Source organism: Bacillus aerius, from assembly GCF_029894105.1.
Taxonomy (GTDB): domain Bacteria; phylum Bacillota; class Bacilli; order Bacillales; family Bacillaceae; genus Bacillus; species Bacillus altitudinis.
In genome coordinates this window covers 2,531,757-2,589,427 of the sequence record NZ_JARYHO010000001.1, presented here as the reverse complement: position 1 = coordinate 2,589,427, position 57,671 = coordinate 2,531,757, and the positions used below count along the sequence as shown (strand labels likewise).

The 57,671-nt window shown below is 41.2% G+C and carries 55 protein-coding genes, 1 tRNA gene, 2 pseudogenes and 1 riboswitch (2 of these 59 cut by a window edge); of the genes and pseudogenes, 50 read left to right on the top strand and 8 right to left on the bottom strand.

Annotated features, from left to right (window positions below; genetic code table 11):
- Together rplT and M2353_RS13365 are read left to right on the top strand one after the other, a co-directional pair.
- On the top strand, positions 1 to 104 hold the 3' end of the coding sequence (gene rplT / locus M2353_RS13370) for a 50S ribosomal protein L20 (RefSeq protein ID WP_007501659.1). The gene continues 256 nt to the left of window position 1, outside the view; the window shows 104 of its 360 coding nt (coding positions 257-360); its start codon lies beyond the left edge, outside the window; it ends in the stop codon at positions 102 to 104.
- 63 nt (positions 105 to 167) lie between these two features.
- Complete coding sequence (locus tag M2353_RS13365) at positions 168 to 434, top strand: DUF1294 domain-containing protein (protein WP_008346019.1); 267 nt, start codon at positions 168 to 170, stop codon at positions 432 to 434.
- Between the two features lie 17 nt (positions 435 to 451).
- Here the strand turns inward: M2353_RS13365 and M2353_RS13360 are convergent, their stop codons facing one another.
- Entirely contained in the window at positions 452 to 856 is a 405-nt protein-coding gene (locus tag M2353_RS13360; RefSeq protein WP_008346017.1) for a hypothetical protein, read from the bottom strand.
- A gap of 179 nt (positions 857 to 1,035) precedes the next feature.
- Here M2353_RS13360 and M2353_RS13355 point away from each other — a divergent pair, with 179 nt between their 5' ends.
- Positions 1,036 to 2,124, top strand: coding sequence for a M42 family metallopeptidase (locus tag M2353_RS13355; RefSeq protein WP_284725567.1), 1,089 nt, complete (start codon positions 1,036 to 1,038; stop codon positions 2,122 to 2,124).
- 348 nt (positions 2,125 to 2,472) lie between these two features.
- Positions 2,473 to 4,269: a carbon starvation protein CstA gene (gene cstA / locus M2353_RS13350; RefSeq protein WP_284725566.1), complete on the top strand. Its 1,797-nt coding sequence runs from the start codon at positions 2,473 to 2,475 to the stop codon at positions 4,267 to 4,269.
- 45 nt (positions 4,270 to 4,314) lie between these two features.
- On the opposite strand, the gene sspI is transcribed toward cstA, so the two are convergent.
- A complete protein-coding gene (gene sspI, locus M2353_RS13345; protein WP_008346010.1) occupies positions 4,315 to 4,536 on the bottom strand; it encodes a small acid-soluble spore protein SspI in 222 nt (73 codons plus the stop codon).
- Positions 4,537 to 4,649: 113 nt separating this feature from the next.
- On the opposite strand from sspI, the gene M2353_RS13340 reads away from it, so the two are divergent.
- The 3 genes from M2353_RS13340 to pheT all read left to right on the top strand — a co-directional run bounded on the left by M2353_RS13340 (position 4,650) and on the right by pheT (position 9,234).
- On the top strand, positions 4,650 to 5,393 hold the full coding sequence (locus M2353_RS13340; protein ID WP_284725565.1) for a TrmH family RNA methyltransferase: 744 nt from the start codon (positions 4,650 to 4,652) through the stop codon (positions 5,391 to 5,393).
- Positions 5,394 to 5,769: 376 nt separating this feature from the next.
- Positions 5,770 to 6,804: a phenylalanine--tRNA ligase subunit alpha gene (pheS, locus tag M2353_RS13335; protein WP_041506748.1), complete on the top strand. Its 1,035-nt coding sequence runs from the start codon at positions 5,770 to 5,772 to the stop codon at positions 6,802 to 6,804.
- 15 nt (positions 6,805 to 6,819) lie between these two features.
- Entirely contained in the window at positions 6,820 to 9,234 is a 2,415-nt protein-coding gene (pheT, locus tag M2353_RS13330) for a phenylalanine--tRNA ligase subunit beta (protein ID WP_284725564.1), read from the top strand.
- A gap of 41 nt (positions 9,235 to 9,275) precedes the next feature.
- Here pheT and rnhC read toward each other — a convergent pair whose 3' ends face one another.
- Positions 9,276 to 10,199 carry a ribonuclease HIII gene (gene rnhC / locus M2353_RS13325; RefSeq protein ID WP_284725563.1) on the bottom strand — a complete coding sequence of 308 codons (924 nt, stop codon included), beginning with the start codon at positions 10,197 to 10,199 and terminating at the stop codon, positions 9,276 to 9,278.
- Positions 10,200 to 10,333: 134 nt separating this feature from the next.
- Here rnhC and zapA point away from each other — a divergent pair, with 134 nt between their 5' ends.
- The 15 genes from zapA (at position 10,334) to M2353_RS13250 (ending at position 27,209) form a co-directional block, all read left to right on the top strand.
- Positions 10,334 to 10,591 (top strand): cell division protein ZapA, encoded by a 258-nt coding sequence (gene zapA / locus M2353_RS13320; protein ID WP_008345998.1) that lies wholly within the window; start codon positions 10,334 to 10,336, stop codon positions 10,589 to 10,591.
- A 7-nt stretch (positions 10,592 to 10,598) separates the two neighbouring features.
- Positions 10,599 to 11,132: a CvpA family protein gene (locus M2353_RS13315; RefSeq protein ID WP_008345997.1), complete on the top strand. Its 534-nt coding sequence runs from the start codon at positions 10,599 to 10,601 to the stop codon at positions 11,130 to 11,132.
- A gap of 114 nt (positions 11,133 to 11,246) precedes the next feature.
- Positions 11,247 to 12,959, top strand: a complete 1,713-nt coding sequence (gene polX / locus M2353_RS13310) for a DNA polymerase/3'-5' exonuclease PolX (protein ID WP_284725562.1) — start codon at positions 11,247 to 11,249, stop codon at positions 12,957 to 12,959.
- Between the two features lie 21 nt (positions 12,960 to 12,980).
- Positions 12,981 to 15,338: an endonuclease MutS2 gene (locus M2353_RS13305; RefSeq protein WP_284726007.1), complete on the top strand. Its 2,358-nt coding sequence runs from the start codon at positions 12,981 to 12,983 to the stop codon at positions 15,336 to 15,338.
- Positions 15,339 to 15,352: 14 nt separating this feature from the next.
- Positions 15,353 to 15,757: a DUF350 domain-containing protein gene (locus M2353_RS13300; RefSeq protein ID WP_007501637.1), complete on the top strand. Its 405-nt coding sequence runs from the start codon at positions 15,353 to 15,355 to the stop codon at positions 15,755 to 15,757.
- A 162-nt stretch (positions 15,758 to 15,919) separates the two neighbouring features.
- Positions 15,920 to 16,375 carry an Imm63 family immunity protein gene (locus M2353_RS13295; protein ID WP_284725561.1) on the top strand — a complete coding sequence of 152 codons (456 nt, stop codon included), beginning with the start codon at positions 15,920 to 15,922 and terminating at the stop codon, positions 16,373 to 16,375.
- Positions 16,376 to 16,475: 100 nt separating this feature from the next.
- Positions 16,476 to 18,185 (top strand): AMP-binding protein, encoded by a 1,710-nt coding sequence (locus M2353_RS13290; RefSeq protein WP_113767054.1) that lies wholly within the window; start codon positions 16,476 to 16,478, stop codon positions 18,183 to 18,185.
- Positions 18,186 to 18,359: 174 nt separating this feature from the next.
- Positions 18,360 to 18,944, top strand: a complete 585-nt coding sequence (locus M2353_RS13285) for a fatty acid metabolism transcriptional regulator FadR (RefSeq protein ID WP_024718637.1) — start codon at positions 18,360 to 18,362, stop codon at positions 18,942 to 18,944.
- 25 nt (positions 18,945 to 18,969) lie between these two features.
- Positions 18,970 to 19,749, top strand: a complete 780-nt coding sequence (locus M2353_RS13280; RefSeq protein ID WP_284725560.1) for an enoyl-CoA hydratase — start codon at positions 18,970 to 18,972, stop codon at positions 19,747 to 19,749.
- A gap of 31 nt (positions 19,750 to 19,780) precedes the next feature.
- Positions 19,781 to 20,554 (top strand): electron transfer flavoprotein subunit beta/FixA family protein, encoded by a 774-nt coding sequence (locus M2353_RS13275; RefSeq protein WP_035391188.1) that lies wholly within the window; start codon positions 19,781 to 19,783, stop codon positions 20,552 to 20,554.
- Between the two features lie 44 nt (positions 20,555 to 20,598).
- Positions 20,599 to 21,576 (top strand): electron transfer flavoprotein subunit alpha/FixB family protein, encoded by a 978-nt coding sequence (locus M2353_RS13270; protein ID WP_017358243.1) that lies wholly within the window; start codon positions 20,599 to 20,601, stop codon positions 21,574 to 21,576.
- 75 nt (positions 21,577 to 21,651) lie between these two features.
- Positions 21,652 to 23,130 carry an alpha-N-arabinofuranosidase gene (locus M2353_RS13265; protein WP_284725559.1) on the top strand — a complete coding sequence of 493 codons (1,479 nt, stop codon included), beginning with the start codon at positions 21,652 to 21,654 and terminating at the stop codon, positions 23,128 to 23,130.
- Between the two features lie 246 nt (positions 23,131 to 23,376).
- A complete protein-coding gene (gene trxA / locus M2353_RS13260) occupies positions 23,377 to 23,691 on the top strand; it encodes a thioredoxin (protein WP_007501629.1) in 315 nt (104 codons plus the stop codon).
- A gap of 139 nt (positions 23,692 to 23,830) precedes the next feature.
- A complete protein-coding gene (uvrC, locus tag M2353_RS13255) occupies positions 23,831 to 25,603 on the top strand; it encodes an excinuclease ABC subunit UvrC (protein ID WP_041506756.1) in 1,773 nt (590 codons plus the stop codon).
- 61 nt (positions 25,604 to 25,664) lie between these two features.
- A riboswitch (Lysine riboswitch) is annotated at positions 25,665 to 25,842 on the top strand.
- 131 nt (positions 25,843 to 25,973) lie between these two features.
- Positions 25,974 to 27,209, top strand: a complete 1,236-nt coding sequence (locus M2353_RS13250; RefSeq protein WP_284725558.1) for an aspartate kinase — start codon at positions 25,974 to 25,976, stop codon at positions 27,207 to 27,209.
- A 168-nt stretch (positions 27,210 to 27,377) separates the two neighbouring features.
- Here M2353_RS13250 and M2353_RS13245 read toward each other — a convergent pair whose 3' ends face one another.
- The gene (locus M2353_RS13245) at positions 27,378 to 27,821 is read right to left on the bottom strand and encodes a YslB family protein (RefSeq protein ID WP_008345974.1); all 444 of its coding nucleotides are present in this window, start codon (positions 27,819 to 27,821) and stop codon (positions 27,378 to 27,380) included.
- A 283-nt stretch (positions 27,822 to 28,104) separates the two neighbouring features.
- Here M2353_RS13245 and M2353_RS13240 point away from each other — a divergent pair, with 283 nt between their 5' ends.
- The 5 genes from M2353_RS13240 (at position 28,105) to M2353_RS13220 (ending at position 32,647) form a co-directional block, all read left to right on the top strand.
- Complete coding sequence (locus tag M2353_RS13240; protein WP_047945318.1) at positions 28,105 to 28,713, top strand: succinate dehydrogenase cytochrome b558 subunit; 609 nt, start codon at positions 28,105 to 28,107, stop codon at positions 28,711 to 28,713.
- A 37-nt stretch (positions 28,714 to 28,750) separates the two neighbouring features.
- Positions 28,751 to 30,511, top strand: a complete 1,761-nt coding sequence (gene sdhA / locus M2353_RS13235) for a succinate dehydrogenase flavoprotein subunit (RefSeq protein WP_007501620.1) — start codon at positions 28,751 to 28,753, stop codon at positions 30,509 to 30,511.
- Position 30,512: 1 nt separating this feature from the next.
- Entirely contained in the window at positions 30,513 to 31,277 is a 765-nt protein-coding gene (gene sdhB, locus M2353_RS13230; protein WP_072367454.1) for a succinate dehydrogenase iron-sulfur subunit, read from the top strand.
- 122 nt (positions 31,278 to 31,399) lie between these two features.
- A complete protein-coding gene (locus M2353_RS13225) occupies positions 31,400 to 31,858 on the top strand; it encodes an acyl-CoA thioesterase (protein WP_007501614.1) in 459 nt (152 codons plus the stop codon).
- A 72-nt stretch (positions 31,859 to 31,930) separates the two neighbouring features.
- Complete coding sequence (locus tag M2353_RS13220; protein WP_284725557.1) at positions 31,931 to 32,647, top strand: biotin--[acetyl-CoA-carboxylase] ligase; 717 nt, start codon at positions 31,931 to 31,933, stop codon at positions 32,645 to 32,647.
- A 142-nt stretch (positions 32,648 to 32,789) separates the two neighbouring features.
- Here M2353_RS13220 and M2353_RS13215 read toward each other — a convergent pair whose 3' ends face one another.
- On the bottom strand, positions 32,790 to 33,920 hold the full coding sequence (locus M2353_RS13215) for a 2-methylaconitate cis-trans isomerase PrpF family protein (RefSeq protein ID WP_284725556.1): 1,131 nt from the start codon (positions 33,918 to 33,920) through the stop codon (positions 32,790 to 32,792).
- 135 nt (positions 33,921 to 34,055) lie between these two features.
- On the opposite strand from M2353_RS13215, the gene M2353_RS13210 reads away from it, so the two are divergent.
- The 16 genes and pseudogenes from M2353_RS13210 to M2353_RS13140 all read left to right on the top strand — a co-directional run bounded on the left by M2353_RS13210 (position 34,056) and on the right by M2353_RS13140 (position 49,381).
- On the top strand, positions 34,056 to 34,916 hold the full coding sequence (locus tag M2353_RS13210; protein WP_144679840.1) for a LysR family transcriptional regulator: 861 nt from the start codon (positions 34,056 to 34,058) through the stop codon (positions 34,914 to 34,916).
- Between the two features lie 155 nt (positions 34,917 to 35,071).
- Positions 35,072 to 36,386: pseudogene (locus M2353_RS13205) on the top strand (CitMHS family transporter).
- Positions 36,387 to 36,592: 206 nt separating this feature from the next.
- Entirely contained in the window at positions 36,593 to 36,817 is a 225-nt protein-coding gene (gene gerE, locus M2353_RS13200) for a spore germination transcription factor GerE (RefSeq protein ID WP_003184172.1), read from the top strand.
- 149 nt (positions 36,818 to 36,966) lie between these two features.
- Entirely contained in the window at positions 36,967 to 37,407 is a 441-nt protein-coding gene (locus tag M2353_RS13195; protein WP_007501606.1) for a MarR family winged helix-turn-helix transcriptional regulator, read from the top strand.
- 7 nt (positions 37,408 to 37,414) lie between these two features.
- Positions 37,415 to 38,233, top strand: a complete 819-nt coding sequence (gene racE, locus M2353_RS13190; RefSeq protein WP_425332876.1) for a glutamate racemase — start codon at positions 37,415 to 37,417, stop codon at positions 38,231 to 38,233.
- A 101-nt stretch (positions 38,234 to 38,334) separates the two neighbouring features.
- Positions 38,335 to 39,396: a GerMN domain-containing protein gene (locus tag M2353_RS13185; RefSeq protein ID WP_125589917.1), complete on the top strand. Its 1,062-nt coding sequence runs from the start codon at positions 38,335 to 38,337 to the stop codon at positions 39,394 to 39,396.
- 151 nt (positions 39,397 to 39,547) lie between these two features.
- On the top strand, positions 39,548 to 40,276 hold the full coding sequence (rph, locus tag M2353_RS13180) for a ribonuclease PH (protein WP_284725554.1): 729 nt from the start codon (positions 39,548 to 39,550) through the stop codon (positions 40,274 to 40,276).
- 10 nt (positions 40,277 to 40,286) lie between these two features.
- Complete coding sequence (locus M2353_RS13175) at positions 40,287 to 40,889, top strand: XTP/dITP diphosphatase (protein WP_007501598.1); 603 nt, start codon at positions 40,287 to 40,289, stop codon at positions 40,887 to 40,889.
- 14 nt (positions 40,890 to 40,903) lie between these two features.
- A complete protein-coding gene (locus M2353_RS13170) occupies positions 40,904 to 41,428 on the top strand; it encodes a YfcE family phosphodiesterase (protein ID WP_008345914.1) in 525 nt (174 codons plus the stop codon).
- 120 nt (positions 41,429 to 41,548) lie between these two features.
- Positions 41,549 to 41,622: transfer RNA gene (locus M2353_RS13165), tRNA-Arg, on the top strand.
- Positions 41,623 to 41,850: 228 nt separating this feature from the next.
- The gene (locus tag M2353_RS13160) at positions 41,851 to 42,228 is read left to right on the top strand and encodes a hypothetical protein (protein WP_284725553.1); all 378 of its coding nucleotides are present in this window, start codon (positions 41,851 to 41,853) and stop codon (positions 42,226 to 42,228) included.
- A 52-nt stretch (positions 42,229 to 42,280) separates the two neighbouring features.
- Positions 42,281 to 42,652, top strand: a complete 372-nt coding sequence (locus M2353_RS13155) for a hypothetical protein (RefSeq protein WP_284725552.1) — start codon at positions 42,281 to 42,283, stop codon at positions 42,650 to 42,652.
- Positions 42,653 to 42,728: 76 nt separating this feature from the next.
- Positions 42,729 to 42,833, top strand: coding sequence for a DUF4241 domain-containing protein (locus tag M2353_RS20245; protein WP_216894808.1), 105 nt, complete (start codon positions 42,729 to 42,731; stop codon positions 42,831 to 42,833).
- Between the two features lie 315 nt (positions 42,834 to 43,148).
- A complete protein-coding gene (gene hsdR, locus M2353_RS13150; protein ID WP_284725551.1) occupies positions 43,149 to 46,355 on the top strand; it encodes a type I restriction-modification system endonuclease in 3,207 nt (1,068 codons plus the stop codon).
- A gap of 114 nt (positions 46,356 to 46,469) precedes the next feature.
- Entirely contained in the window at positions 46,470 to 47,900 is a 1,431-nt protein-coding gene (locus M2353_RS13145; RefSeq protein WP_284725550.1) for a class I SAM-dependent DNA methyltransferase, read from the top strand.
- The gene (locus M2353_RS13140; RefSeq protein WP_284725549.1) at positions 47,897 to 49,381 is read left to right on the top strand and encodes a restriction endonuclease subunit S; all 1,485 of its coding nucleotides are present in this window, start codon (positions 47,897 to 47,899) and stop codon (positions 49,379 to 49,381) included. Before M2353_RS13145 ends, M2353_RS13140 begins: the two co-directional genes overlap by 4 nt.
- A 573-nt stretch (positions 49,382 to 49,954) precedes the next feature.
- Here M2353_RS13140 and M2353_RS13135 read toward each other — a convergent pair.
- Together M2353_RS13135 and M2353_RS13130 are read right to left on the bottom strand one after the other, a co-directional pair.
- Positions 49,955 to 50,344, bottom strand: a complete 390-nt coding sequence (locus M2353_RS13135; protein ID WP_061419829.1) for an immunity 50 family protein — start codon at positions 50,342 to 50,344, stop codon at positions 49,955 to 49,957.
- A 20-nt stretch (positions 50,345 to 50,364) separates the two neighbouring features.
- On the bottom strand, positions 50,365 to 51,975 hold the full coding sequence (locus M2353_RS13130) for a T7SS effector LXG polymorphic toxin (RefSeq protein WP_284726006.1): 1,611 nt from the start codon (positions 51,973 to 51,975) through the stop codon (positions 50,365 to 50,367).
- Between the two features lie 146 nt (positions 51,976 to 52,121).
- Here M2353_RS13130 and M2353_RS13125 point away from each other — a divergent pair.
- The 7 genes and pseudogenes from M2353_RS13125 to M2353_RS13095 all read left to right on the top strand — a co-directional run.
- A pseudogene (locus M2353_RS13125) lies at positions 52,122 to 52,262 on the top strand (Kelch repeat-containing protein); the annotation flags it as partial.
- 254 nt (positions 52,263 to 52,516) lie between these two features.
- A complete protein-coding gene (locus M2353_RS13120; RefSeq protein WP_024427820.1) occupies positions 52,517 to 52,666 on the top strand; it encodes a teichoic acid D-Ala incorporation-associated protein DltX in 150 nt (49 codons plus the stop codon).
- Between the two features lie 14 nt (positions 52,667 to 52,680).
- Positions 52,681 to 54,186, top strand: coding sequence for a D-alanine--poly(phosphoribitol) ligase subunit DltA (gene dltA, locus M2353_RS13115; protein ID WP_284725548.1), 1,506 nt, complete (start codon positions 52,681 to 52,683; stop codon positions 54,184 to 54,186).
- A complete protein-coding gene (gene dltB, locus M2353_RS13110) occupies positions 54,183 to 55,367 on the top strand; it encodes a D-alanyl-lipoteichoic acid biosynthesis protein DltB (RefSeq protein ID WP_284725547.1) in 1,185 nt (394 codons plus the stop codon). Before dltA ends, dltB begins: the two co-directional genes overlap by 4 nt.
- A 21-nt stretch (positions 55,368 to 55,388) precedes the next feature.
- On the top strand, positions 55,389 to 55,625 hold the full coding sequence (gene dltC, locus M2353_RS13105) for a D-alanine--poly(phosphoribitol) ligase subunit 2 (RefSeq protein ID WP_003216498.1): 237 nt from the start codon (positions 55,389 to 55,391) through the stop codon (positions 55,623 to 55,625).
- Entirely contained in the window at positions 55,625 to 56,791 is a 1,167-nt protein-coding gene (dltD, locus tag M2353_RS13100; RefSeq protein ID WP_284725546.1) for a D-alanyl-lipoteichoic acid biosynthesis protein DltD, read from the top strand. Before dltC ends, dltD begins: the two co-directional genes overlap by 1 nt.
- Positions 56,792 to 56,886: 95 nt before the next feature.
- Entirely contained in the window at positions 56,887 to 57,306 is a 420-nt protein-coding gene (locus M2353_RS13095) for a YkvA family protein (RefSeq protein WP_008342863.1), read from the top strand.
- 195 nt (positions 57,307 to 57,501) lie between these two features.
- On the opposite strand, the gene M2353_RS13090 is transcribed toward M2353_RS13095, so the two are convergent.
- On the bottom strand, positions 57,502 to 57,671 hold the 3' end of the coding sequence (locus M2353_RS13090) for a lactonase family protein (RefSeq protein WP_216894796.1). It continues 874 nt past the right edge of the window; only the last 170 of its 1,044 coding nucleotides appear in the window; its start codon lies beyond the right edge, outside the window — the gene reads right to left on this strand; it ends in the stop codon at positions 57,502 to 57,504.

Below are 57,671 nucleotides of genomic sequence, written 5' to 3'. Positions count from 1 at the left end.
CTGGTATTGAAGTAAACCGCAAAATGCTTGCTGATCTTGCTGTGAATGACCTAAACGCATTCAACCAGCTTGCTGATGCTGCAAAAGCACAACTAGACAAGTAAGTCATATAAAAGATCATTCCGCCAAGGAGTGATCTTTTTTTCTCATCATGTGAGGTGAAATCAATGAATATCGCTCTGATCGTGCTGCTCATCTTGGTCAATGTCTATGGGTTTTGTCTCATGGGAGAGGATAAACGCCGGGCGAAAGCACACAAATGGAGAATATCAGAAGCGCACTTATGGAGTGCCGCAGTACTTTTTGGTGCTGCTGGGTCATTTCTTGGCATGCAGTATTTCCGTCATAAAACAAAGCATCCTGCCTTTCAAATGGGTATGCCTGCTTTAATTGTTGTCCAATTGGTGATATTGGTCTATCTCAATCTCATCTGAAAAGGGAGCAGACGCCGTTAAGTCGGCGTATCTGCTCCCTTTTTTTGTTTGATTTTTTTGATGGGCTGATCCCAATCAATTTTTGTTTGAGGATACCGTTCAATGATGTTTTCCTCAAGTTTTTCAAAGTCTTCTAATGTGAATTCATTTAGCTTCTCAGGTGACTCCGTCCAAACGTAAATGGAGTGGACAAACAGAGGATGATCCTTAGAAGGAACATGCTTCTCCCCTTCAAACAAGACACCTTTATAGACGAAATTAAAATTTTTACGGGCATTTTGCTGTTCGTCCATAAAATAAAAGCCTTCTTTTAATTGTGCTTGTTTCAGCTTTCTTCTCGGGTTTGAGAAGAATTTTACCGCCATGTAGAAAATATAGACAAGCAATGCAACAAGAGCAAGTCTAATGAGGATGACAAACATGACAGGATGCACCTCCAATACTGTTATCTGATGTACTACGAATGAGAAAGACAAAAGGTTTCAACTTTTTTTAAAAAAATATTTCGATTAACGAAAAAATATTCATAAAAAGATCGTATTGAACGAAAGAGGTTTTGTATAATAAGAATGCACCATGAAGAAAAAGGAGGATACACAGAATGACAAAACTAGATCAAACATTAACTATGCTGAAAGACCTAACGGATGCAAAAGGGATTCCAGGAAATGAACGTGATGTAAAAAAAGTCATGCAGTCATACATAGAAACATATGCGGATGAAGTCTCTACAGACCGCCTTGGCAGCTTAATTGCTAAGAAGGAAGGAAATGCAAATGGGCCTAAAGTGATGCTTGCTGGTCACTTAGATGAAGTAGGATTCATGGTGACAAAAATCGATGACAAAGGCTATATTCGTTTTCAAACGGTCGGTGGCTGGTGGTCTCAAGTTATGCTGGCGCAGCGTGTCACCATTGTGACGAAAAAAGGAGACATTACAGGTGTGATTGGTTCTAAACCGCCACATGTCTTATCACCAGAAGCACGAAAGAAATCAATCGAAATCACAGATATGTTCATTGATATTGGGGCTTCGAGCAAAGAACAGGCAATGGAATGGGGCGTCCTCCCTGGAGATCAAATCGTACCTTACTTTGAGTTTATGGTAATGAATGACGAAAAAATGCTTCTTGCAAAAGCCTGGGACAACCGTATCGGCTGTGCAGTAGCGATTGATGTCATGAAGAATTTAAAGGATACTCAGCATGAAAATATTGCATACAGTGTAGCAACTGTCCAAGAGGAAGTTGGCTTACGCGGAGCTAAAACAGCTGCAGCTACCATCCAGCCTGATATTGGATTTGCTATTGATGTTGGAGTAGCAGGTGATACACCAGGTATTACTGAAAAAGAAGCAACAAGCAAACTTGGCAAAGGACCAACGATTGTTGTATTCGACGCTTCCATGGTTTCTCATAAAGGGCTTCGCGATTTTGTTGTCCAAACTGCAGATGAATTAAACATTCCTTATCAATATGATTCCATGCCAGGTGGAGGAACAGATGCTGGAGGTATTCACTTAACAGGTCATGGCGTTCCATCACTATCCATCGGGATTCCAAGCAGATATATTCATACCCATGCAGCCATGATTCATCGAGATGATTATGAAAATGCGGTGAAGCTTTTAACAGAAGTCATCAAAAGACTTGATCAAAAAACGGTCGAAAAAATTACGTACGGTTCTTAATGATGAAACCTTTCCTCAGTATGGGGAAAGGTTTTTTAATTGCGTTGAATTTCCCAGGAAATGAAATCTGGAATGTAAGTTGTGTCAAAAGAACTGTTTTCAGAAAATGAAGTGATATTTTTCTAGTGAGGAAGGCACATGTGATCCATCTTGTATTTATGTAAGATGAAATCAATAAAAAGGACAGAGCCAATTGAGGCTCTGTCAAAAGAGAGTTTATGGAAGTAGGTGAAGCTTATTTTAGATTAAAACAATTATTCCTATTGTCAACTCGGTTTTAAAAGAAAGAAAAATCACTCAATTTATGTTATATTTGTAACAAATTGTTTATACAAAGGGGATGGTTAAATGAATGCGGTTTCAATTGTGATAGGATCGATGTGTATTTTAGCGATTGCCTATCGCCTCTATGGCACGTTTATGATGGTGAAGGTATTAAAGGTCACAGATGATCATCCTACACCGGCTCATGCACTCGAGGATGGGAAAGATTATGTGCCAACAAACAAATGGGTTACATTTGGGCATCACTTTGCTGCAATTGCCGCTGCCGGTCCATTAGTTGGTCCGATTTTAGCCGCACAATTTGGGTATTTACCTGGTCTCCTTTGGCTCTTAATTGGAGCGGTGATTGGCGGAGCTGTTCATGATCTTGTGGTCTTGTTTGCTTCGATGCGAAAAAAGGGGAAATCACTATCCGAGGTAGCGAAAGAGGAGCTTGGTCCTGTGGCAGGATTTTGCACAGGGCTCGCCATGTTATTTATTATTACAATTACAATGGCAGGACTGTCCATGGTTGTGCTTCATGCTTTAGAACGAAATCCTTGGGGAACCTTTGCAGTTGGTATTACCATTCCAATAGCGATGGGAGTCGGCCTTTATTATAAAAAGACTGGCAATTTAAAGCTGGCGACATCTGCGGGATTCATATTACTGATGTTGGGGGTATTCCTTGGGCCGAATATTCAAGGAACAGCACTTGGAGATTTGTTAACACTTGATACAAAAACGCTTGCTCTTGCCCTGCCAATCTATGCTTTTTTTGCTGCGGCCCTGCCGGTTTGGTTGCTTTTGGCACCAAGAGACTATTTAAGCAGTTTTATGAAAATTGGTGTTTTCATCGCGCTGATTGCGGGAATCTTTGTGGTTAATCCAACCATCCAATTTCCGGCGTTTACGGAGTTTGTAAATGGAGGAGGGCCTGTCTTAGCTGGACCTGTATGGCCTTTTATTTCGATTACCATTGCTTGTGGTGCGATTTCTGGTTTTCATGCATTTGTTGGCTCTGGCACAACGCCAAAAATGCTAGATCGGTGGAGTGATATGAAGCCGGTGGCGTTTGGCGCGATGCTCGTAGAATGTTTAGTGGGAATCATGGCGTTAATTGCCGCTACTGCGCTTCATCCGGGAGATTATTTTGCAATTAATAGTACACCTGAAGTGTTCCGTACGCTTGGTATGAGTGTCGAGAATCTTCCTCAACTAAGCAAAGAAATCGGTCTTGACTTAGAAGGAAGAACAGGTGGAGCTGTTACATTAGCTGTAGGGATGGCGTACATCTTTACGGGTATTCCGTTCTTTAGTCATTTGGCCTCTTATTTCTTCCAATTCGTGATTATGTTTGAAGCCGTCTTTATTTTAACGGCGATTGACGCAGGAACCCGTGTCGCGCGATATTTGATCCAAGACTTCTTTGGAGAAGCATATAAACCGCTGAAACGAAATGACTGGGTACCAGGGTCAGTCTTTGCAAGTGCACTTGCTTGTTTTATGTGGGGATACTTGCTTTACTCTGGAGACATTGGATCCATTTGGGCACTCTTTGGCGTGTCAAACCAATTAATGGCCTCGGTCGGATTAATCATTGGGGCGACGGTTGTATTAAAAATTGCGGATAAAAGACGGTATATGTTGACTTGTTTAATTCCACTTGCTTACTTATATGTGACGGTGAATTATGCGGGTTATTGGATGGTTGCGAATGTCTATCTCAATCCTGAAGCATCTGGCTACAGTGTACTGAATGCCGTGCTTTCGATTATTATGCTGATTTTAGGTTTTGTCATTATCGTGTTCGCTATTAAAAAGTGGATCGAGATTTGGCGCGATCCAGCTCTTCGAATGGAGACGCCAATCACTGGCTAAATGAACAAAGCCGGCTTGCTCATAGATAAGCAAACCGGCTTCTTGTTATTGCTGATGCTCAGGCTTTAAGCCCTGCTCTAATGTTTCAAGAATTTCATTTTTTTCATCTTCTGATGCCTCTTGCCATAACACCTCAAACAAAACGCCAAGCCCTGGCAGCATTTTTTCCTCGCCACTTTGAATCGCATCTAAAATCGTATGCTCAAGCTGCTCTTGATTATGGCCAGTAATGTTTTGAATCACTGCGCCTCTTAAATTAAAATCCATTGCCCACACTCCTTTTTTGATGGTGATAGCCCTATTCTGTCTCAAAGACAGGTTTATTATGTAGTGTGCTTGAGATATAATAAATTCATGATATTTAAAGGAGTTAAAGTCGCTTGAAATATATAGAATCAGCTAAAAACGCACACATTAAACAATGGAAAAAGCTCCATACAAAAAAAGAACGAACGAAAACAGGGCTATTCCTTGTTGAAGGAAAACACTTAGTAGAAGAAGCATTGAAAAGCGGGGTTGTAAAAGAGTTAATGGTCGCAACGCCTGACATGCTCCCTGCTGGCATCGAGCCTGACATTGAGTTGTATGAATTAAGTGAAGAGGCTTTTACTGCGATGACGGAAACGGAAACACCTCAGCAAATCGCAGCGGTTTGTACAATTCCTGTATTTGAGGAGAAAAAGTATGAACGAATGCTTCTGTTAGATGCAGTGCAGGATCCGGGGAATTTAGGCACACTTATTCGGACAGCAGATGCAGCGGGGCTTGATGCTGTGATTCTAGGGGATGGAACCGTTGATGCGTTTAACGGAAAAACGCTCCGTTCAGCACAAGGGTCTCATTTTCACCTGCCTATCTTAAAACAAACACTACAACAGACAATTCCAGCATTAAAGGCGCAAGGCATACCTGTATATGGCAGTGCTTTGAAAGATGCGAAAGAGTATAAACACATAGCATCAGAAGGTCCATTTGCGTTAATTGTGGGCAACGAGGGAGCAGGTATTGATCCAGAGATTCTTCAAATGACAGATCAAAATTTATATGTTCCAATGTACGGACAAGCGGAATCATTAAATGTGGCTGTGGCAGCAGCAGTTCTTGTCTATCATTTGCGCGGATAGTGTTGCATCACGTCCTATTTTTCACTATAATAAAACTAATATTTTAAAAACCATGATAGAGGAAGATTGTTTCACGGAGCGTCCTAATAGGGAGAATGCATCGTAGACTGAAAGTGCATTTAAGGAATGCTGAAACAGGAATTCACCTCTGGAGTTGTCACCGGGACCGCAGGTTTTGCGTAAAGGTGGACCGGATTCGTTTGATTCCGTTATGTCAATGAAGCTTATTCGCACATATATTTGTGCTTAACAAGGGTGGTACCGCGACCACAACTCGTCCCTTCTTTTTTGGAGGGGCGGGTTTTTTTATTGTCTTCAAACAATCAAACACCCGTTTATTCAGACGGTTTTGTATATTAAAAGGAGGATAACACTCATGCAAGAAACGTTAAAACAGCTTGAAACAGAAGCGATAGCGAAGGTAGAAGCAGCCAGCTCGCTCAAAGAAGTCAATGATATTCGTGTTCAATATTTAGGGAAAAAAGGTCCGATTACAGAAGTGCTGCGCGGAATGGGCAAGCTTTCCGCTGAAGAAAGACCAAAAATGGGCGCACTTGCAAATGAAGTGAGAGAGCAGATTGCTGGTGCCATTGCTGAAAAAAATGAGCAGCTAGAAGCAGAAGAAGTGAAAAAGAAACTGGCCTCTCAAACCATTGATGTCACATTACCAGCAAGTCCGATCAAAATCGGGGCAAGACATCCATTAACGATTGTCGTAGAAGATATTGAAGATTTATTTATCGGCATGGGCTATACCGTTGAAGAGGGCCCAGAGGTAGAAACAGATTACTATAACTTTGAAGCGCTCAATCTTCCAAAAGAACATCCGGCACGTGATATGCAGGACAGCTTCTATATTACTGAAGACACACTCATGAGAACGCAAACATCACCCGTTCAAGCACGTACACTTGAGAAATATAAAGGCCAAGGCCCTGTGAAAATCATCTGCCCTGGTAAGGTGTATAGACGTGACAGCGATGATGCCACTCACTCCCATCAATTCATGCAAATTGAAGGACTTGTGGTCGATCACAATATTAGCATGAGTGACCTCAAAGGAACGCTTGAGACAGTCGCAAGAAAAATGTTTGGTGAAGATCGTGAAATTAGACTGCGCCCAAGCTTTTTCCCATTCACAGAACCTTCCGTTGAAGTTGATGTGTCATGCTTTAAATGCGGCGGGAAAGGCTGTTCTGTATGTAAAGGAACAGGCTGGATTGAAATTTTAGGTGCAGGAATGGTTCACCCGAATGTATTAAAAATGAGCGGATTTGATCCAGATAGTTATCAAGGCTTTGCTTTTGGAATGGGTGTTGAACGTATTGCGATGCTGAAATACGGCATAGATGACATTCGTCATTTCTACACAAATGATATTAGATTCACGAAGCAATTTAAGCAGGACTAAGAGGAGGAAATCAACATGTTTGTTTCATATAAATGGTTAGAGGACTATGTCGATTTAGAAGGCATTCAGCCGGATGAATTAGCAGAGAAAATCACAAGAAGCGGAATTGAAGTGGAAGCCGTTGAGTATAAAGGTGAAGGCATCAAAGGCGTTGTCGTTGGACACGTCATTGAACGTGAACAGCATCCGAATGCGGATAAATTAAACAAATGTCTTGTTGATATCGGCGAAGACGCACCGGTGCAAATTATATGCGGGGCTCCAAATGTGGATAAAGGACAGCATGTGGCTGTCGCAACGGTTGGTGCAGTCCTTCCTGGAAACTTTAAAATTAAAAAAGCAAAACTGCGCGGTGAAGAGTCTCATGGCATGATTTGTTCTCTGCAAGAATTAGGCGTAGAGAGCAAGCTCGTACCAAAAGAATATGCAGAAGGTATCTTTGTTTTCCCGAATGACGTGAAACCAGGAGATGATGCCCTTCAAGCGCTTCAATTAGATGATGCGGTACTTGAACTTGGCTTAACACCAAACCGTGCCGATGCCCTTAATATGCTAGGAGTGGCTTATGAGGTTGCCGCCATTTTAGGGAGAGACATCAAGCTTCCTGATACAGCGCATGACACTTCTTCTGAAAAAGCAGCAGACTATATTTCTGTTAAAATTGAGGATCAAGAAGCGAATCCACTTTATGCAGCGAAGATCATTAAAAATGTAAAGATTGGACCAGCACCGCTTTGGATGCAAACAAGATTGATGAATGCAGGTATCCGTCCAATTAACAACGTCGTGGATATTACGAATTTTGTCTTACTTGAATACGGTCAACCTCTACATGCCTTTGATTATGACCGGTTTGGTTCGAAGCAGGTGGTCGTACGTAAAGCGGCTGAAAATGAAATGATTCAAACTCTGGATGAACAAGAACGTACATTGTCTTCGAAGCATCTTGTCATTACAAATGGCACAAAAGCGCATGCTGTTGCAGGTGTCATGGGCGGTTTTGAATCAGAGGTGCGTGATGAGACGACAACGATTCTTTTAGAAGCGGCATATTTCAACGGTCAAACCGTCCGTCAAGCATCTAGAGACTTAGGGCTTCGCAGTGAATCAAGTACACGATTTGAAAAAGGGCTCGATCCGCAGCGGACGAAATCAGCAGCCGAAAGAGCAGCGCAATTGATCAGTATGTATGCAGGCGGTGAAGTGCTAAGCGGTACAGTTGAGGAAAACCACCTTGAAACAAGTATGAATGTCATCCACGTATCAACTGAGCGTGTGAACAAGGTGCTTGGCATGAGCATTTCAAAAGAAGATATGATTCAGATTTTCAACAAACTAGGCTTTACTGTGGGTGAATCAAATGATGTGCTTGTCGTAACGGTTCCTTCCCGCAGAATGGATATTACGATTGAAGAGGACCTCATTGAAGAAGTCGCGAGATTATACGGCTACGACAATATTCCATCTACACTGCCTGCGACAGCTGGTACCGTTGGCGGTCTCACGCCATACCAAGTGAAGCGCAGAAAGGTGAGACGTTTCTTAGAGGGCGCAGGGCTTTCTCAAGCGATTACGTATTCATTAACGAATCAGCATAAGTCCACAGCCTTTGCTTTAAATCCAGCTTATCAAACAAGACTTTCCCTGCCAATGAGTGAGGAACGAAGTGTGCTGAGACAAAGCCTTCTGCCAAACTTACTTGATTCTGTCGCATATAACTTAGCAAGACAAGCTGATTCTTTTGCCTTTTACGAAACAGGTTCTGTTTTCTTAGCGGAAACGGAAGGCGCAAAACCAGTAGAGAAAGAGCATGTGGCAGGTGCGTTAACAGGTCTTTGGCATAAAAATCTTTGGCAGGGCGAGAAAAAAGCTGTCGATTTTTATGTTGCGAAGGGTATTGCAGAAGGGCTGTTTGAAAAGCTTGGTGTATCAGAAGAGATCACGTATGTTCAAGCAGAGCGTGAGGGCCTTCACCCAGGACGTACAGCCGATGTTCATTTAAATGGAAAAGTGATTGGCTTTGTAGCTGCACTGCATCCAGTAGTGGAAAAGGAATTAGATTTAAAAGAAACGTATGTATTTGAATTTGATTTAACGGATGTAATGACGTCTGAAACAGAGGATATGAAATATACGGCTATTCCGAGATTCCCAGCAGTGACAAGAGACATCGCACTTGTCGTCGATCAGCATATTTCAAGCGGACAGCTAGAGCAAGTCATTTATGAAGCTGGCGGCCAATTGCTCACAGACCTTTCCGTCTTTGATGTGTATGAGGGTGAGCATATGGAAGAAGGCAAGAAATCTGTTGCATTCTCTCTGCAATATTTAAACCCAGAACAAACGTTGACCGAGGAAGAAGTCACGGCTGTTCATACAAACGTATTGAAAGCATTAGAAGATACGTATCAAGCCGTCTTGCGCGGATAATAAAAAGGGCTATCGCTTAATGGGCGATAGCTCTTTTTTGATTATAACCATTTTTTCGCTTTTTGGGTGTTGGCAAAATGAAGTTTTGTAAATTGGCGTAAAGCCTCTTCGCCGTGCTGTTTCATCAGCTTTGCTGCCGCTTTGTCAACATGCGGGCCGGCCCCTTTTGGAATGTCAAAGCCCGCTGCTTTTGATAATTTATCCATTTCAATTAAAAAAGCATATCTTGCAATAATAGAAGCTGCAGCAACCGATAAGTGGATGCCTTCTGCTTTCGTACTAAAATATGTACGCTCCCGAATGATCTTTTTCCCCGCAAGGTGCCTGAAATAAATGCCTGGTTCGGCAAATTGGTCAATGAGAATGGCTTCTGGTTTCTTGCCATCCAGTTTTTCTAGCACGGAGGTGATGACTTGGTTATGAAGCAGTGCCTTCATTTTCCCTTGGCTCATGCCCTTTTCTTGCATCGCATTGTATTTTTCATTCCGAAGCACGAGAAGGCTGAAGGGGATGGTTTTGATCAAGTCTTTGGCAATGTTGATAATCTGCGGATCTTTTAGTCCTTTTGAGTCTTTCACCCCGAGCTTTTTCATGAGAGCAAGCTGACTGGAATCAACATAAGCCGCACAGACCGTAATGGGTCCAAAATAATCGCCAGTACCGACCTCATCTGAGCCAATAACCGACATGGAAGCAATGCCGGGTGGTGGGCTGTACTGTGTGATGGATGGTGTTTTTTTGCTTTTTGTTTCAGCTGCTTGTAAATGGTTGAACTGACTCGCTTCAGCTTCTGCCTTTTGTCCTTGGAACAGTACTTTTCCAGATTTGTAGGCTGTAATCGTACAGCCGGGAACCTTTGCTTGAAATAGAGCGCCTGGCGGCAAAGTGTCAGTTAAATGCTGAGCGTACACGCTCTTCATTTTTTTCATGTCTTCTGATGTTGCTTTTAAGACGGATTGGGGCACAGTGGATAACTCCTTTTTACCTTGATATCATTGATTTCTAAAGTGTACCATAACAGGGAAGGGCTCGTCTTTCCATTCAATGTCTAAACATGTTATGATAGAGACTAGGATTCTCGTGGAATGGAGGAGAAACGTTGTCTGACGGCGGTAAAACGAAAACAACAGTTGAGATTTACGGACAGTCCTATACGATCATCGGCCAAGAAACGAAGATGCATATGCGACATGTTGCTTCAATTGTTGATGATAAAATGAGAGAAATCAATGAAAAAAATCCATACCTTGATATAAACAAATTAGCTGTACTGACAGCAGTCAATGTCGTCCACGACTACTTGAAATTAAAAGAGCAATACGAAAAACTAGAGCTTCATCTAAAAGAAAAGGAATGAAATTACCGTGATCGATATCATCATTTTGTTTTTGCTTCTTATGGGAACGCTTGTCGGTCTAAAACGCGGGTTTATTCTTCAATTTATTAAATTGATTAGCTTTGTTGTTTCTATTTTAGTGGCTTCTATGTTTTATCAGTCACTTGCACCACAGCTTACGTGGATTCCAGCACCTAATTTTAGCGGCGGTCAAGCGCAGCTCGCTTTCTTTAGTGGGAATCTAGAAACAGCTTATTATAATACCATTGCGTTTATCATTCTGTTTATCTTGACCAAAATCCTGCTCGCTATCATCGGCGGATTGCTCACAACCATTGCAAGTATCCCTGTGATTAAACAGGTCAACAAACTACTTGGCGCTGTTTTAGGATTTCTTGAAACCTATCTATTTGTGTTTATTCTATTGTTTGTGGCTGCATTACTTCCAGTCGATGCGCTTCAAACCATGATGAGCAAATCAATGTTAGCAGATGTGATCGTAAATAGCACCCCTTACCTGTCCGGTCTTGTCAAAGACCTCTGGTCGACGTATGGAGTTTAAGAACTTCTCCTTTCTTGGAGAAGTTTTTTCTCATTCCATGACAGAAAGTTGTAGGATGAAGGGAAAGTTTGTATATTTATATAGGAAGATGCCAAAGCGGCTGGAGGATGAGAGATGAATAAAAAAGATATTATCAAACTTCTTGAAACAATTGCAGTCTATATGGAGCTAAAAGGAGATAATCCTTTTAAAATTTCTGCCTTTCGTAAAGCAGCTGCGGCACTGGAACAAGATGACCGCAGTCTTTCTCAAATAGATGACCTATTAGCATTACCCGGCATTGGAAAAGGAACCTTTGCTGTGATCACAGAGTATATCGAAAAAGGACAGTCTGAAACACTCGAACAATTAAAAAAAGAAGTGCCTGAAGGACTTGTCCCGCTCTTAAAATTGCAAGGACTCGGTGGGAAGAAGATTGCTAAGCTCTACCAAGAGCTTGGTGTTCACGATGCACAGTCTTTAAAAGAAGCATGTGAAGCGGAAAAAGTACAAACGCTTGCTGGGTTTGGCAAAAAAACAGAAGAAAAGATTCTTGCCGCTCTTGAGGAGGCAGGAAAGCAGCCAGAACGACTGCCAATTGGTTTTGCATTAGATGTGGCAGAACGAATTGATGATGCGCTGGAACAGATGGAGGGAATCATCCGCTTTTCAAGAGCGGGTAGTTTAAGACGTGCGCGTGAAACGGTTAAAGATTTAGATTACATCATTGCGACTGATAATCCTGAACAAGTGAGAGAACAACTTGTTGCTCTTGATGATGTCAAAGATGTCATTGCGAGCGGTGATACGAAGGTATCTGTCATGCTTGCACTTGATTTTGAAATCAGTGTAGATTTCCGGCTTGTGACAACAGACCAATTTGCAACAACGCTGCACCATTTCACTGGCTCAAAAGATCATAACATTCGCATGCGACAGCTTGCGAAGGAGCGCGGTGAGCGTATTAGTGAATATGGGGTTGAAACGATCGAAACTGGGGATGTGAAAACATTTGAAGACGAAAGCGCTTTTTATGCACATTTCCAACTACCGCTCATTCCGCCAGAAATTCGTGAAACCGGAGCAGAGATTGATTCGTATAAAGAAAGTATGCAATTTGTAGACCGAAAAGATATCAAAGGCGACCTTCATATGCACTCGACATGGAGTGATGGCGCTTTTTCTATTCGCGAAATGGCAGAGGCATGTATCGCAAAAGGCTATGAATACATGGCGATCACAGACCACTCACAATATTTAAAAGTAGCAAACGGTTTAACAAAAGAACGTTTGCGTTTGCAAGCAAAAGAAATTGACAAGCTGAATCAAGAATTTGAGCATTTTCACATTTTCAAAGGGGTCGAAATGGATATGCTGCCGGATGGATCGTTAGATTATGATGATGACTTTTTAGCAGACATGGATTTTGTCATTGCGTCTATTCATTCTAGCTTCTCTCAGCCGGAGGAAGTCATTATGGAGCGCCTAGAAAATGCCTTGAATAATCAACATGTGGATTTAATTGCCCATCCAACTGGCCGTTTGATCGGTAGACGAGACGGCTATGCCTTAAATATTGATCAGCTCATAGAGCTTGCGAAAAAAACGGGCACTGCACTGGAACTCAACAGCAACCCGTCAAGACTTGATTTAAAAACAGAGCATTTAATGAAAGCAAACGAAGCGGGTGTGAACATCATGATCAACACAGATGCACACAACATCGCCATGCTCGATCATATGGACGTCGGTGTCACAGCTGCAAGAAAGGGCTGGACACCAAAAGCAAATGTCGTGAATACATTTTCACTCAATGAGATGAAAAAGTTTTTAACGCGTGACAGGTAGTCGTTAGGAGGCTGGACCATGCTGCAACAAAAAGTGTTAGCATCATTAGAATTTCATAAAGTAAAAGAAAAAGTCATGTCCTATACTGCTTCGACTTTAGGGAAAGAAAAAGCGCAGGACTTAATACCACTCACAGATATCGAGAGCATTCAGCATCTGCTAGAAGAGGTAGCAGAAGCGCAAGATGTGATTCGTTTAAAAGGATCTGCGCCGTTTGGCGGGTTAACGGATATTAGACGAGGCGTCAAACGAGCAGAAATAGGCAGTATATTAAGCCCTTCTGAGCTGATGGAAATTGCGGCGCTGTTATATACCACAAAAAACATGAAGCACTTTCTCGCCTCTATGTATGAGGACGGAGTAGAGATACCCCGTCTTCATACATATGCAGAATCGCTGATTTTACTGCCAGACGTGAGAAAAGAAATCGAAAGCTGTATTGGTGATAATGGAGAAGTGCTTGATCACGCAACGCCAGCCCTCCGCACCATACGAACGCAGTTACGATCACTAGAATCAAAAGTGCGAGATAAATTAGAATCAATGATTCGTTCACAATCTGCCTCGAAAATGCTGTCAGACACCATTGTGACCATTCGTAATGATCGGTTTGTCATTCCCGTAAAACAAGAGTACCGCTCGAATTATGGAGGGATTGTTCACGATCAATCTTCTTCAGGCGCAACTCTTTTTATTGAGCCGCAGGTGGTCGTAGATTTAAATAACACCTTGCAGCAAACTCGCCTAAAAGAAAAGCAAGAGATTGAAAAGATTTTGCAAATGCTGACAGCGAGTGTGTCAGAGCACATTGATGAATTGCTTCATAATGTGAATGAACTTCAGACATTAGATTTTATTTTCGCCAAAGCCAAATATGCAAAAGCAGAAAAAGCCACAAAACCTACTGTGAATAACCAAGGGGAGATTTATTTAAAACGGGCAAGACATCCCCTATTGCCCCGAGATCAGGTTGTGGCAAATGATATTGAGCTGGGCAAAGATTTTTCTACGATCGTCATCACAGGTCCAAATACAGGCGGTAAGACCGTCACTTTAAAAACACTCGGGCTTCTTACGCTGATGACGCAGGCAGGTCTTCATATTCCAGTCGAAGAAGGATCAGAAGTGGCTGTATTCGATCAAGTCTTTGCTGATATTGGAGACGAGCAGTCTATTGAACAGAGCTTGAGTACATTCTCATCTCATATGGTCAATATTGTGGATATCTTAAAGCATTTGACGTCTAATTCACTCGTGTTATTTGATGAATTAGGTGCGGGGACAGATCCTGCTGAAGGTGCAGCACTTGCGATGAGCATCTTAGATGAAGTTCATCAAACAAATGCGCGCGTCATCGCAACGACTCACTATCCTGAGCTGAAGGCATACGGATATAACCGAGAAGGCGTCACAAATGCGAGTGTAGAGTTTGATATTGAAACCTTATCCCCTACATATCGCTTGCTCATCGGGGTGCCGGGACGAAGTAATGCATTTGAAATTTCCAAGCGTCTAGGGTTGCCTCATCATTTAATTGATCGTGCAAAAGCAGATATGCACGCGGAACATAATGAAGTCGATCAGATGATTGCTTCATTAGAAGACAGCAAAAAACAAGCAGAAGAAGAACTGCATGAGACGGAATTCTATAGAAAAGAAGCAGAGAAGCTCCATAAAGAATTGCAAAAACAAATCCTTGAATGGAATGAACAAAAGGACAAACTGCTTGAAGAAGCCGAACAAAAAGCGGCAGAAAAAATTGAACAAGCAACAAAAGAAGCAGAAGAGATTATTCAAGAGCTTCGGTCCATTAAAAGTGAGCATCGTTCATTCAAAGAACATGAACTCATTGATGCGAGAAAGCGTCTTGAAGAAGCTGTCCCTGAGTTTGACCATAAGAAAAAACCAGAGCCAGTGAAAAAAGCAGCAAGACAGCTAAAACCAGGCGATGAAGTCAAAGTGCTGACGTTTGGCCAAAAAGGAACGCTCATCGAACAAACGGGTAACAAAGAATGGAGTGTCCAAATGGGCATTCTAAAAATGAAAGTAAAAGAAAAAGATATGGAATTTATCAAATCAGCACCGGAATTTAAGCAAGAGAAAGCCATCACGGCGGTCAAAGGAAAAGACTACCATGTATCACTTGAGCTTGATTTAAGAGGAGAGCGTTATGAGAATGCCTTAAGCAGAGTCGAGAAATACTTAGATGATGCCGTCTTAGCTGGCTATCCGCGTGTGTCGATCATTCACGGTAAAGGCACTGGCGCCTTGAGAAAAGGGGTCCAGGAATTATTAAAACAGCACCGTAGTGTAAAAAATGCTCGTTTTGGAGAACAAGGCGAGGGAGGATCAGGCGTCACCATCGTCGAATTAAAGTAAAAAGGAGAAAACGCATGAAAGCCTTTTGGGAAAATGAACTTGTGGAAATTGCCGCCTATTACAGCGTGGCCGTCCTATGTCTTGTCTTATTTCTTACCATATTTGAACTCGTGACCTCCTATAAAAACTGGGAAGAGATTCAGCGGGGGAACTTAGCTGTTGCTATGGCAACCGGCGGGAAGATTTTTGGGATTGCCAATGTCTTTCAGCATTCCATCGCCCAGCACAACTCGCTTCTTCAAATGGTCGGATGGGGCGTATACGGCTTTGTGATGCTGCTCGTCAGCTATTTCATTTTTGAATTTTTAACACCACGATTTAAAGTAGACAAAGAGATTGAGAATGATAATAGAGCGGTCGGGTTTATTTCACTCATTATTTCTGTTGGGCTGTCTTATGTAGTAGCAGCCGGCATTTAAGGAGACGACATGGAAAAACTAGCCAAAGTATTAATTGTAGTTGCCTGCACTTTTGCGGTTATTGGTGCTGTTTACATGTTCCTGTAAAATGAAGAATACATTCTAGAAAGCTGTCAGGGAAAACCTTGACAGCTTTTCACTCATCAAAGGCGGCGAATCAGAATGAATCAAATCTTGCAAAAAGACGAACTCTTAAAGCGCATTGACAGTTGTCTCAAAAAGACATCTCTTCCCCAAGACATATATGAACCGTATATTGCACGTCCTTTTCAAACGACTGGTTTTTTTGATGATTTGAGCCCCTATATTGAAATTGATCCAGCCGGCTATATTCTTATTCAATATGAACGAGGGATTAAAGTGCTTCATAAAAGAACAAAAGAGGCGGATGAAGTCGTTTATTGGATTTTAGAAGACACCATCTTTCTAACTGTGTATCTAGACATGATGAGACAATATCAAGTGGACAACATCCACACACATTTACCTAATGACCCTAGTATCCATAAACAGATTGTGGAGAGAGTCCATGAGTCATTTTGTGCGATCGGTGGATTATACGAAAAGTGGCATCATGAAGGGAAAAGAGCCTCTATAGAAACACCGGCGAAAAAATGAAGATGTGTCATGGAACGAGCTCGATTTGAAAAAAGCAAACAGCCATAAGGAAAAGTTTGCTATAATAAAATAGTACGAAAGTTCAGGAAGGAGGGTTTTTATGCAGTCAGATAAACGTTGGCTTCTGCATTACCCGAATCAAATTCCCCACGAACTCACCATCCCAAATGAAACGTTGCAATCTTACTTATTCAGCTCCGCAGAGGCAGCACCTGAGCATACAGCCATTCATTTTTTAGGAAAAAACATCACCTACCAGCAGTTACAAGAAGATGCACTGAAATTAGCCAGTCACTTGATTGACATCGGTGTCAAAAAAGGCGACAGAGTAGCGATTATGCTGCCAAACTGCCCGCAATCGGTGATTTCTTATTATGCGGTTTTAATAGCAGGCGGCATTGTCGTTCAAACCAATCCGCTTTATACGGAGAAAGAACTGGAATATCAAATGGAGGACAGCGGCTCTAAGGTGCTGATCACTCTCGATCTACTGTATCCAAAGGCCTATAAAATGAAAGCGCTGACAAGTATGGAACATTTGATCATCACAAAATTACAAGATTACTTGCCATTTCCGAAAAACATATTGTTTCCGATTGTCCAGCGAAGGAAAAACAACATGGTCATCCAAGTGGAGAAGAGTGAGACCATTCATCATTTCTCACAGATCATGAAAGAATCGTCAGGAGAACGGATTCCGCAAATATCCTTTCAACCGAAAGAGGATGTCGCAGTTTTGCAATATACAGGCGGAACGACCGGTTTACCAAAAGGGGTCATGCTCACACACGAAAATATAGTAGCCAATACAGAAATGTGTGCATCCTGGATGTATAAAACGAACCGCGGAAAAGAACGGATTCTTGGGATCATTCCGTTCTTTCATGTATACGGCATGACGACCGTGCTAAACCTTGCAGTCAAGGAAGGTCATCAAATGATTCTTCTTCCGCGTTTTGATGCAGCGGATGCCTTGAAGACCATTGAAAAACAGAAACCGACGCTGTTCCCAGGAGCACCAACGATGTATATTGCCCTGCTTCATCATCCGAATATTGAAAAGTATGACCTATCATCCATCACCGCATGCTTAAGCGGATCGGCTGCTCTTCCTGTTGAAGTCAAACAGAGTTTTGAAAAACTAACAGGAGGAAGGCTAGTGGAGGGGTATGGACTTTCAGAAACTTCTCCTGTCACTCATGCCAATTTCTTATGGGGAGCGAACAAAATAGGAAGTATCGGGTGCCCTTGGCCGAATACAGATGCCGGTATTTATTGTGAAGAAACGGGTGGACTCAAAGCGCCATATGAGCACGGAGAGATTATCGTCAAAGGTCCTCAAATCATGAAAGGATACTGGAATCAGCCGGAGGAGACAGCGGCAGTGTTAAGAGACGGCTGGTTTTTCACAGGAGACATTGGGTATATGGATGAGGATGGTTTTTTCTATATCGTAGACCGGAAAAAGGATGTCATCATCGCGAGCGGCTATAATATTTACCCAAGAGAGGTTGAAGAAGCCCTTTATGAGCATGAGCTTGTACAAGAAGTGGTTGTGGCGGGTATTCCAGATCCGTATAGAGGGGAAACAGTAAAAGCCTTTGTTGTCCCGAAAAAGGATGCCTATGTAACAGAGGATGAACTGGATCGTTTTGTTAGAACAAGAATTGCCTCATTTAAAGTGCCGCGTGTCTACGAATTTAAGGAATCACTGCCTAAAACGGCTGTAGGGAAAATCTTGCGCAGAGTGTTAATTGAAGAAGAAAAAAGAAAGCAATCATCTTCAACAGAAGAACCAGTCGATCAATGAGAGAATGAACCAGCATCATCCGGTCAAGCGGCCGGATGATTTGAATTGTACGTGTCTGCTCTGGTATGCTAAAGGTTGAAAAGAAAGAAGAACATCACTTGACAAATCACTCGTTTCTTTTTAACATAAAGTTATGAATGAATGATCATTCAATTTAGAAAGGGACGAAGCACATTGAAGCAGAAAAGACCGAAGTACATGCAAATTATTGATGCAGCCGTTGTGGTGATTGCAGAGAACGGCTACCATCAATCACAAGTCTCAAAGATTGCCAAACAAGCAGGGGTAGCAGACGGAACCATTTATCTCTATTTCAAAAACAAAGAGGACATTTTGATCTCGTTGTTCAAAGAAAAAATGGGACAATTCATCGAACGGATGGAAACAGATATTCAAAAGAAACCGTCTGCCAAAGAAAAGCTTCTTCTCCTCATTCGAGAACACTTTCGCCTGCTATCGCAAGACCATCATTTGGCCCTTGTGACACAGCTTGAACTCAGGCAGTCAAACCTTGAACTGCGCCAAAAAATCAATGAGGTGCTGAAAGGGTATTTAAATATGCTAGACTCCATTTTAGCCGAAGGAAAGAAGACAGGAGAATTTAGACAAAATCTAGATGTCCGCTTAGCGAGACAAATGGTATTTGGGACGATTGATGAAACCGCTACAACATGGGTCATGAATGATCAAAAGTATGACCTGCCTGCACTCGCAGAAAGTGTACATGATCTTCTCTTAAACGGAATACATCAATCTTAAAGACAATTGAAAAAGGATGATTGACATGGAAAAAATACTTAGCTTACACCAAGACGAACAGACAGCACTCATCACGATTCAACACCCACCTGCAAATGCCTTATCCTCTCAGCTTCTCACTGAACTCAACGACATGTTTGATCAGCTTGAACAAAACAGTGAAGTGAGAGCTATTGTCATTCATGGAGAAGGTAGATTTTTCTCAGCAGGTGCTGATATTAAAGAATTTACGACCTTGCAGGAAGAGTCTGATTATGCCAGCCTTGCAGACAGAGGGCAGCAAGTATTTGAACGAATTGAACAATGTCCAAAACCGGTGATTGCTTCCATTCACGGGGCAGCATTAGGCGGCGGGCTTGAGCTGGCGATGTCGTGTGATATTCGAATCGCAACAAAAGATGCAAAGCTGGGACTGCCGGAATTAAATCTCGGTATTATCCCAGGATTCGGCGGAACGCAGCGCCTGCCTCGCTACGTTGGATCAGCTAAAGCACTTGAAATGATGGGAACAGCTGAGCCGATTACAGGAGAAGAAGCATTTGCCTGCGGACTTGTTTCAAAACTTGCGGAAACAGAGGAAGAAGCGCTGGAAACAGCCAAAACATTGGCGGCGAAATTTGCAGCGAAAAGCCCTAAAACGCTTGAGTATGTGCTTGAGTTATTGAATGCGGCAAAAGTGTACTCATATGATGGTGGAATGAAGCTGGAAGCCAAGAAATTTGGTGAAGTGTTCCAGTCAAATGATGCCAAAGAAGGCATCCAAGCTTTTATCGAAAAACGCAAACCGAATTTTAAAGGGGAATAAGGGATTAGTACGACACAAGGGGGAGAAATGAATGAATATATTTGTTTTGATGAAGCGTACGTTTGACACGGAAGAGAAAATTTCGATTCAGTCTGGTGCTATTCAAGAAGATGGGGCAGAGTTCATTATTAATCCTTATGACGAGTACGCAATAGAAGAAGCGATTCAGCTTCGGGATGAGCACGGGGGAGAAGTAACGGTCGTGACAGTTGGCAATGAAGATGCGGAGAAACAGCTTAGAACAGCTCTTGCAATGGGCTGCGATCAAGCCGTTTTATTAAATGTTGAAGATGATTTGGAGGAGTGGGATCAATTTTCCGCTTCTACGATTCTATATCACTATTTCAAGGATAAAGAAGCTTCCTTAATTTTAGCAGGGAATGTAGCGATTGACGGCGGGTCTGGACAGGTGGCCCCGCGTCTTGCTGAATTACTCGGTTTTCCATATGTCACAACCATTACAAGTATTCAAATCGACGGCGGCTCAGCTTCAATTGAGCGAGATGCAGAGGGGGATGTGGAAGTGATTTCTGCCGAGCTCCCGCTAGTGGTCACCGCGCAGCAAGGTCTCAATGAGCCTCGTTATCCATCGTTACCAGGAATCATGAAGGCAAAGAAAAAGCCTTTAGAAGAATTAGAATTAGACGATCTAGATTTAGATGAAGACGATGTGCCATATAAAATCAAAACAATCGAACGTTTCTTACCGGAGAAAAAAGAGGGTGGCAAGGTGCTGAGCGGCGAGCTTCAGGATCAGGTCAAGGAACTCACAGACCTGCTAAGAAATGAAGCAAAAGTCATCTAAACATCCACTTTACGATATCACGAGAACAAGGGGGAGCTTAAAGGATGAGTAAAAAAGTTGTTGTACTTGGAGAAAGTCGTGACGGTAAATTAAGAAATGTGACTTTTGAAGCGATTGCTGCCGCTCACGAGGTGGCTGATGGCGGTGAAGTGATTGGCGTTTTAATAGGGGATCACGTCAAAGACCAAGCGGATGAACTGCTTTATTATGGAGCGGATCATGTGATGATCGTCGAGCACCCGCATCTTTCTTATTATACGTCTGATGGTTTTGCGCAGGCGCTTCAAGCAATATTAGATCAAGTCAATCCTGATGCAGTGCTGTTCGGTCATACATCGATCGGAAAAGACTTGTCACCCAAAATAGCTGCACGCCTGCAAACAGGCTTAATTTCAGATGCAATAGATGTAAGCGTTACCGGTGAACATCTTGTTTTCACGAGACCGATTTATTCAGGAAAAGCTTTTGAAAAAGTCATTTCAACAGATCGTCTGCTTTTGGCTACTATCCGTCCAAACAACGTGGCACCGCTGGAGCGTGATGCGTCACGCAGCGGAGAAGTGACGCCAGTTTCTGTCGATATTCAAAACCTAAGAACGATCGTGAAGGAAGTCATTAAAAAAACATCAGAAGGTGTAGATTTATCTGAAGCGAAGGTCATTGTCGCAGGAGGCAGGGGGGTTAAGAGCAAAGAAGGCTTTGAACCGCTGAAAGAACTTGCCCAAACGCTTGGCGCAGCAGTCGGTGCCTCGCGTGGTGCATGTGACGCTGACTACTGCGATTATGCCCTGCAAATTGGTCAAACCGGTAAAGTGGTCACACCTGACCTTTACATTGCCTGCGGGATTTCAGGAGCTATTCAGCATTTAGCCGGTATGTCCAACAGTAAAGTCATTGTTGCGATCAACAAAGACCCAGAAGCTGAAATCTTCAAAATTGCCGATTACGGAATTGTCGGTGACTTATTCGAAGTCGTTCCGCTTTTAAATGAAGAGTTAAAAAAGATGAATATCCATTCTTAACGCTCATACACTCAGAATGCCTAGGTATTCTGGTTTTTTTTGTATGTCATCACGAAACAAAGGAGCGGTTTACAAGTGAATGGGACAGTAAAAGTGAATGAAGTGATTGGACGCATTTCTAAACACATCTATGGACACTTTCAAGAGCATTTAGGAAGAGGAATTTATGACGGCATTTGGGTAGGGAAAGACTCATCGATTGACCATATTGAGGGGATTCGTACCGATGTACTAAAGGCACTTCAAGCCTTACATATCCCGGTGCTGAGGTGGCCGGGCGGCTGTTTTGCAGACGAGTATCATTGGGCAAATGGCGTCGGTGATCTGAGTGAACGAAAGCCGATGGTGAATACTCATTGGGGTGGCACCGTTGAATCAAATGCGTTTGGTACACATGAATTTATGAGACTGTGTGAATTACTTGAATGTGAGCCTTATATTTGTGGAAACGTTGGAAGCGGCTCTGTTCAAGAATTAGCAGAATGGATTGAATATATCACATTTCCTAAAGGGACACCTATGTCGGATTGGCGGATTCAAAATGGAAAACAAGAACCGTGGGAGCTGACGTATGTTGGTGTAGGCAATGAAAGCTGGGGATGTGGTGGAAATATGACGCCAGAGTATTATGCAGACTTATATAAACGCTACCAAACGTATGTGAGAGAGTTTGCTGGTCAGCGCATTTACAAAATCGCATGTGGTGCGAATTCAAATGATGTGAATTGGACAAAAGTATTAATGGAGCGTGCAGCGCCGTGGATGGATGGGCTCAGTTTGCATTACTATACGGTCCAAGGAACATGGGAGAAGAAAGGGTCAGCGACTGATTTTGATGAGGATGAGTGGTTTACAACGCTGAAAAAGGCGTCTGAAATGGAGCGGCTTGTTGTAGATCACGGAGAGATCATGGATCGTTATGACCCAGACAAGCGAATCGGGATGATTATTGATGAATGGGGGACATGGTATGATCCAGAACCGGGGACAAATCCAGGGTTTTTGTATCAGCAAAACACATTAAGAGATGCTCTAGTCTGTGCCTTGCATTTTCATATTTTTCATCGCCATTGCCAGCGGATTCATATGGCGAATATTGCCCAGACCGTCAATGTGCTGCAAGCGATGGTGTTAACGCAGGACGAAAAGATGCTCCTGACACCTACCTATCACGTATTTCACATGTTTCAAGTGCATCAAGAAGAAGAAGCGCTTGAAGTAGAATTGAATGTCCCTTCATATGAACGCCGGGGTGAAAAAATCCCTCAAGTCAGTGTGTCAGCCTCGCGGTCATCTGACAAGATGCATATTAGTTTATGTCATGTGAATCCCCATGAAAAAGCAGACGTATCTCTTGCGATAGAGGGAATCGATGCAAAAACGAAGGTCACTGGCCGTGTGCTGACTGCTGATCGGATGAATGCGCACAACACGTTCGATGATCCTCATTCCGTTCAGCCTGCGGACTTTCGGCAATTTGCTGTTAAGCACGGCGAGCTGACTATTGATCTGCCGCCTATGTCGGTTGTAATGTTGACCGTCGATCTGGCTTGATCGCATATTTCAATGTTTGATGAGAAGAATGTTGGGGCATCATACATTGTAAATGAAGCGGAAAGGGAGTTATGTCATATGCTTAGAACCATTCTGATGATCATTGGTGCGATTGTTGTTATTGGTGCGATTATACGGTTTGTTTTTTAATTCATTTCATAAAAAATGATTCGTAAGCATTTCATTCGCAAGTCACATTGGTAGATGCTATACTAAAAAGCATAATTTACATTGGAGGAATGAATAATGGCAATCGTAAAAGCTACTGACGCAACATTTTCACAAGAAACTGCAGAAGGTGTTGTTCTTGCAGACTTTTGGGCACCTTGGTGCGGACCTTGTAAAATGATTGCTCCAGTTCTTGAAGAACTTGATCAAGAAATGGGCGATAAAATGAAAATTGTAAAAATTGATGTGGATGATAACCAAGAAACTGCTGGTAAATACGGCGTTATGAGTATCCCAACACTTCTTGTTTTAAAAGACGGTGAAGTCGTCGAAACGTCTGTTGGTTTCAAACCAAAAGAAGCACTAGCTGAGCTTGTAAACAAACATCTATAAACCGATCTATGCCCGCGTGGCATGATCTCGAAAGCGGTTCTCGTATAGTCGAGAGCCGCTTTTCTTTCATCGTGGTATAAAACAAATGTTCGTGATACACTAGAAGGAGTGAAAGTGGAAAACAAGGACGGATGAAAATATGAACAAATTGATCAAAGAAAAGCTGTCAGTCTTACCTGATCAACCAGGCTGTTACTTAATGAAAGATAGACAAAATACGATCATTTATGTGGGAAAGGCAAAGGTATTAAAAAATAGGGTCCGCTCTTATTTTACAGGATCTCATGATGCCAAAACGCAGCGGCTTGTCAGTGAAATCGAAGACTTTGAATACATTGTCACCTCTTCAAATATTGAGGCACTTATTTTAGAGCTGAATTTAATCAAAAAATATGACCCGAAATACAATGTCATGCTCAAGGATGACAAAACGTACCCTTTTATTAAAATTACGAATGAACGTCATCCTAAGCTGATTGTCACCCGCAATGTGAAAAAGGATAAAGGGAAATACTTCGGTCCATATCCGAACGTACAAGCAGCAAGAGAAACGAAAAAGCTGCTCGACCGTTTATATCCACTTAGAAAATGTGCGACACTCCCTGACCGAGTCTGCCTTTATTATCATCTTGGGCAATGTCTTGCTCCGTGTGTGTATGACATTTCTGAAGAAACGAATAAACAGCTCGTCGATGAAATCACAAGATTTCTAAACGGAGGACATCAGCAAATCAAGAAAGAATTAACAGAGAAGATGCAAGAAGCGGCCGAACAATTAGAGTTTGAGCGGGCAAAAGAACTTAGAGATCAAATCGCTTATATCGACTCAACGATGGAAAAGCAAAAGATGACGATGAGTGACTTATCCGATCGTGATGTGTTTGCCTATGCTTATGATAAGGGCTGGATGTGTGTCCAAGTCTTCTTCATCAGACAGGGGAAATTAATCGAACGTGATGTCAGCCTATTTCCGATGTATCAAGACCCTGAGGAAGAATTTCTCACGTTTATGGGGCAGTTTTATGAAAAGAACAACCATTTTCTGCCGAAGGAAATTTTGGTGCCAGACAGCGTCGATCAAGAGATGATTGAGCAATTGCTTGAAACGAATGTTCATCAGCCGAAAAAAGGAAAGAAGAAGGATTTGCTTTTACTCGCCCACCAAAACGCCAAAATCGCTCTCAAAGAAAAGTTCTCGCTTATAGAGCGTGATGAAGAACGGACAATTGGTGCAGTGGAGCAGCTTGGCGATGCACTCAATATTTATATGCCATATCGGATTGAGGCGTTTGATAACTCCAATATCCAAGGAGCAGACCCCGTATCCGCTATGGTTGTCTTCCAAGACGGGAAGCCGTATAAAAAGGAATACCGAAAATACAAAATTAAAACCGTTGAGGGGCCCGATGATTATGCTTCCATGCGTGAAGTCATTAGAAGGCGGTATACCCGGGTGTTAAAGGATGAACTGCCGCTTCCTGACTTGATTTTAATCGACGGAGGAAAAGGACAAATCAACGCAGCCATAGATGTGCTCGAAAATGAATTAAATCTGTCTGTTCCTGTGGCAGGTCTAGTGAAAGATGAAAAACACAGGACATCGAATCTTATGATGGGTGATACGCTTGAAATTGTTGCGCTCGAACGGAATAGTCAGGCCTTTTATTTATTGCAGCGTATTCAAGATGAAGTGCACCGATTTGCGATTAGTTTTCACCGGCAGCTGCGCGGGAAGAATGCATTCCAGTCTATTCTAGACGATGTCCCAGGTATCGGGGAAAAGCGCAAAAAGCAGTTACTTAAACATTTTGGCTCTGTGAAAAAGATGAAAGAAGCCTCTATCCAGGATTTTCAGGACGCTGGTATTCCGAAACAAACGGCTGAACTTTTAATGGAGGCATTAAAAAAATAGATTGTACTTTTTCCAAAAGTCTGTTAAGATGTGACTAATTTAATAAATGAACGTGTTGTTTGTTGAAGATAGAGGTGCGAACTTCAAGAGTAAGCCTTCAGAGATCGAGGGGATCTAGGAAGAGGGCTGAAAGGGGAGCGTCGCCGAAGTGAATAAAATCCACTCATTTTATTCGCTGGCTGTACATTGAAGAAATGTAGGGCTGTCAAGAATGTATTTCTTGGAGGGCTATCTCATTGTTTGCATCGTTTGATGATGATTTTAAAGCAATGGGAGATTTGTTCTCTCATTGCTTTTTTATTTGCAGTGAACAGAGCAGTCTCCGCAGCCTCTTCTCTCACACGTGATCTTTTGAAAAAGGGTGGTAGACATGGGACTAATTGTACAAAAATTTGGTGGAACATCTGTTGGATCGACAGAAAAAATTCGCAATGCCGCAGAGAGAGTCATCGCTGAACGCGAGGCAGGAAATGATGTGGTCGTGGTTGTGTCTGCGATGGGCAAATCAACGGATGTTCTAGTAGACCTAGCGAAAGAACTCACAGATGATCCAAGCAAAAGAGAAATGGATATGCTACTGACAACTGGTGAGCAGGTGACCATTTCATTATTAGCGATGGCACTGCAAGCAAAAGGTTATGATGCCATTTCCTTTACAGGCTGGCAAGCTGGGGTGAAAACAGAGAAGGTGCACGGAAATGCAAGAATCGTGGACATCGATGAAGCAAGAATCAAAGAAGAACTGAGTACGGGAAAAGTCGTCGTTGTAGCAGGTTTCCAAGGAATTGCGGATGATCTACATATTACAACACTTGGGCGTGGTGGATCAGATACGACAGCAGTGGCACTAGCTGCGGCACTCAAAGCGGACAAATGTGATATTTATACGGACGTACCAGGTGTGTTTACAACAGATCCCCGTTATGTACCGTCTGCGCGAAAACTTGCAGGAATTTCATACGATGAAATGCTTGAGTTAGCCAATTTAGGAGCAGGTGTGCTGCATCCGAGAGCGGTCGAATTTGCGAAAAATTATCAAATCCCACTAGAAGTCCGTTCTAGTATTGAAAATGAATCGGGTACGTTAATTGAGGAGGAATCATCCATGGAACAAAATTTAGTTGTAAGAGGCATTGCATTTGAAGATCAGATGACACGCGTGACGGTATGCGGCCTTTCAAGCGGTTTAACAACGCTATCGACGATTTTTACGACACTTGCAAAGCAAAATATCAATGTCGATATCATCATTCAGTCTGTCACAAGCACCAATCAGACCTCCATCTCTTTCTCTGTGAAAACGGATGATTTGTCTAAAACAGTTGAAGTATTAGAAGAATACAAAGGTGCGCTTGGTTATGAGCAGATTGAGACAGAAAGCAAATTAGCCAAAGTATCCATCGTTGGCTCTGGTATGGTCTCAAACCCAGGCGTTGCGGCTGAAATGTTCGCTGTGTTAGCTCAAAAAGACATTCAAGTGAAAATGGTCAGTACGTCTGAGATCAAAGTCTCAACAGTCGTTGATCGTGAAGATATGGTGAAAGCTGTAGAAGCCCTTCATGATGCGTTTGAATTATCAAAGGTGAGCGCCGCTGCTCATTCATAAATCTTCAAAAGAGGTGTATTCCGTAAAAAGATACACCTCTTTTTTATATTGGAAATCATCAGCATATGAAGAAAGAAAAACGTGCGTAAACCGGTACGTCAACTGTGCTATGATAGAAGGGTATATAAAAAAGGCGTGACACGAAGTCATCGCCTTTCATAAACAGTGTTAGCTAGGGTCTCTTAAATCCCATTTAACGGTTAAAATGACTTTATCAGCACGCTTTTTTACTTGTTCATAGGATTCAGCCACGTGCTCATTGAGAAGCTGAATCTGTTCAGCGATAAAACCTGCTTCCATTTGAAAGCATGGCTCCTTTTGGTAGCTGAGTCGATTCGATACAAGTGGACCTTCGAGCTCAAACTCAATTTCCTGTTTTTTAGAATGGACCATCGTGAGAGTTCCCCATCCGGCATCATGGAAAAATTCGGGGATCTTTTCCCATGACTCTTGAGGAAATTTACGAGCAAGCAGTTTACCCGCAAAATACATCATAGATGAATGATCCTGACCAAGAATGTCAGGCAGCAGAACTTCGCGTATCAGCTCGTAGGCAAATCCATTGACTTCAATTTCTTTTAGCTGTTCTAAGTTAGATTCGAATTTATTCATCGTATGGCTCCCCTCTTTCAACAATTTATTATAGCTTATGTGGGCATATGATGACAGAGTTTTCCCTGAAGTCTAAGAAATTCTTATTGTAGTAAAACGAATTTTGATTTAAAACTTTTAAATTTCGGAAAATTTTAATTTATGTACGCGGTTTCTTGACGCTTTTTTGACATAGGAGTAAAATGAAATTGTCAATAAATTTGAATAAAGTGCTTACAATTGAAAGAAGCGGGGGTAAGACAATTTTCAAGCAATTGCACTTTTTTTACTAGGGGGTAAAGTAATGTCGGGGAACAAAGAATTTTTTTATCGGAGATTGCATTCTTTGCTTGGCGTCATTCCGGTCGGTCTATTTTTAGTACAGCACTTAGTGATTAACCACTTTGCGACGAATGGACCAGAGGCGTTTAACAAAGCTGCACACTTTATGGAACAGCTTCCATTTAGATATGCACTTGAGCTGTTCGTGATTTTCTTACCACTGATCTATCATGCTGTTTATGGGGTGTACATAGCCTTTACGGCACAAAACAACACGTCTCGCTTCAGTTACTTAAGAAACTGGTTGTTCAGACTGCAAAGGATTTCAGGTATCATCACATTGATTTTTGTCACTTGGCACGTATGGGAAACACGCATTCAAGCGCAGCTTGGAGCTGAAGTAAACTATGACATGATGGCGAATATTTTAAGCTCTCCATTTATGCTAGGTTTCTATATTGTCGGCGTTTTATCTACTATTTTCCACTTTGCTAATGGCTTGTGGTCATTTGCTGTCAGCTGGGGAATTACAGTTTCACCACGCTCACAAAGAATCTCCACATATGTGACATTAGGTATATTTATAGCGCTTTCATATGTAGGGCTAAGAGCAATTTTCGCTTTTGTTTAAGAGGAAATAGATTAGTAGAAGAGGGAGAGGGGCTACAATGAGTAATTCTAGCATCATCGTTGTCGGAGGCGGCTTAGCTGGTCTCATGGCAACTATCAAAGCAGCAGAAGCGGGAACAGCTGTTAAACTATTTTCAATCGTACCTGTGAAACGTTCGCATTCTGTTTGTGCACAGGGCGGAATTAACGGAGCGGTCAATACAAAAGGTGAAGGAGATTCACCTTATGAGCATTTTGATGACACGGTATATGGCGGAGACTTTTTAGCTAACCAGCCGCCAGTAAAGGCAATGTGTGAAGCAGCGCCGTCCATTATCCACTTACTTGATCGTATGGGTGTAATGTTTAACAGAACACCAGAAGGATTACTGGACTTCCGCCGTTTCGGGGGAACACAGCACCACCGTACAGCATTTGCTGGTGCGACAACAGGTCAGCAGTTATTATACGCACTAGATGAGCAGGTTCGCCGCTATGAAGTAGCGGGGCTTGTGACGAAATATGAAGGCTGGGAATTCCTTGGCGCTGTCTTAGATGACGAGGAAGTATGCCGAGGCATTGTCGCGCAGAACTTGACGACAATGGAAATCGAATCCTTCCGTTCAGATGCTGTCATCATGGCAACTGGCGGTCCTGGTATCGTATTCGGTAAATCAACGAACTCTATGATTAATACTGGATCAGCTGCATCGATCGTTTATCAGCAAGGTGCTCATTATGCTAATGGAGAATTCATTCAAATTCACCCAACAGCGATCCCAGGAGATGACAAGCTGCGTCTCATGAGTGAATCAGCTCGTGGTGAAGGTGGACGTGTTTGGACATACAAAGACGGAAAACCTTGGTACTTCCTAGAAGAAAAGTACCCAGCATACGGGAACCTTGTACCGCGTGACATTGCAACGCGTGAAATTTTCGACGTATGTGTGGAGCAAAAGCTTGGCATCAACGGAGAGAACATGGTGTACCTAGATCTTTCTCACAAAGATCCAAAAGAGCTTGATATTAAGCTTGGTGGAATCATTGAAATCTATGAAAAATTCATGGGTGATGACCCGCGTAAGCTTCCGATGAAAATTTTCCCGGCTGTTCATTATTCAATGGGTGGATTATGGGTTGATTATGATCAAATGACGAATATCAAAGGCTTGTTTGCTGCCGGAGAATGTGATTACTCTATGCACGGCGGAAACAGACTTGGTGCAAACTCATTGCTTTCTGCGATTTACGGCGGAATGGTTGCTGGACCAAATGCTGTGAAATACATTAGCGGTCTTGAAAAGTCTGCAGAAGATTTATCATCTGCAACATTCGACAGTGCCGTGAAGAAAGAGCAGGAGAAATGGGACAACATCCTTAGCATGGATGGCACAGAAAATGCATATGTGCTTCATAAAGAGCTTGGAGAATGGATGACGGACAACGTTACAGTCGTTCGTTACAATGAGAAGCTCTTAAAAACAGATGAGAAGATTGAAGAACTGATGGAGCGCTATAAGCATATTAACATCAACGATACAGCTTCATGGAGCAACCAAGGCGCTGCCTTCACGCGTCAGCTTGACAACATGCTTCAGCTGGCACGCGTGATTACGATTGGGGCTTACAACCGGAATGAAAGCCGAGGCGCACACTATAAACCGGAATTCCCAGAAAGAAACGATGAAGAATTCCTAAAAACAACGATGGCTACGTTCAAAGGGAAAAACCAAAAACCTGCATTCCACTATGAGGACGTCGATGTATCGTTAATTGCACCTCGTAAACGAGATTACTCGAAGAAAAAGGTGGAGAAATAAGATGAGTGAAAAAAACACGATTCAATTTATTATCACACGTCAAGATACAGCAGATGGCAAGCCTTATGATGAGGAATTCGAAATCCCTTACCGTCCAAATATGAACGTCATTTCCGCACTCATGGAAATCAGACGTAACCCGGTCAATAAAAAAGGTGAAAAAACAACGGCTATTAACTGGGACATGAACTGTCTTGAAGAAGTATGCGGCGCTTGTTCCATGGTCATTAATGGAAAGCCTCGCCAGTCATGTACAGCACTGATCGACAAATTAGAGCAACCGATCCGTCTTCAGCCGATGAAAACTTTCCCGGTTGTGAGAGACTTGCAGGTTGATCGAAGTCGTATGTTCAATTCATTGAAAAAAGTCAAAGCATGGGTGCCAATAGATGGCACATATGATCTTGGACCTGGACCAAGAATGCCTGAGAAAAAGCGTCAATGGGCGTATGAGCTTTCGAAGTGTATGACATGTGGTGTCTGCCTTGAAGCTTGTCCAAACGTGAATGATAAGTCTTCCTTTATGGGCCCTGCACCGCTTTCACAAGTTCGTCTATTTAACGCACATCCGACAGGTGCAATGAATAAGTCTGACCGTTTAGAAGAAATTATGGGTGATGGCGGTCTTGCAAACTGCGGGAACTCTCAAAACTGTGTGCAGGCTTGTCCGAAAGGAATCCCGCTCACAACATCAATTGCAGCACTTAACCGAGATACAACTTTACAAGCTTTCCGTAACTTCTTCGGAAGCGATCACGCAGAATAACATCACATTCAGTCCTCCTTGCCAATCATGATGAGTGTTTACAAGAGGCTGGATGCAAAACATAACAAACGCCTCTTCCAATACGGGAGAGGCGTTTTATTTGCGAATAAGGAGTGGATCAAATGAGGCTGCCGTCATATATTGAAGAGCCGTTTGAAGAGTGGAGGGCATCGTTTCGTTTTTATGTGGAAACAACCGTCCGTTTTTCAGAAACGGATATGTTTGGTCACATGAACAATGTCACCCCGTTTGTGTATTTTGAAGAGGCACGGATTGCCTTCTTTCAAAAAACGGGAATTGTAGATAAACGAATGAAGCGAGCGAGAGAGACGATTACGGTCGTGGCAAACCTTCAATGTGATTACATCAAGCAAGTGGAAATCGGTGAGAGGCTGCGTGTGTATGTAAAGCCAGAAAAGGTTGGATCAAGCTCTCTCATCCTTCATTATTTAGGAGAAAATGAACAGCAAGAACCGTGTTTTACAGGCTCAGTCACCATGGTGCAAATAAGTAAAGACACCGGTGCCCCTGTACCGTTTACAGAAGAGGAAAAAGAGACTTTTCAGGCCCAGCGACATTAAAGAATCACGGTCACATGCTTCATTTTGTTATAATAAAGGAATCATAATGAAGAAGAAACAAAAGGAGAGCACATGAAGATTTTTCAATACGACACCATTGATAGTACAAATAATGAAGCGAAAAGGCTTATTCAGCAAGGAGAAGCCCCTTCATTTGCTGTATATGCCCGGCAGCAGACAGCAGGGAGAGGAAGGCTTGGCAGACCGTGGGAAACGCCTACAGGGAATGTAGCTGTCACGATGACAGTAAAACCGCCAGTAGATATCTCCACCCAATCAACGATTGCCCCGCTGACGGCACTCGCCATTTATGATGTACTCAAACCACTCATGAGAGCAGAGGATCAGATGGCAATCAAATGGCCAAATGATCTATTGATTAATGAAGCGAAAGTATCTGGCACATTAATTGAAGCAGACCGCAGCGCCATTTACATCGGTGTGGGCATCAATGTAGAGACAAAGCCGGAGCACGTTCCGTATAAAACCGTTTGCCTATCAGAACTGACTGAGGTGAAAGCGGACCAGCTAGTGAAAGATTTGGCAGCGGCCTTTGAAAAATACCATGCACGCTGGCAAATGGAAGGATTTGAAGCCCTCACAGCCCTCTATAACAAACGATTATATCGGCTGAATCAACCGCTTCGTATTTCATTAGATCGTGAAAAGCAAACATGGCAGGAAGGGATTTGCTGTGGTGTGAACCGTTATGGTCATATTCAGTTAAAAGATGATCAAGGACATATAAAAGCCCATTCAGCAGGAGATATTGATGCACCGCCCAAGTAGACAATTTCTTGTTCTATGTGTGTGTAGACAAACCGTTGCATTCGGTGTTAGAACGGATTGCTTTAAGATCTTCAAACTGAAAAAAAGACAAAGAGCTAAAATCAGTTCATTTTAGCTCTTTGTCGACATGATGACGTCTCATTTATGCTTCTCTTTTTATTTGAGGTTGAACCATGTAGTCTTTTTTTGTAAAGGCCACTCCATCTAGGATTTCTCTTGCGGTCCGAATGACTTTCACTCTGTTTTGTGAGATATCAATTTCAGTTTGCATAATACCAGCAGGATGACCAATTCGAAGTGTATCATCTTGACCTTCAAACAGCTGTGCCGGAAGCGTTTGATCCATGAAACAGCTGGCTGACACACATACAGATCCGGTAATGGCAAGTGCTTGGTGCGGTCTTTGCATCGATAGCATCCGAACGATGATGTCCATATCTGCTGCTCTTCTCAATATTCCATTTGTATCTACATAATCAGCAGGCTCGCTGATGATCGCAAGCTTTGGAACAGCTGGAGACTGTAATGTGGCCAGTTCTTTTGGTGCAAAGTGGCACATTTCAGCAGCGATGGAACGAATCTCTTCTAAATCATCCAGCAATTCGTCTGTAAACTCTTCAGGTAATTCAGTTCCTTTTAATTGAATATCTTTGGCACGAATAAAGGCGATTGGATTTGCAATGTCAACGATTGAGATCGGAATCTCTCCAAACTTTGTCTGGATCGTATCCATTTTGTTTCCAGTCGGAAAGGTTTTACCTGTGACAGCGCCTTCAGGTTTCTCAAAGGATAAATAAATGGGAGAACCTGTTCCTTTCACTCCTGGAATTTCTGCCTGTCCTTCAAATTTTACTTCTCCGTTCTCGACTTCTACCTCTGCCACAATGATTTTATTCGTGTTGGTATTCAGAATACGTACTGTTGTGACAGGCTCAACTGCTTGGACAAGTCCTTTAATGATGGCATACGGCCCAACTGCTGATGAGATATTCCCACAGTTTCCTTTAAAGTCGACAAATCTTTCATTGATGCTGACTTGTGCAAACGTATAGTTCACATCCACATCTGGACGAGTGGCTTTATCGATAATGGCCACCTTACTTGTCAAAGAATTACCGCCCCCGATTCCATCAACCTGTAGCCGGTCAGGGCTGCCCATAATGTCTAATAAAAATGCTTCGAGCTCATCGTGTTCATATGGTGCATCATTTGCTTGAATGAAGACCCCTTTGCTTGTACCGCCTCGCATGATTGTGATTGGAACTTTTCTCATTGATCTCACCCTCAATTGTTTAGTTACTATTTATCTAATCAAAATGGTAAAGTATAATAAGAAATAAGTTAAATACATTATTTTAAGAGAAATCGATAAATTATTTTTATAATAAAGTCAAAAGGAGGGCACACAATGGATGAGAAAGATTGGCGGTTTTTAAGGGTGCTATATGAAGAGAAGAACATCACAAAAGCGGCAGAAAAATTATTTGTCTCGCAGCCTGCCTTAAGTTATCGATTGAAACAGCTTGAAGAGGAATTTGACATGAAGCTTTTCTTTAAAAGAAAACGAGGAATTGAATTTACATCAGAGGGCGAATATTTGGCTAAATACGCAAATGACATGCTCAAGCAGCTCCAGCAAACGAAAGATGGCATGCTCAATATGCAAAAAAAGGTCAAAGGAACGATCCGACTAGGGGTGTCGAGTAACTTTGCTCAATATAAACTGCCGGAAATTTTAAGAGAGTTTTCTAAGCAGTATCCACATGTTCAATTTATGGTGAACACAGGATGGAGCACAAAAGTCATGGATTTATTAGGTACATCAAGTGTACATTTAGGGATTTTAAGAGGAGATTACGACTGGAATGGAGAGCGATTTTTGCTTGATAAAGAACGGCTTTGTATCATTTCAAAATCAGAAATACAGCTAAAGGATCTTCCTAAGCTGCCGCTCATTGACTATCACACGGATAGTTCATTAAAACGATTGATTAACAGATGGTGGCAGGAGACGTTCACGATGCCTCCGCTTGTGACAATGGAGACAGACAGGCAAGATACATCAAAAGAGATGGTGAAGCATGGTTTAGGTTATGCCATTGTCCCGGAAATTTGCCTCAGACCAAGTGATGAGCTATTTGTAAAAGGTCTTTCGTATAAAGATGGACAGCCTGTTTTAAGAGATACATGGCTCATGTACCAGCCGGATTCCCTTCATTTGTCTGTTGTGAAAGCATTCATTGAGTTTTTAAGAAGTCAGCAAGGCTAATTATAAAAAAAATTTATTGAATAGACGAAAAAATCGATATTTTCATTATAAAAAAAGCTATTATATCCTTGAAATAGAAAGCGCTAACATTTCGGGCCGCAAGCGCAAAAGGGGCGCTTGTGGATCGTGTAAAGAAGAGGATGGAGGGATATGAAGTGCTAGCTATTTTAGGGATCTTGATGGTCGTGACTTTTACATTTCTTATTATGACAAAACGTATGCATCCGGTGGTGGCTCTCACCGTTGTGCCAATCATCTTTGCATTAATCGGTGGATTTTACAGCGGATTAGGGGACATGATGCTTGATGGACTCAAGACCGTTGCACCATCTGCTGCTTTATTGTTATTTGCCATCTTATTTTTCGGTGTCATGCTGGATGCTGGATTGTTTGACCCATTGATCAAACTGATTTTACGTCTTGTGAAAGGCGATCCGGTCAAAATTGCTTTTGGGGTAGCGATTTTGTCTATGCTTGTTGCATTATGGTGATGGGACGACAACGTACATGATTACCGTATCAGCTATGTTGCCACTTTTCTTAAGAATTGGGATGAACCCACTGATTTTAGGGACGATTTCATTATTATCACTAGGCATTATGAGTGGAATGACGCCTTGGGGCGGTCCAGCTACTCGTGCGATTGCTGCACTTGGTTTAGATGCAGCGGAATTCTTCATTCCATTACTCCCGACGATGATAGGGGGCGGTCTTTTTATCCTTTTTACAGCGTATGTTCTTGGAAAAAAAGAACGGAAGCGCATTGGGGTTGCCGAGATTCAGTATAAAGAAGAGGTCTCGATCTCTCCTGAATTGGCGGCATCAATTGAAGATGGCGTAGCTGATATGAAGAGACCAAACTTGATTTGGGTCAACTTCTTCCTGACGATTGCTGTCATGGTCACACTTGTATTGGATATCGTACCGATTCCTGTACTCTTTCTCATTGGCTTTGTCATTGCGCTTATGATCAACTATCCAAAAGTTGAAGATCAGCGTGAGCGGATTTTATCGCATGCAGGAAATGCCTTAACGGTCATTACCCTTGTGTTTGCAGCAGGAATTTTCACAGGCATTTTTTCGGGAACAAAAATGGTGGAGTCCATTGCTAACTTGGTCATTTACATGATGCCAGATTCATACAGCTCATTTTTTCCACTCATTGTCGCGTTGACGAGTATGCCATTTACATTTGTTCTTTCAAATGATGCTTATTATTTCGGGGTGCTGCCAATCTTAGCTGAAGCTGGCGCAGCTTACGGAATTGATCCAGTGGAAATTGCGCGCGCCTCTATTATCGGACAGCCTGTCCATTTACTGAGTCCGCTTGTCGCTTCCACATTACTGCTTGTGAGTATGCTGAATAAAGATATTGGTGATTTGCAAAAGTACGCACTGCTATGGACCGTACTCACAGCCCTGTTTACAACACTTATTGCTCTTTTAACAGGAGCCATTTCGATATTTTAAAAGCTTGTTTGATAAAGGACGATGTCTCTATAGGGGACTCGTCCTTTTTTGTACGGTTTGAAGGCGAGGAAATTGGACGCTGATCTGCGGGAATTCTCGATTTTAACGTCACCTACCTCAAGTACCCGGCATATGATATCTCGACTATACAGAATCCCATTCTATAGAGACTAGAGCTCTCACCTTAGCAAGGAGGGTTACAATACTTGAAGGAGAAAGAGTTTCAATCCAAGCCGCTATTAACCAAAAGAGAAAGAGAAGTATTCGAATTGCTCGTCCAAGATAAAACAACAAAAGAAATTGCAAGCGAGCTTTTTATTAGCGAAAAGACTGTTCGAAATCATATTTCGAATGCCATGCAAAAGCTAGGAGTTAAAGGTCGTTCACAGGCCGTAGTCGAGCTTCTGCGTATGGGTGAGCTAGAGCTCTAACGTCAGCCGGTTTTCCTTCCGCACCAGGGAGGAGCCGGTTATTTCTATATCGTTTCCATGAGTCTCTTCTTGCAATTTCTTTGAAAAACGAGGAAAATAGGAATGTACGTTTTAATCAAAGTGAGATGCTATAGTGAGGTATCAATGAAATGGAAACGAATGAGTCAGGCCATGTTGCAGAAATTGAAAAATCATTGCGCCATATTGCTGCAATCATTAAGCAAAAAGGTAGAGAAATTCTGAATCAATATACGATTACACCTCCTCAATTTGTAGGGCTCCAGTGGCTTTATGAATTCGGAGATATGACAATAGGTGAGTTATCACAAAAGATGTATCTGGCTTGCAGCACGACGACCGATTTAATTGATCGAATGGAAAAAAGTGAACTTGTTGAACGGGTAAAAGATCCGTCTGACCGCCGCGTGGTTCGCATTCATTTATTGCCTGAAGGTGAGCGGATCATTCAAGAAGTGATTGTCAAACGCCAAGAATACGTCAGTGAACTTCTAGGGGCTTTCTCAGAAGAAGAAGCCATCGTTTTCAACCAATCTTTAACGAAACTACAGCAGCAAATGAAAAGAAAATGAGGCGATTTTGTTGGATCAACCAATCGGCGTGATTGATTCCGGCGTAGGCGGTTTAACCGTTGCGAAGGAAATCATGAGACAACTGCCAAAAGAAAAAATTATTTATGTAGGCGACACAAAACGATGTCCATACGGCCCTCGAGCAGAAGAAGAGGTTCTTCAGTATACATGGGAAATGGCGCACTACCTATTAAGACATCACCATATTAAAATGCTAGTCATTGCGTGTAACACTGCGACGGCGATAGCACTTGATGAAATTAAAGCAACACTTGATATCCCGGTCATTGGCGTGATCCAGCCCGGAGCCCGCACAGCGATCAAGGTGACAAACAATCAGCATATTGGCGTCATCGGCACAGCCAATACGATCAAAAGTGAAGCCTATAAAGAAGCACTGCTTTCTTTAAAAGCAGGACTAACTGTTCAAAGTCTGGCATGTCCAATGCTTGTGCCGTTTGTAGAAAGTGGTACGTTTTTAGATCATACAGCAGATGAAGTCGTAAAAGCTTCTCTTGAACCGATGAAAGAAACAGGCATTGATACGCTTATTCTTGGCTGCACACACTACCCGATTTTAAAAGAACCGATTCAGCGCTTTATGGGCAGTGGCGTTAACATCATTTCTTCAGGAGACGAGACTGCGAGAGAAGCGAGCACCATTCTTTCATATAAAGGGCTGTTAAATGATTCGAAGGAAGAGCCTGTTCATACTTTTTATACAACAGGGCAGCAGCAAAACTTTCAAAATATCGCTCAAGGCTGGTTCGGCTACCTGCCAGGAAAGGTCGAAACGGTTTCGCTTGAACACGTATATCAGCAATAACCTACTTCTCATGGAAGTGGGTTATTTTTTTATGAAAAGGGTCTAATCCTCTCAGGGAGCTCGTATACATACTAGTACAAACCACTAGAGGAGGGTGAAGTATGCTGAAAAAAGGAACTACAGCAGCTGTTACGTGTATTGCGTCAGCCATGCTTTTATCAGGATGCGGATTGTTTCAAACAGACCAAGCGAAAACAGAGATTGATCCACCACAAAATGTCACGTTTGTGAAAGAAAATAAAGAAGAGAAACAAACAGCGAAAGAAGGAAAAGAAGAGAAGCAAGCAGATACCGTCATGAGAGAATTATATTTAATTGATAAAAATGGGTATGTTGTGTCTCAATCCATTCCACTGCCGAAAAACGAAGGAAGTGCGAAACAAACACTTGAATACCTCGTAGACGGGGGACCGATTTCTAACCTGATGCCAAATGGATTCAGAGCCGTGCTGCCGGCGGACACGAGCGTATCTGTCGATATTAAAGATGGCACTGCGGTTGTGGATTTCTCAAATGAATTCAAAAACTATAAAAAAGAAGACGAACAGCGCATTTTGCAATCAGTCACTTGGACATTAACGCAGTTTGATTCAGTAGCGAAAGTTAAATTAAAGATGAATGGTCATGAATTAAAAGAAATGCCTGTGAATGGGACACCGATTTCAGATGATTTAAGCAGAGAGGACGGCATTAATATTCAGCACGAGGCTGCGGCTGATATGACATCGACAAAGCCTGTGACCGTCTACTATTTAGCTGAATCTGATAAACAGACGTACTATGTCCCGGTGACCAAAAGAGCGCCAAAAGACGATGATGATCCAATTACAGCAGCCATTGATGAGCTCGTCTCTGGGCCAAGCAAAACAAGCCAATTGCTGACAGACTTTGATCAAGATGTGAAGCTGAATGATGTCCCGAAAGTAAAAGACGGTCATGTGACACTAGATTTCAATGAATCCATTTTTGGCAGTGCAGATGAAAAGAAAAAAGTCATTTCACAAAAAGTTCTTGATAGCATTGTGCTGACATTAACAGAGCTGCCAGATGTGAAAAGCGTGTCTGTGAAGGTAAACGGAAAGGCAGAGCTTGTGAACGAAAAAGGAGCAGAGCTTACAAAGCCAGTTTCAAGACCAGAACAAGTGAATACAGGTAGTTTTTAACGTCACACATTGATATAATGGAGAAAAAGAGGCATGCACATTCGCTGCCTCTTTTTTATTCCAAGCGATTAGAACGGATCGAGGTTGTCAAAGTTAATAGGAGAACCCCGCTGACACCCGCGCGGAATGTATATTGTAACGGAGGTAAAACATGAGATTAGATGAAAGACAATACGACGAATTAAGAAAAATTGAAATACAGGCAGGCTACATCACACATCCAGAAGGCTCTGTCTTAATCTCAGCGGGAAATACGAAGGTGATTTGTAACGCATCCATCGAAGACCGCGTACCTCCTTTTTTAAGAGGAGAAGGAAAAGGCTGGATTACAGCAGAATATAGCATGCTTCCAAGAGCAACGGCTCAAAGAACGATAAGAGAATCATCTAAAGGAAAGGTCACAGGACGTACAATGGAGATCCAGCGTTTAATTGGACGAGCTCTGCGCGCAGTCGTTGATTTAGAAAAGCTTGGTGAACGCACCATTTGGATTGATTGTGATGTTATTCAAGCAGACGGTGGAACACGCACAGCATCTATTACAGGTGCATTTGTGGCCATGACACTAGCGATTCAAAAGCTTCGATCAGCAGGCGTTTTGAAAGAAAATCCGATCACTGATTATTTAGCCGCGATATCCGTCGGAATTGATTCTAAACAGGGACTTCTGTTAGATTTAAATTATGAAGAAGATTCTTCAGCTGAAGTAGATATGAATGTCATTATGACAGGCGCTGGACGCTTTGTTGAACTTCAAGGCACTGGCGAAGAAGCGACATTCTCAAGAGAACAACTAAACGGACTGCTTGATTTAGCCGAAAAAGGCATCAAAGAATTAATTGAAAAGCAAAAAGCAGTGACAGGAGAAGTTATCGAATAAAGAGAAGGGTTTGATCAGGATGAAAACTGCCATCATCGCAACACACAATGCGGGCAAAGCGAAAGAATTCAAAGCCATTCTTGAGCCAAAAGGATTCACGGTCAAAACACTAGCGGACATCGGATTTACGGAAGAGATTGAAGAAACAGGACATACCTTTGAAGAAAATGCGATCATCAAAGCCGAGGCCATTCAAGCCAAAGCAGGTGAAATGGTGATTGCAGACGACTCGGGTCTGTCGATTGATTACCTTGGCGGAAAACCTGGCGTCTATTCAGCGAGGTACGCGGGCGAGCATAAAGACGATGCCGAGAACGTGGAAAAGGTGCTGAATGAGCTGCAAGGTATCGAAAAAGAAGACCGCACTGCTAGATTTAGATGTGCCCTGGCTGTCAGTATACCGGGTAAAGAAACAAAAACGGTAGAAGGATCAGTAGAAGGCTTTATCGCAGAAGAACCGATCGGCGAAAACGGCTTCGGATACGACCCAATTTTCATCGTCAAAGACAAAGACCAGACGATGGCCGAGTTATCACCAGAGGAAAAAAACAAGATCAGCCATCGAGCGGTCGCGCTTCAAAAGCTTTCATCACTGCTAGACGCAAATGAATAAGGGGGAATGAAGCCATGAAGATACTCATCATTAGTGACAGTCATGGACTCACAGACGAACTTCAAACCATTGCCAAACGGCATGCGGCTGAAGTGGACATGATGATTCACTGCGGAGATTCAGAACTCGAAACGAACCACCCAGCACTCGAAGGATACAAAGTCGTCAAAGGAAATTGTGACTTTATGGGCGATTTTGAAGAAGAGCTCCTGCTCCCACTGGATGGAGGCGGAAAACTATTTCTCACTCACGGACATCTGCATGGCATCAAACAATCCTTGCTTCAAGTCTACTACCGTGCAGAAGAGCTAGGCGCAGACATTATCTGCTTTGGCCACTCGCACATCCCAGGTAGTGAACTGCTAAGAGGAAAACTCCTCATTAACCCAGGCAGCGTGCACCTGCCAAGAGTGCGCAAAGAGCGCAGCTATGCTATACTGACACTAGATGGAAGCGAAGCAAACGTACAGTTTTTCACGGACGAAGGTCACGTCATACAAGACCTCGAAAACACTGTCACATTGGAAGGTATTTCATAAGGGTGCAGCATTTGCCCCTTATGAAAAAACTTTCGAAAAACCGTTGACTTTAAAGAACAATAGTAATATAATAAATCTTGTCGCTGAGGTAATACGCCAAAGCACACTACATAACAACATGTCCCAGTAGCTCAGCAGGATAGAGCAACGGCCTTCTAAGCCGTCGGTCGGGAGTTCGAATCTCTCCTGGGACGTATTTATTTAAAACCGTTAAAAAGCCAGAAACATTGATAAAACAATGTTTCTGGCTTTTTTGTTAGTATTTATTAAATATTGTTCTGATCTTTCCTATGAATATAATTAAAATATTGATTTAGAGAGTTCTTAAAGATTTGTTTTATCCCTAGGATAGTCATTCTTATATTAAATTAGATGAAACTTTTATTTGTTTTTTTCGTAATAGAAATAGAGGTGATGACATTTTGATTGATATAGATGATATTTTATTTGAACTTAAACAAGAAGTGAGAAAAGTGAATACAATGAAATACTTATTAATAGATTCTCCTTTTTTAAATGAAGTGAAAGAAGAATCGGAAATGAAGGCGCAAAAAAAGACCAAAATTTTTGTGGAATGTATATTAAAAATAGTCTCATGTTTAATTGTATTTATATTATTTATTTCCCTCTTAAATAAATTTTCACATGGAAAAGTATTCTTGATTGCAGTTGTGATTGTTTTCTTGCTACTATTATTTATAGCTATATACTGTATAATAAAAGGTTTGAATTATTTTTCTGAATTGTCAGGCTTTAAGACTTTTGATGAGTTAAAAAAATGTTATTTATTCAGCTTTTAACGAAAAGCTGAATAAACATAATTTTTCAACAACTCAAATTGAAAAATATATATTGCCTCAACTAAAAGAAATAAATAAAGATAGAAGAGAAGCTTCTATAACAACATTTTTGAAAATTTCTATTCCCTCTATTCTAGTTTCGATGATCGCGAGTTGGTTTACTCTTATTATAAATACTGCTGTTGAAGAACCATCTCTAAAAGATGAAGAGTTCAATCAAGTTCTAGGTTTATGGTTGATACTTGGGATTCAAGTAATGGTTGTCGGAGCTTTTTTGTATACTGGTATACATTATGCCCAAAAAATTTTAAGTTCGAACAAAAACTATAAATTATTAGAAAAACTTTTTTATAGCTATCTTTTAGAGAAAAACTTGAATGCTTCAGTAAATAAAAAAGCAAAAAAGTCTAAGAAGAGAAAATAAACAAAAAATATTTGCAACTAACAATAAAACGTTATTAACCCAAGAGCACAGAAATAATAAGCTATTTTAAGAGGCTATGTTTACAACAGGCTTCGGTGACGGGATGTACCCAAGCTTTTGGGGGCTGGGTGTAAACGGTGAACCTGCTTGCCTTGTGACGGATTTTCTAATAATGGATTGATGAGAAACTCATGAAATCATGGGTTTTTTATTGTTCTTTGATTATAGAGTATCAGTAGCGAGATATAGTGAAGAGGATAAAGTGTTGAACGATTTCTAATTAAGAGAGCATTTTTCTTTCGACAAATTTTGCTGATTATTCGAAATAATATTCTGTTTGCCGATAAAAGTTTAAAAGCACAAAAAGAGTGACATGGAGTTTGTTGATTAAACATCCATGCCACTTAACTTTGTCAGTTGTGGATTAAGACTACCTAATTTTTGTATAAATATAGTATAATAAACATATAAAACCTTTTGGGAAACGGTGATAATGATGAATAGCAATTTTTCATTTTTTCAAGGAAAGTGGGCAGTACTTTCCAATTTAGGAGAAACAGCTGAGAAAAATGTATATCATGACCCACATACAACAGTAATGAAACTACGTTTATTTGCCGAAACATTGACAAAATTTATTCTAGCCGCTGAAAATATTAAGGAAGCATATGGCACGAAACAAGTAGAGCGCATCAATATATTACGTCGAGAAGGAATACTTGAACCAGAGTTAATAGATATCGTTGAAACGCTTCGTCGTAAAGGGAATGTGGCTATGCACGAAGCGGGTTATCAAAAAACAGAAGAAGCGAAATCTTTATTGCATTTGGCTTTTCGTTTGTCGACTTGGTTTATGGAGGTATACGGTGATTGGAATTTTCAAGCTCCAGAGTACATAGAGCCAAATAAACAAACAGGAATAGATACACGACAGCTCCAACAAGAGTATGAAGTGAAAGTGAGACAGCTTGAAGAGGAATTAGAGACAATTCGCCTTCAAGCTGAATTAGAGCAAGCAGATGAGAAAATGAAACGTAGAAAAGCGTCCAAAAACTTCATGCGTAGGCAGCAACTGACTGAAGATGAAACACGTATCATCATTGATCAGAAGTTACGTGGTGCTGGATGGGAAGTAGACACGAATTTACTAAACTATAAAAAAAACAGGACGCTACCAGAGAAAAACAAACATATGGCCATTGCTGAGTGGAAGGTCGATGGCGGCTGGGTTGATTATGCATTGTTTATTGGACTCAAGCTTGTTGGTTTCATTGAAGCAAAAGCAGAAAAGAAAACGATTCCTGGGGCATTAGATAGTCAAACAAAAGTGTACGCGAAAAATGTCATGCAAGTAGAAGATGAACAGATTACACCAACAACTGGTGATTATCAAGTCCCATTCTTATATGCAACAAATGGTCGCCCTTATTTAAGACAGCTTCAAGAGGAATCGGGCATTTGGTTCTGGGATTCACGCAAACCATTTGAACATGCACGTCCGCTTGAAGGATGGCATTCACCTGAAGATTTACAGCTTCTTCTTAGCCAAGATGATAAGGATGCGGATAAGCGTCTAGAAGAAGAGGATATAACGAAGTTTGGATTGCGTCACTATCAGCAGAATGCGGTTCTGGCTACAGAAAAGTCGTTAAAAGAAGGAAACAGAAGAATGCTTATTGCAATGGCTACAGGAACTGGGAAAACTCGTACCGCTATTGCGCTTATGTATCGCTTAATTAAGTCTAAAAAGTGTCGCCGCATTCTTTTTCTTGTCGATCGTAATTCACTCGGTAAACAAACAGAGGATTCACTGAAAGATACGAAAATTGAAGGTTACTCGTTTGCTGATATATATGATGTGAAGTCATTAGGAGATCTCACACCGGAAGTTGAAACGAAGGTGCAGATTGCAACCGTGCAGGGAATGGTTCGCAGACTTTTTTATAACGATAGCGAAAAGCTTCCAAGCGTCGGGCAATATGATTTCATCATTGTAGATGAGGCGCACCGAGGCTATACAAGTGATAGAGAAATGACAGAGGAAGAATTAGAATTCCGTGATCAGAATGATTATATTAGTCAATATCGGCGCGTTATCGATTATTTTGATGCGGCATGTTTAGGACTTACCGCAACACCTGCTCTACATACAACAGACATTTTCGGTATGCCAATTTTCAAATATTCATATAGCGAAGCAGTGTTGGATGGATATCTAGTGGACCACGAGCCTCCTTATTTGTTTAAAACAGAACTTTCACAAGTGGGCATCACCTTTGAAAAAGATGAGGAAGTAGAAGTATATGATGTTGATAAAGGGGAGATTCAACTAGAAAAAGTAGAAGATACTGTGCACTTTGAAGTGGAGCAGTTTAATAAAAAAGTCATTACAGAACCGTTTAACCGTGCAGTTCTAAATAAATTAGTTGATTATATTGACCCTGCAGGGAAAGAAAAAACGCTCATCTTTGCAGCTACTGATCAACACGCAGATCTTGTTGTTCGCTTGTTAAAAGAAGCCTTTAAAGAACGTGGCGATGAAATTGAAGATGATGCGATTATGAAAATTACTGGATATATCTACAAGCCATTAGATGCCATTACACGGTTTAAAAATGAGCGACTACCTAATGTCGTTGTTACAGTTGATTTGCTCACAACAGGTATTGACGTGCCGCCGATCACAAATTTGGTGTTTTTAAGAAGAATACAATCTCGTATTCTCTATGATCAAATGCTTGGCCGTGCGACTCGTCTTTGCCCAGAGATTGGGAAAACACACTTTAACATCTACGACGCTGTTGGTATATATGACAAGTTGCAACATTATACAGAAATGAAACCAGTTGTGAAGAAACAAAACTTTCGTATCGGTGAGTTGTATGATTCTCTTGTAAATGCAACGACTGATGAGGAAGCTTCGTTTTATCGTGATCAATTAGTAGCAAAAATCCAACGTCGCAAACAAAGATTTGACGAAGAAGGTATGGAAAAGTTTGAAGAATTATCAAATGGGAAACATGTGGATGAATGGGTGAAAGAAATTCAAACATACTCACCGCAAGAAGCCACACAGCATAATATTCTATTTGAATACATGGAAACGTACCAAGTAACACGTGAAAAACGCTATATATCTGATAAGGAAGATGAAGTAACAGACGTCATTCGTGGGTATGGTGAAGGGAACAAGCGACCAGAAGATTATCTGGATGGTTTTGTTCGATTTATCAAAGAAAATATCAATGAAATTCCCGCTTTGCATCTGATCTGTACACGACCAAAAGATCTAACGAGACAAGATTTGCGAGAACTTATGACGATTTTAGAAACAAAAGGCTTTAAGCAATCTCATTTACAAACCGCTTGGAAACAGACAAAAAATGAGGACATTGCAGCAGATATTATTAGTTTTATTCGCCAAGCTGCATTAGGTGAAGCACTCATTGACCATGAAGCACGTATTAAACAGGCAATGCACAAAGTGTATTCACTGCATGATTGGACGCCAAGGCAAAAGAAGTGGTTAGAGAGAATAGAAAAGCAATTACTTCAAGTGCCTGTTCTTGCGCCTACCGCAGAAGAGGCATTCTCGGAAGAACCTTTTAGAACGTCTGGTGGCTACAAATTACTGAAACGTGAGTTCGGTGATGAAATTGATCAAATTGTGAATACGATCAATGAGAACCTTTATATCAGCTAACGACTGTGCCTCTTCATTGAGGCACTTTTTTGGGTTATAATGAAAAGGTTCGCTTTCAACTAAAAATCATCAAATGTGATTTAATAGATTAGAAGCTTTTCAGGAGGAAAAAAGATGAATAACCAAGAAATCGTTCAAAAATTATGGAATTTATGCAATGTGCTTCGTGATGATGGTATTACATATCAACAATATGTCACGGAGTTAACCTATATTTTATTTTTAAAAATGATGAAAGAACAGCAAACAGAAAATGTAATACCCGAAGGATATAGATGGGATGATTTGCTAGAAAAAGAAGGGGTAGAACTCAAAACATTTTATCAGCGATTGTTACTTGAATTAGGAAGCAGTGAAAATGAGCGGCTGCGTCTAATCTACAGTGATGCTGCTACTAGTATTACTGAACCCAAGAACCTAGAGAAAATTCTGAAGAGCATTGATGGCCTTGATTGGTACAACGCAAAAGAAGAAGGTTTAGGTAATTTATATGAAGGCTTGTTAGAAAAAAACGCAAGCGAAACAAAATCAGGTGCTGGTCAATACTTTACACCGCGTGTATTAATTGATGTAATGGTACAACTGATTGACCCTAAACCTGGAGAAAGATGTAATGACCCTGCAGCTGGTACATTTGGTTTTATGATTGCGGCAGACCAGTATTTGAAAAATAAGACAGATAACTATTATGATTTAGATCCACAACTGGGCGTTTTCCAAAAGAAAGAAGCGTTTACTGGAATGGAACTCGTCACAGGGACTCATCGTCTTGCTTTAATGAATGCATTACTTCATGATATCGAAGGGCGACTGGAACAAGGGGATTCGTTATCTAGTAATGGAAAATGGATGAAAAACTTTGATGTCATTTTAACCAATCCACCATTTGGGACGAAAAAAGGTGGAGAGAGTGTCTCCCGTGATGACCTGACGTTTGCAACTTCCAATAAACAGCTGAATTTTCTACAGTTAATTTATAACGCTTTAAAAGACGATGGTCATGCACGGGCAGCAGTTGTATTACCTGATAATGTCTTGTTTGAAAGCGGGGTTGGTGCACAGATTCGACGCGATTTAATGAATAAATGCAATCTGCATACAATCTTACGCTTACCAACGGGGATTTTCTATGCTCAAGGTGTGAAAACAAACGTCTTATTTTTCACAAGAGGAACAACAGACCAAGATAATACAAAGGATGTTTGGGTATATGATCTCCGCACCAATATGACGTCATTCGGAAAACGTAATCAGCTAACAATGGCTCATTTTGAAAACTTTATGAAAGCATATGTAGCAGAAGATCGCTCTAAAGTAGAGGATGAACGTTGGAATGTGTTTACAAGAGAGGACATTGCAAAAAAAGGGGATAGTTTAGATATCGGTTTGATTGCAGATGAATCATTATCTTCCTATGACAACTTACCAGATCCAATTGAATCAGCAGAAGAAGCAATTGCAAAACTTCAGCAGGCAATGAATTTATTAAATGAAGTGGTTGAGGAGTTACGTGCTGTTGAAGAGGATGAGGTGGTAAAAAAGTGAGTAAGAGAAAAAAGACTGTTGATGAATTGTTGGAAGAAGTTCTAGTGCCAGAGGAAGAGCAACCGTACGAAGTGCCCACAAATTGGAGATGGATAAAATTAAAAGGGATAAACAAGGATAAAAAGCGAACCATTGTTCCAAGTAAATTTAATGAAGAAATTTTTGAATTATATAGTGTTCCCAGTTATCCTGAAAGGTCTCCTGAAATTATAAAAGGCAAAGAGATTGGATCGAGTAAACAGCTGGTGAATAACAATGATGTTTTATTATGTAAAATTAATCCTCGTATAAATAGGGTTTGGAAAGTATGTAATGAAAAACGGAAATTTCGTCAATTAGCTTCGACAGAATGGATTGTTATTAGTGAAAATATTATAATTTATCCAAATTATTTATTGTATCTTTTGAAGTCACCTTATTTTAGAAAGCTACTTACTTCAAATGTATCGGGAGTGGGGGGATCTCTAACCCGAGCAAGACCAAAAGAAGTAGAAAATTATCCTGTAATAATACCCCCTTTAAATGAACAAAAACGAATTGCTGACAAAGTGGAGCGGCTTTTAAGTAAAATTGAAAAAGCAAAGCAGTTGATTGAAGAAGCGAAGGAAACGTTTGAACTTCGTCGAGCGGCTATTTTGGATAAGGCGTTTCGTGGGGAATTGACTAGGAAGTGGAGAGGGGAAAATGCCGATATAACTACGGCTAATGAATGGATTGAACAAATAAATTTATTAAAAGAAGGAACAAAAACAAAGTATAAAGACCAATTAGACTCAAGTATTTTAGAAAAGCTATATGAATTGCCAAGAGAATGGAAGTGGGTGCGCTTAAATGATCTAATTGAAGCATCCACATATGGCACATCTGCTAAAACAAATGATGACGTAACTGGAACACCAGTATTAAGAATGGGGAATATTGTTGATGGTTATCTTGAACTAAATAACTTGAAGTATCTCCCGAACAATCATGAAGATGTTTTAAAATATGATTTACAAACTAATGATTTATTATTTAATAGGACGAATAGTTATGAATTAGTTGGTAAAACGTCTGTAATAACAGAAGATGTCTCAGAGAGATTTACATTTGCATCTTATCTAATCAGAGTTCGATTGTTTTATAAAGATTTTTTAGCTAGTTATGTTTCTCATTATATTAATAGCCATGTAGGACGTAAAATACTTCTATCAATGGTTACCCAACAGGTTGGACAAGCTAATATTAACTCACAAAAACTGGCTTCTTTACCGATTCCTTTGCCTTCGCAGGAAGAAGTTATGGAAATTACAAGCTGGCTTAATAATTATCGAGAACTAGAAAGCAAACAAAAAGAAATGATTCTAGTAGAAGAGAATATTGAAGCACTAAAGCAATCTATCCTCTCTAAAGCATTCCGAGGTGAACTGGGAACAAATGACCTAGGTGAAGAAAGTGCTATTGAATTGCTGAAAGACGTGCTACAAGAACAAGTAAAATAGTTATAGGAAGGCATCCAAATTAATTGGATGTCTTTTATGGTTGCATACATGCCAAGTTGTGGTATTGGGTATGTTGGTGTTTTGGTTTGATACAGAAACCACTCTCATTCACAAACTGACAATCGGTAAACTTCTGTCCACTACATCTCTCTTTCTTTACATAAAGGATATGGGGGATATTCCTACATTTTCACTGGGGAGATGAAGGGGGTAAACCTATAGTCGGTTCATCCACACAGCATGAAAAGAATTGACTTTTTCGAAACGAATCTAATTATAGTCTATTTAAACGTGAACGAATAGCGGATATATAAAGTAGCTCAGCAGGATAGAGCAACGGCCTTCTAGGCCGTCGATCGGGAGTTCGAATCTCTACTGGGACGTATGATGATTTGAAACTGTTAAAAAGCCAAAAACATTGATGAATCAAAGTTTCTGGCTTTTTTATTTTTTTCCTATTGTTTAACAAAGTATTTTAGCGATCTTTTATGACTCGAGTCCAACAGGATGGTCAGGCTAAAATCAACTTTAAAGTGGATTTAATATTTGGTGTTTATGAAAACGCAAGTTATCTTAAGAACCAATTAGCCCCGGAGAAATTTGTTCAACCCTTGCCCAATCAAATATGGTTTCGATTTGCATTTGATTCTTGCAATTTATTTTTAGAAATCCTTCATTCTCTGTTGTGTTAATTTCAAAATGATCAATTATATTATTATTTCCTAAATGATTAATTTTTAAATCCGTTACACCAATGAATGATAATTCAACGTAGACAACATCAAAATTCCCCCAACGTTTAGGTTTATTCTTCACGGAGTCTTTTGTCATTAGTCTTATAAATAGGGTAGGACCATCTCTGTTTAAATCAACATTCATGATTTCTGCATTTTTAAAATGGGGGATCCTCCCGAAAATTTGAGTCATCGCTTGTGGGTTCATAAATTTTTCTTCTCTAATCATTTGGATACTCCTCGTCTGAGTTATTTATTGTTTCTTCTTTCAAAATAATAATGGTCTTCTACACCTTCGACTTTACCATTGCGGGTGTTATGTTCAGGTCTTACATTGTGGTGTGAAGGTTGGTTTCCGATGCCTCCTTCTCCAAAATCGTGACCATTTGAATGATCCTGAATAACAATCTTTTTACCATTAACTTCATACGTAAGCTCTCTCGTAAGGATGGGTTGGTTTTTTTCATTTAATATTCTTTTTCCATTTTTATCTGTTAAGGGCACCATCTTTTGACTTTCAGGGTTTTGTGTTCTTGGTATATTTAATTGGCGTTTAATTTCTTTTAAACTAGCTTTTCTAGATTCATGATGGTTTTTATTTAAGTTTTTCTGTACGTCTAGTGTTGCTTTATTCTTTAATTTATTATTTACACCATTTAGTCCAAACGGCAAAAGCATTCCAAGCGCTGCGTTCATACTCGCTTCCTGCTGTTCTTTCGAAATCTTGTTTCCAAACATGTCTCGGCCTGTGATCGCTTCGCTGAAACCGTTGGTGGTGGTGAGGCCATATAAGCCTTTTTGTGATGTTTTCAACGCATCGAAAGACTTCTGTGATGTCTTGTAAATGTCGACTGCTCTGACTGCGGCGGACGTGGCTTGAGTCGTTTTATAGACGGCTTTTCCGCCTTTGAAAATACGTCCTGCCCAGCCGACAATCGGGATGTAGCCTGCTGCTGCCATGCCGCCTGCGGCGACTCGCTGTCCTGCGGTGAGTTCTTCACCTGTGATCGGATCAACGCCTGTTGCGGCACGTTTTGCATCGTTCACGCCTGTCAGTTCATTGACGATATTTCCTCCGTAATCAAGAGCTTTTTCATACCACGGACGGTTGGCGAGCGCTTCTTGTTCCTTTGCGATCTTGCGGGCTTCTTCTTGATCTTTTTTGATTTTTAGATATTCAGAAGTTTGCTTCTCAATATCGCTTTTTGCCTTGTAGATTTCGCTATTTTGATACGATTTCTTGTCAAAATTCATAGGCGAAATGGCTTTTCCGTCATTTGTCGCATTGATCATTTCTGCGTACAATGCCATTGTAGCCTTCTCCTCAGTCTCTGACAAAGCATATTCATCTTTTAGATTTTGATCAAGTTCTATTAAATCTTTAACCGTTTTCTTCCGTTCATCTTCCGCATCTGCAATCTTTTCGTCAAAGGTTTTACTATCAAATACCTCCAGAGAAATGAGGTCATCAATATCTTGAAAAATCGTTTTGAGCGCCTTTTTTTGATCCTTCACGATGCTTTTGGCATTCTTGATTCCCATATGTACAGCGTTGTCTAAAAAGTGTTCTTCTACAAAGGTGTCGCCGCCAAAATTTGTATCATCAAGTGTCCCAGAAACACCTTCATGAAAGGCCTTTTGTTTATCAATGAAGCTAATAAACATGTCCACATTTCCGGCGAGTTCTTTGTAGAAGCTTTTAATGTTATCGGCACCTTTTCCAGTGAAGTCGTCACCGAGATTGGCAACACCTTGAAGTGCCTTTTTTAAATCTATCATTTGTTCGCGGAGTTCCTGATAGTGTTTTGCCCTTGTATCCATGGCACTGGTTAGTGCTTTTGCATCAAGTATCTTGCCCAGAAAGGTTCACTCCCTTCTCAAATAAGTATGTTTATTTTAACAATATAAAAAAATGTAATGAATAGGAAAAAAGTAGTGAGTGCTAAAGCTCTAAATACTAGATTGGTCAACACACTGCTGAAGTAATTTGACCTTTCCATCCTGGCAAAAAGCGTGATGCCGGAGAAGGACCAGGGTTTTATGAAATTGATGAGCATGACAACAACAAAGGTCCTTTTGAAAGTAAAAAAGACTATGTGGTATTCAACAACATTCTAATGTTCGAGGTCAATAAATATAAGAAGTAATTGATATAAAAGCCATCTAGTCAAACTAGGTGGCTTTTGCGTTTGTTCGACAGTTTTCACCAATTTTAAGGCAAATTTAAGCTTCCATTTCATTTCAATTACATTAAATCTTTGTTACAATAAGACAGCTTTGCCCGAAGACACGTTCATACTTTGGACATCTTTTTTTCATCAATTCTTAAAATTTTTATGTTTTGATATGAAACTCTTTTGATGATCCATGCGTCTTTATAAGTGTCAAAAGAAAAGAGGTTATCAATATGCTATTCAAAAAGCTATCAGAAAATAAGTCTGTAAAATGGATAGGATATACAAGCTTTTACTTACTTATTTTGCTATTATTGTTCTTTATTTACGGATTCCATACAGCAAATACGGGATCATTCATTTACAACGATTTTTAATTGGAGATTAAACTATGAAACTATTACACACGATTCATGAATACCAACAAACGAAACCGACACAGCCAGCATTTGTTTCTCAACATGCTTCGATCACATATGATGAGCTTTGGCGTCTATCAGACCAAATGGCTGGTGCGATCGATGCAGTCGCAACTGACAGTGCACCTGTCATTGTATACGGTCATATGGAGCCAGAGATGCTGATTTCTTTCTTAGGCACTGTGAAATCAGGCAGACCCTATATTCCGGTCGACATCTCAATACCTGCTGAACGTATCGTCTCAATTATTGAAAGCTCAAAAGCGAGTCTATTGATTTGTGCAAATGAGCAGAATGTATTAGATGTAGAAGAACACATTGAAGTAAAGAGTGCGGCATCGCTGTTATCGCTTGAAAAAGAAGCACCGCCATCCACGCAGTGGGTTCAACAAGATGATGTTTTCTACATTATTTATACGTCTGGCAGTACCGGAAAACCGAAAGGCGTTCAGGTAACAGCCAGCAATTTAGAAAGCTTTACAGGATGGATGTGCAGCGACTTCCCAATCGGCGAGGGGCGCACGTTCTTAAATCAAGCGCCGTTTTCTTTTGACTTATCAGTCATGGATCTCTATCCAGCGCTTCAATCAGGCGGCACGCTGTACTGTTTAGTGAAAGATCTTGTGAATAAACCGAAGGATATGTTTGCAGCACTTGGTCAATCTGGCGTTGAAGTGTGGACATCAACACCTTCCTTTGTGCAAATGTGCTTAATGGATCCTTCCTTTACAGGGGAGCTTTTACCAGAGTTGAAAGTTTTCTTGTTCTGCGGAGAGGCACTTCCTGTCTCTGTAGCAAGTGCGCTTCTTGAGCGTTTTCCTAAGGCGCAGGTCTTTAATACGTATGGTCCGACTGAAGCAACTGTTGCGATTACATCGATTGAAGTCACGCAGGAGATTCTTGATCAGCACGATTCTTTACCAGTGGGTTATGCCAAACCGGATACAGTTATCGTCATTTTAGATGAAGAAGGCAAGACACTCCCTGATGGGGAAAAAGGGGAAATTGTCATCGTGGGGCCAAGCGTCACGAGAGGCTACTTAGGTGAACAAGCCTTAACGGATAAAGTGTTCTTTGAATACGAAGGACGCCCTGCTTACCGCACAGGTGACGCAGGTGTGGCGCAGGATGGTTTGATTACGTGCCACGGCCGTCTGGACTATCAAATTAAGCTGCATGGATACCGAATGGAGCTTGAAGAAATTGAATATCATGTGAGCGAGACAACGTATGTCAATGCTTGTGTGATTGTGCCATTCCAGCCAAACGGTCATGTGGAGTACTTGATTGCAGCCATTGTCCCAACTGAGCATTCCTTTGAAAAAGAATATCAGCTGACAAGTGCGATTAAGAAAGAAATGGCGGATTCACTTCCTGCGTACATGATTCCAAGAAAGTTTGTCTATCTGGAGCAGCTGTACATGACGCCAAACGGGAAGGTTGACCGTAAAAGAATCGCGAAAGAGGTTCTTCTATGATTCCGTTTAGTTCATTCTTTTTCTTCATTCTAATTGGTATTCTTCTTCTGCCGACGATGATTCTTGGTCTACGGGGCAAAAGAATGCATGGCTACAACATGTTTGCAACGGTTGTGGCGCTGGCGCTTATTTTCTCAAAGGATGCACATGGCGCTTTGTTGCTGTTCTTGTTTACAGTGTGGCAAGTCTTGATCATCCGCCTATACCTTGCGTACCGGCTGAAGGCGAACAAGGCGTCTGTCTTCTATATGGCAGTGGTTGCATCGATTTTGCCGCTTGTACTATCAAAGGTTTTACCGTTCTTTTTAACTCATCAGCCGCATCAACCGCCGCCAATGAACTGGCTGAGCTTTTTGGGGATCTCGTACTTAACATTTAAAGGTGTTCAGTTAGTTATCGAGACAAGAGACGGCTTGATTAAAAAGAAAATCCCGATTCACCGTTTGGTCTATTTCATCGTCTTTTTCCCGACGATTTCATCAGGTCCAATCGATCGTTATCGCCGGTTTGAAAAGGATATGGATACACCGCCTGAAAAAGAAGCGTACAGTGACCTTCTATATGCAGGGATTCATAAAATTTTTATTGGGTTCTTATATAAGTTCATTATTGGTTATCTCATTCACACATATATTCTCATGAATATTCATCACATTAGTAGCAGTCACTTTGTTCAACAGTTAACGTATATGTATGCGTACAGTATGTATTTGTTCTTTGACTTTGCTGGTTATACAGCGTTCGCTGTTGGTGTGAGTTATATCATGGGTATTAAATCACCAGAAAACTTTAATAAACCGTTTATCAGCCGGAATATTAAAGACTTCTGGAATCGCTGGCACATGTCGCTATCCTTCTGGTTCAGAGATTATGTGTTTATGAGATTTGTGTTCTTTATGACAAAGAAGAAGTGGATCAAGAACCGAATGGCTGTATCAAATATTGGGTACTTTGTCCTCTTTCTATTGATGGGTGCATGGCATGGTCTCGCCCTTCAATACATTATTTACGGACTATACCATGCAGTTGTGATGTCCGGTTACAATTTATTTGAGAAATGGAATAAAAAGCACAAGTGGTGGCCGGATAATAAGGTCACAATGGTTGTGTCGATCATTATTACATTCCATGTGATTTGTTTTGGATTTTATATTTTTTCAGGAAAACCATTTCATCATTAATGATTAAGGGAGTAGAAAATTATGGAATTTAAAAATCAAGTATACGGTATTATTGCAGAGGTTTGTCAGGACGACGTTGTGAAAGAAAATCCAGAGATTGCAATTTTTGACGAAGGTCTTCTAGATTCATTTGGTACAGTTGAATTGCTCATGGCAATTGAAAGTCAACTTGGAATTACTGTTCCGATTACAGAGTTTGATCGTGATGTGTGGGATACACCGAATCACATTGCTGAGCAGCTGGCAGAGATGAAGTAATGAAAAAGCGTTTTTTTGGGCCGCTTATTTTAGCGGCTGTTCTATTCATTGGTGTTCTTCTTGTACCAAATGCATGGCTCTCACATCTGATCCCAAAAGACAAATTACAAAAGTCAGCCACAGAATTAGATCCAGGGATGTTCCAAGGGCTTTATTTACAAGATGAAATGCTAAAAGATCCAACTTATTTGCCGATCTATGGATCTTCTGAACTCTCACGTTTTGATCCATATCACCCTTCGAATTTCTTTCATGAGAATCCTCAAGGGTTTACACCTTATCTTATTGGAAAAGGTGGATCGCAATCATTAATTCATGCCATGAACTTTGCAGCGCATATGGATGAATTAAAAGGGAAAAAGCTTGTGTTTATCGTGTCCCCGCAGTGGTTTGTCAAAGGGGGATCAGACGAGAATCACTTTGCTCCTAACTATTCAGCGCTTCAGGCGCTTGATCTTGCTTATAATAAAGAAATTGATCCAGCTGTGAAAAAAAAGCTCATCAAAAGAATCATGAAGTTTAAGGCAGTAAAGAACGACATGGTCATCACAGAGCTTTTTAAAGCAGAGCTTTCTGGGAACAAATTCGCTTATGGCGCGATTTCTCCTATTGCAAAAATGTATTATGGCATGCTTCAAAAGAAAGACATGTACTATACGATCGGGTCTGGGCATGAGCGCAAGCATCGTCCGTCTCCTTCAGTAAAAGGGAAAACATGGACTGAGCTTGAAAAAGAAGCGAGCGTCTTAGGATCTGAAAAAGCAGGGGACAACCCGTTTTATATTGATCAGAGACTGTTTGATCGTAAGCTGAAGCCGATCATGAAAAAGATGAAGGATTCTCGTCGTGACAATTCTTATGCAGCATCACCTGAATATAAAGATTTCCAGATCATGCTGGATATTTTAAAACAGGCAGGGGCGAAGCCTTTATTCGTGACGATTCCTGTCAACGGAAAATGGTATGATTACACTGGTTTTCCGAAAGAGGGGCGTACAGATTATTATCAAAAAATTAATCGTCAAATTCGAGATAACGGGTATGAAGTCGCAGATTTGACTTCGCATGAGTATGATCCATATTTCTTTAAGGATACGATTCATGTGTCGTATAAAGGATGGGTATACATCGATAAGGCGATCGAAAAGTTTTACAAAGAGCAGTAGATTGCAGCAGCTTTCTGCTGCTTTTTGTTTGTCGAATGAGTGGATTTCTTGTATAAATAAGGTGGAAGGGCTATGCTGAATATGGAGGCGATACGATGAATCGTTCTGAGAAAAAAGAACTATTAAAGCGTTCAAAGAAGCATTTTAATGATCATGCCTTTTGGGAAAAGTTAAAAAAGACGGCACAAAAAGCTGGAGTTTCTCTTGTCTATGCTGTGTTATTACTTTATTATACATTGCAAAAACCCGAAGTACCGGTTAAAGCGAAAACCCTCATCATTGGGGCGCTAGGGTACTTTATCCTTCCGATTGACCTGATCCCTGATACATTGGTGGGGATCGGCTACACAGATGATCTAGGCGCCATCACATTTGCTCTGCTTCAAGTCGCAATGTACATTGATGACGATGTCAAAGGAAAAGCAAAAGACAGGCTGGGAAAATGGTTCGGTGAAAAAAGCGATACGTCTTTCATTGATCAAAAGCTTGAAGATGGCGGTATGCCGTCTGCTTAAAGAAAAGCCTCCTAAACGGAGGCTTCAGCGTGTAGACAAACCCTCGCATTCTTTGTCAGTCCTGCGCTTCGGTGCTCGTTCTTCCTAGACTTCAAGGGTTTTCAACTACGCTGAAAAAAAGACAAAGGGCTAAAATAAAGTTCATTTTAGCCATTTGTCAACAATCTATTGCCGCCTAAACGGAGGCTTTTTTCATTATCCTAAAAATTTCACACAAACCGGATGCGGAACGGTGATGTCTGATTGTAAGACAGTGAGTCGACCGGTTTCTTTGTCACGTTTGTATAACACAAGGTTGCTAGATTCTTGGTTTGAGCCGACGAGAAATTCTTCTGTTGGATCAAGGACAAAGTCTCTAGGCCAAT

Bases quoted from the DNA above. Each gene is read 5' to 3' on its own strand.
- M2353_RS13270 (WP_017358243.1), top strand. From the start codon at position 20,599: ATGAGTAAAAAAGTTGTTGTACTTGGAGAAAGTCGTGACGGTAAATTA.
- M2353_RS13225 (WP_007501614.1), top strand. From the start codon at position 31,400: ATGAGGCTGCCGTCATATATTGAAGAGCCGTTTGAAGAGTGGAGGGCA.
- M2353_RS13245 (WP_008345974.1), bottom strand. From the start codon at position 27,821: ATGAATAAATTCGAATCTAACTTAGAACAGCTAAAAGAAATTGAAGTC.
- dltB (WP_284725547.1), top strand. From the start codon at position 54,183: ATGATTCCGTTTAGTTCATTCTTTTTCTTCATTCTAATTGGTATTCTT.
- M2353_RS20245 (WP_216894808.1), top strand. From the start codon at position 42,729: ATGTTTACAACAGGCTTCGGTGACGGGATGTACCCAAGCTTTTGGGGG.
- M2353_RS13145 (WP_284725550.1), top strand. From the start codon at position 46,470: ATGAATAACCAAGAAATCGTTCAAAAATTATGGAATTTATGCAATGTG.
- polX (WP_284725562.1), top strand. From the start codon at position 11,247: ATGAATAAAAAAGATATTATCAAACTTCTTGAAACAATTGCAGTCTAT.
- M2353_RS13185 (WP_125589917.1), top strand. From the start codon at position 38,335: ATGCTGAAAAAAGGAACTACAGCAGCTGTTACGTGTATTGCGTCAGCC.
- M2353_RS13290 (WP_113767054.1), top strand. From the start codon at position 16,476: ATGCAGTCAGATAAACGTTGGCTTCTGCATTACCCGAATCAAATTCCC.
- dltC (WP_003216498.1), top strand. From the start codon at position 55,389: ATGGAATTTAAAAATCAAGTATACGGTATTATTGCAGAGGTTTGTCAG.
- trxA (WP_007501629.1), top strand. From the start codon at position 23,377: ATGGCAATCGTAAAAGCTACTGACGCAACATTTTCACAAGAAACTGCA.
- M2353_RS13220 (WP_284725557.1), top strand. From the start codon at position 31,931: ATGAAGATTTTTCAATACGACACCATTGATAGTACAAATAATGAAGCG.
- M2353_RS13360 (WP_008346017.1), bottom strand. From the start codon at position 856: ATGTTTGTCATCCTCATTAGACTTGCTCTTGTTGCATTGCTTGTCTAT.
- dltD (WP_284725546.1), top strand. From the start codon at position 55,625: ATGAAAAAGCGTTTTTTTGGGCCGCTTATTTTAGCGGCTGTTCTATTC.
- sdhA (WP_007501620.1), top strand. From the start codon at position 28,751: ATGAGTAATTCTAGCATCATCGTTGTCGGAGGCGGCTTAGCTGGTCTC.
- uvrC (WP_041506756.1), top strand. From the start codon at position 23,831: ATGAACAAATTGATCAAAGAAAAGCTGTCAGTCTTACCTGATCAACCA.
- cstA (WP_284725566.1), top strand. From the start codon at position 2,473: ATGAATGCGGTTTCAATTGTGATAGGATCGATGTGTATTTTAGCGATT.
- M2353_RS13210 (WP_144679840.1), top strand. From the start codon at position 34,056: ATGGATGAGAAAGATTGGCGGTTTTTAAGGGTGCTATATGAAGAGAAG.
- M2353_RS13250 (WP_284725558.1), top strand. From the start codon at position 25,974: ATGGGACTAATTGTACAAAAATTTGGTGGAACATCTGTTGGATCGACA.
- M2353_RS13355 (WP_284725567.1), top strand. From the start codon at position 1,036: ATGACAAAACTAGATCAAACATTAACTATGCTGAAAGACCTAACGGAT.
- rph (WP_284725554.1), top strand. From the start codon at position 39,548: ATGAGATTAGATGAAAGACAATACGACGAATTAAGAAAAATTGAAATA.
- M2353_RS13295 (WP_284725561.1), top strand. From the start codon at position 15,920: ATGAATCAAATCTTGCAAAAAGACGAACTCTTAAAGCGCATTGACAGT.
- pheT (WP_284725564.1), top strand. From the start codon at position 6,820: ATGTTTGTTTCATATAAATGGTTAGAGGACTATGTCGATTTAGAAGGC.
- M2353_RS13365 (WP_008346019.1), top strand. From the start codon at position 168: ATGAATATCGCTCTGATCGTGCTGCTCATCTTGGTCAATGTCTATGGG.
- M2353_RS13280 (WP_284725560.1), top strand. From the start codon at position 18,970: ATGGAAAAAATACTTAGCTTACACCAAGACGAACAGACAGCACTCATC.
- M2353_RS13215 (WP_284725556.1), bottom strand. From the start codon at position 33,920: ATGAGAAAAGTTCCAATCACAATCATGCGAGGCGGTACAAGCAAAGGG.
- M2353_RS13240 (WP_047945318.1), top strand. From the start codon at position 28,105: ATGTCGGGGAACAAAGAATTTTTTTATCGGAGATTGCATTCTTTGCTT.
- M2353_RS13135 (WP_061419829.1), bottom strand. From the start codon at position 50,344: ATGATTAGAGAAGAAAAATTTATGAACCCACAAGCGATGACTCAAATT.
- M2353_RS13095 (WP_008342863.1), top strand. From the start codon at position 56,887: ATGAATCGTTCTGAGAAAAAAGAACTATTAAAGCGTTCAAAGAAGCAT.
- sdhB (WP_072367454.1), top strand. From the start codon at position 30,513: ATGAGTGAAAAAAACACGATTCAATTTATTATCACACGTCAAGATACA.
- M2353_RS13195 (WP_007501606.1), top strand. From the start codon at position 36,967: ATGGAAACGAATGAGTCAGGCCATGTTGCAGAAATTGAAAAATCATTG.
- M2353_RS13170 (WP_008345914.1), top strand. From the start codon at position 40,904: ATGAAGATACTCATCATTAGTGACAGTCATGGACTCACAGACGAACTT.
- M2353_RS13300 (WP_007501637.1), top strand. From the start codon at position 15,353: ATGAAAGCCTTTTGGGAAAATGAACTTGTGGAAATTGCCGCCTATTAC.
- pheS (WP_041506748.1), top strand. From the start codon at position 5,770: ATGCAAGAAACGTTAAAACAGCTTGAAACAGAAGCGATAGCGAAGGTA.
- M2353_RS13275 (WP_035391188.1), top strand. From the start codon at position 19,781: ATGAATATATTTGTTTTGATGAAGCGTACGTTTGACACGGAAGAGAAA.
- hsdR (WP_284725551.1), top strand. From the start codon at position 43,149: ATGAATAGCAATTTTTCATTTTTTCAAGGAAAGTGGGCAGTACTTTCC.
- sspI (WP_008346010.1), bottom strand. From the start codon at position 4,536: ATGGATTTTAATTTAAGAGGCGCAGTGATTCAAAACATTACTGGCCAT.
- dltA (WP_284725548.1), top strand. From the start codon at position 52,681: ATGAAACTATTACACACGATTCATGAATACCAACAAACGAAACCGACA.